This is a genomic window from Streptomyces sp. NPDC097617 (assembly GCF_044761485.1).
Lineage (GTDB): Bacteria > Actinomycetota > Actinomycetes > Streptomycetales > Streptomycetaceae > Streptomyces.
In genome coordinates, this window is sequence record NZ_JBIWCL010000018.1 from 1 (window position 1) to 55,157 (window position 55,157).

General features: G+C 71.3%; 56 protein-coding genes, 4 tRNA genes and 1 pseudogene. 33 read left to right on the forward strand and 28 right to left on the reverse strand.

The window, feature by feature from the left end:
• Both ACIQZO_RS25620 and ACIQZO_RS25625 read right to left on the reverse strand, forming a co-directional pair.
• On the reverse strand, positions 1-752 hold a 752-nt coding region (locus tag ACIQZO_RS25620; RefSeq protein WP_403630183.1), incomplete at its 3' end, for an aminopeptidase P N-terminal domain-containing protein.
• A gap of 118 nt (positions 753-870) precedes the next feature.
• Positions 871-2,424, reverse strand: coding sequence for a PP2C family protein-serine/threonine phosphatase (locus ACIQZO_RS25625; protein WP_403630186.1), 1,554 nt, complete (start codon positions 2,422-2,424; stop codon positions 871-873).
• 395 nt (positions 2,425-2,819) lie between these two features.
• Here ACIQZO_RS25625 and ACIQZO_RS25630 point away from each other — a divergent pair, with 395 nt between their 5' ends.
• Entirely contained in the window at positions 2,820-3,575 is a 756-nt protein-coding gene (locus tag ACIQZO_RS25630; RefSeq protein ID WP_403630188.1) for a bifunctional DNA primase/polymerase, read from the forward strand.
• A 109-nt stretch (positions 3,576-3,684) separates the two neighbouring features.
• A complete protein-coding gene (locus ACIQZO_RS25635) occupies positions 3,685-4,257 on the forward strand; it encodes a hypothetical protein (protein ID WP_403630191.1) in 573 nt (190 codons plus the stop codon).
• Positions 4,258-4,437: 180 nt separating this feature from the next.
• Here the strand turns inward: ACIQZO_RS25635 and ACIQZO_RS25640 are convergent, their stop codons facing one another.
• From ACIQZO_RS25640 to ACIQZO_RS25650, 3 genes and pseudogenes are all read right to left on the reverse strand, one after another.
• Positions 4,438-5,412, reverse strand: a complete 975-nt coding sequence (locus ACIQZO_RS25640; RefSeq protein ID WP_403630194.1) for a DUF5926 family protein — start codon at positions 5,410-5,412, stop codon at positions 4,438-4,440.
• A gap of 261 nt (positions 5,413-5,673) precedes the next feature.
• Positions 5,674-6,311 (reverse strand): annotated as a pseudogene (locus ACIQZO_RS25645) (ATP-binding protein).
• A gap of 59 nt (positions 6,312-6,370) precedes the next feature.
• Complete coding sequence (locus ACIQZO_RS25650; protein WP_403630593.1) at positions 6,371-7,159, reverse strand: glycerophosphodiester phosphodiesterase; 789 nt, start codon at positions 7,157-7,159, stop codon at positions 6,371-6,373.
• 295 nt (positions 7,160-7,454) lie between these two features.
• Between ACIQZO_RS25650 and ACIQZO_RS25655 the strand changes: the two genes are divergently transcribed.
• The 6 genes from ACIQZO_RS25655 to ACIQZO_RS25680 all read left to right on the forward strand — a co-directional run bounded on the left by ACIQZO_RS25655 (position 7,455) and on the right by ACIQZO_RS25680 (position 12,935).
• Positions 7,455-8,957, forward strand: coding sequence for a trypsin-like peptidase domain-containing protein (locus ACIQZO_RS25655; RefSeq protein WP_403630196.1), 1,503 nt, complete (start codon positions 7,455-7,457; stop codon positions 8,955-8,957).
• An 88-nt stretch (positions 8,958-9,045) separates the two neighbouring features.
• Positions 9,046-9,951 carry a LysR family transcriptional regulator gene (locus ACIQZO_RS25660; RefSeq protein ID WP_403630199.1) on the forward strand — a complete coding sequence of 302 codons (906 nt, stop codon included), beginning with the start codon at positions 9,046-9,048 and terminating at the stop codon, positions 9,949-9,951.
• Between the two features lie 79 nt (positions 9,952-10,030).
• Positions 10,031-10,579: a cysteine dioxygenase gene (locus ACIQZO_RS25665; protein ID WP_403630202.1), complete on the forward strand. Its 549-nt coding sequence runs from the start codon at positions 10,031-10,033 to the stop codon at positions 10,577-10,579.
• Positions 10,579-11,625: a YeiH family protein gene (locus ACIQZO_RS25670; RefSeq protein WP_403630205.1), complete on the forward strand. Its 1,047-nt coding sequence runs from the start codon at positions 10,579-10,581 to the stop codon at positions 11,623-11,625. Before ACIQZO_RS25665 ends, ACIQZO_RS25670 begins: the two co-directional genes overlap by 1 nt.
• 221 nt (positions 11,626-11,846) lie before the next feature.
• The gene (locus tag ACIQZO_RS25675; RefSeq protein WP_403630208.1) at positions 11,847-12,794 is read left to right on the forward strand and encodes a trypsin-like serine peptidase; all 948 of its coding nucleotides are present in this window, start codon (positions 11,847-11,849) and stop codon (positions 12,792-12,794) included.
• Between the two features lie 51 nt (positions 12,795-12,845).
• Positions 12,846-12,935: transfer RNA gene (locus ACIQZO_RS25680), tRNA-Ser, on the forward strand.
• A 69-nt stretch (positions 12,936-13,004) separates the two neighbouring features.
• Here the strand turns inward: ACIQZO_RS25680 and ACIQZO_RS25685 are convergent.
• The 3 genes from ACIQZO_RS25685 to ACIQZO_RS25695 form a co-directional block, all read right to left on the reverse strand.
• Complete coding sequence (locus tag ACIQZO_RS25685) at positions 13,005-13,184, reverse strand: hypothetical protein (protein ID WP_403630211.1); 180 nt, start codon at positions 13,182-13,184, stop codon at positions 13,005-13,007.
• Positions 13,185-13,281: 97 nt separating this feature from the next.
• Positions 13,282-13,935 (reverse strand): hypothetical protein, encoded by a 654-nt coding sequence (locus ACIQZO_RS25690; RefSeq protein WP_403630214.1) that lies wholly within the window; start codon positions 13,933-13,935, stop codon positions 13,282-13,284.
• On the reverse strand, positions 13,932-14,522 hold the full coding sequence (locus ACIQZO_RS25695) for an RNA polymerase sigma factor (RefSeq protein WP_403630217.1): 591 nt from the start codon (positions 14,520-14,522) through the stop codon (positions 13,932-13,934). Before ACIQZO_RS25695 ends, ACIQZO_RS25690 begins: the two co-directional genes overlap by 4 nt.
• Positions 14,523-15,003: 481 nt before the next feature.
• On the opposite strand from ACIQZO_RS25695, the gene ACIQZO_RS25700 reads away from it, so the two are divergent.
• The 9 genes from ACIQZO_RS25700 (at position 15,004) to ACIQZO_RS25740 (ending at position 23,796) form a co-directional block, all read left to right on the forward strand.
• Positions 15,004-15,435, forward strand: coding sequence for a DUF6344 domain-containing protein (locus ACIQZO_RS25700; RefSeq protein ID WP_403630220.1), 432 nt, complete (start codon positions 15,004-15,006; stop codon positions 15,433-15,435).
• Positions 15,436-16,094: 659 nt separating this feature from the next.
• The gene (locus ACIQZO_RS25705; RefSeq protein WP_403630223.1) at positions 16,095-16,406 is read left to right on the forward strand and encodes a hypothetical protein; all 312 of its coding nucleotides are present in this window, start codon (positions 16,095-16,097) and stop codon (positions 16,404-16,406) included.
• A gap of 165 nt (positions 16,407-16,571) precedes the next feature.
• Positions 16,572-17,723 carry an acyl-CoA dehydrogenase family protein gene (locus tag ACIQZO_RS25710; RefSeq protein WP_403630226.1) on the forward strand — a complete coding sequence of 384 codons (1,152 nt, stop codon included), beginning with the start codon at positions 16,572-16,574 and terminating at the stop codon, positions 17,721-17,723.
• Positions 17,720-18,700 carry a bifunctional MaoC family dehydratase N-terminal/OB-fold nucleic acid binding domain-containing protein gene (locus ACIQZO_RS25715; protein WP_403630227.1) on the forward strand — a complete coding sequence of 327 codons (981 nt, stop codon included), beginning with the start codon at positions 17,720-17,722 and terminating at the stop codon, positions 18,698-18,700. The genes ACIQZO_RS25710 and ACIQZO_RS25715 overlap by 4 nt, the downstream gene beginning before the upstream one ends.
• The gene (locus tag ACIQZO_RS25720; protein WP_403630230.1) at positions 18,700-19,758 is read left to right on the forward strand and encodes an acyl-CoA dehydrogenase family protein; all 1,059 of its coding nucleotides are present in this window, start codon (positions 18,700-18,702) and stop codon (positions 19,756-19,758) included. Before ACIQZO_RS25715 ends, ACIQZO_RS25720 begins: the two co-directional genes overlap by 1 nt.
• Positions 19,755-20,153, forward strand: coding sequence for a MaoC family dehydratase (locus ACIQZO_RS25725; RefSeq protein ID WP_403630232.1), 399 nt, complete (start codon positions 19,755-19,757; stop codon positions 20,151-20,153). The genes ACIQZO_RS25720 and ACIQZO_RS25725 overlap by 4 nt, the downstream gene beginning before the upstream one ends.
• Complete coding sequence (locus ACIQZO_RS25730) at positions 20,150-21,316, forward strand: lipid-transfer protein (protein ID WP_403630235.1); 1,167 nt, start codon at positions 20,150-20,152, stop codon at positions 21,314-21,316. Before ACIQZO_RS25725 ends, ACIQZO_RS25730 begins: the two co-directional genes overlap by 4 nt.
• A 134-nt stretch (positions 21,317-21,450) precedes the next feature.
• The gene (locus ACIQZO_RS25735) at positions 21,451-21,984 is read left to right on the forward strand and encodes a SigE family RNA polymerase sigma factor (RefSeq protein WP_403630238.1); all 534 of its coding nucleotides are present in this window, start codon (positions 21,451-21,453) and stop codon (positions 21,982-21,984) included.
• A gap of 162 nt (positions 21,985-22,146) precedes the next feature.
• Positions 22,147-23,796, forward strand: a complete 1,650-nt coding sequence (locus tag ACIQZO_RS25740; protein ID WP_403630240.1) for a long-chain fatty acid--CoA ligase — start codon at positions 22,147-22,149, stop codon at positions 23,794-23,796.
• A gap of 13 nt (positions 23,797-23,809) precedes the next feature.
• Here the strand turns inward: ACIQZO_RS25740 and ACIQZO_RS25745 are convergent, their stop codons facing one another.
• The 3 genes from ACIQZO_RS25745 to ACIQZO_RS25755 all read right to left on the reverse strand — a co-directional run bounded on the left by ACIQZO_RS25745 (position 23,810) and on the right by ACIQZO_RS25755 (position 28,277).
• A complete protein-coding gene (locus ACIQZO_RS25745; RefSeq protein WP_403630242.1) occupies positions 23,810-24,385 on the reverse strand; it encodes an antibiotic biosynthesis monooxygenase in 576 nt (191 codons plus the stop codon).
• Between the two features lie 13 nt (positions 24,386-24,398).
• Positions 24,399-27,731: a PAS domain-containing protein gene (locus ACIQZO_RS25750; protein WP_403630245.1), complete on the reverse strand. Its 3,333-nt coding sequence runs from the start codon at positions 27,729-27,731 to the stop codon at positions 24,399-24,401.
• A gap of 120 nt (positions 27,732-27,851) precedes the next feature.
• Positions 27,852-28,277, reverse strand: a complete 426-nt coding sequence (locus tag ACIQZO_RS25755; protein ID WP_403630248.1) for an SSI family serine proteinase inhibitor — start codon at positions 28,275-28,277, stop codon at positions 27,852-27,854.
• A gap of 186 nt (positions 28,278-28,463) precedes the next feature.
• On the opposite strand from ACIQZO_RS25755, the gene ACIQZO_RS25760 reads away from it, so the two are divergent.
• The 3 genes from ACIQZO_RS25760 to ACIQZO_RS25770 all read left to right on the forward strand — a co-directional run bounded on the left by ACIQZO_RS25760 (position 28,464) and on the right by ACIQZO_RS25770 (position 29,405).
• Positions 28,464-28,554 (forward strand) — tRNA-Ser (locus ACIQZO_RS25760).
• Positions 28,555-28,772: 218 nt separating this feature from the next.
• Positions 28,773-28,845, forward strand: a tRNA-Arg gene (locus tag ACIQZO_RS25765).
• A gap of 194 nt (positions 28,846-29,039) precedes the next feature.
• Positions 29,040-29,405, forward strand: a complete 366-nt coding sequence (locus tag ACIQZO_RS25770) for a PH domain-containing protein (protein ID WP_030384022.1) — start codon at positions 29,040-29,042, stop codon at positions 29,403-29,405.
• A gap of 28 nt (positions 29,406-29,433) precedes the next feature.
• Here the strand turns inward: ACIQZO_RS25770 and ACIQZO_RS25775 are convergent, their stop codons facing one another.
• Positions 29,434-30,345 carry an SMP-30/gluconolactonase/LRE family protein gene (locus tag ACIQZO_RS25775; RefSeq protein WP_403630251.1) on the reverse strand — a complete coding sequence of 304 codons (912 nt, stop codon included), beginning with the start codon at positions 30,343-30,345 and terminating at the stop codon, positions 29,434-29,436.
• 107 nt (positions 30,346-30,452) lie between these two features.
• Here ACIQZO_RS25775 and ACIQZO_RS25780 point away from each other — a divergent pair, with 107 nt between their 5' ends.
• The 9 genes from ACIQZO_RS25780 to ACIQZO_RS25820 all read left to right on the forward strand — a co-directional run bounded on the left by ACIQZO_RS25780 (position 30,453) and on the right by ACIQZO_RS25820 (position 40,020).
• The gene (locus ACIQZO_RS25780) at positions 30,453-30,887 is read left to right on the forward strand and encodes an Lrp/AsnC family transcriptional regulator (RefSeq protein ID WP_403630253.1); all 435 of its coding nucleotides are present in this window, start codon (positions 30,453-30,455) and stop codon (positions 30,885-30,887) included.
• Positions 30,884-31,777: a DUF2797 domain-containing protein gene (locus ACIQZO_RS25785; protein ID WP_403630256.1), complete on the forward strand. Its 894-nt coding sequence runs from the start codon at positions 30,884-30,886 to the stop codon at positions 31,775-31,777. The genes ACIQZO_RS25780 and ACIQZO_RS25785 overlap by 4 nt, the downstream gene beginning before the upstream one ends.
• A gap of 116 nt (positions 31,778-31,893) precedes the next feature.
• Entirely contained in the window at positions 31,894-32,232 is a 339-nt protein-coding gene (locus ACIQZO_RS25790) for an antibiotic biosynthesis monooxygenase family protein (RefSeq protein WP_403630259.1), read from the forward strand.
• Entirely contained in the window at positions 32,216-33,097 is an 882-nt protein-coding gene (locus tag ACIQZO_RS25795; protein WP_403630262.1) for an amidohydrolase family protein, read from the forward strand. Before ACIQZO_RS25790 ends, ACIQZO_RS25795 begins: the two co-directional genes overlap by 17 nt.
• 181 nt (positions 33,098-33,278) lie before the next feature.
• Complete coding sequence (locus ACIQZO_RS25800; protein WP_403630264.1) at positions 33,279-34,064, forward strand: response regulator transcription factor; 786 nt, start codon at positions 33,279-33,281, stop codon at positions 34,062-34,064.
• The gene (locus ACIQZO_RS25805) at positions 34,064-35,602 is read left to right on the forward strand and encodes a sensor histidine kinase (RefSeq protein WP_403630267.1); all 1,539 of its coding nucleotides are present in this window, start codon (positions 34,064-34,066) and stop codon (positions 35,600-35,602) included. Before ACIQZO_RS25800 ends, ACIQZO_RS25805 begins: the two co-directional genes overlap by 1 nt.
• A 25-nt stretch (positions 35,603-35,627) precedes the next feature.
• Positions 35,628-36,902, forward strand: a complete 1,275-nt coding sequence (locus ACIQZO_RS25810; protein WP_403630270.1) for a glycosyltransferase — start codon at positions 35,628-35,630, stop codon at positions 36,900-36,902.
• Positions 36,899-39,097: an ArnT family glycosyltransferase gene (locus tag ACIQZO_RS25815; protein ID WP_403630272.1), complete on the forward strand. Its 2,199-nt coding sequence runs from the start codon at positions 36,899-36,901 to the stop codon at positions 39,095-39,097. The genes ACIQZO_RS25810 and ACIQZO_RS25815 overlap by 4 nt, the downstream gene beginning before the upstream one ends.
• Positions 39,098-39,231: 134 nt before the next feature.
• Positions 39,232-40,020, forward strand: a complete 789-nt coding sequence (locus tag ACIQZO_RS25820) for a TetR/AcrR family transcriptional regulator (RefSeq protein WP_403630273.1) — start codon at positions 39,232-39,234, stop codon at positions 40,018-40,020.
• Here ACIQZO_RS25820 and ACIQZO_RS25825 read toward each other — a convergent pair.
• Positions 40,010-41,635 carry an MDR family MFS transporter gene (locus tag ACIQZO_RS25825; protein WP_403630276.1) on the reverse strand — a complete coding sequence of 542 codons (1,626 nt, stop codon included), beginning with the start codon at positions 41,633-41,635 and terminating at the stop codon, positions 40,010-40,012. The genes ACIQZO_RS25820 and ACIQZO_RS25825 overlap by 11 nt on opposite strands.
• 14 nt (positions 41,636-41,649) lie before the next feature.
• Positions 41,650-42,042 carry a MarR family winged helix-turn-helix transcriptional regulator gene (locus ACIQZO_RS25830; protein ID WP_403630596.1) on the reverse strand — a complete coding sequence of 131 codons (393 nt, stop codon included), beginning with the start codon at positions 42,040-42,042 and terminating at the stop codon, positions 41,650-41,652.
• 254 nt (positions 42,043-42,296) lie between these two features.
• On the opposite strand from ACIQZO_RS25830, the gene ACIQZO_RS25835 reads away from it, so the two are divergent.
• Positions 42,297-42,539, forward strand: a complete 243-nt coding sequence (locus ACIQZO_RS25835; protein ID WP_403630280.1) for a hypothetical protein — start codon at positions 42,297-42,299, stop codon at positions 42,537-42,539.
• 47 nt (positions 42,540-42,586) lie between these two features.
• Here the strand turns inward: ACIQZO_RS25835 and ACIQZO_RS25840 are convergent, their stop codons facing one another.
• From ACIQZO_RS25840 to ACIQZO_RS25885, 10 genes are all read right to left on the reverse strand, one after another.
• Positions 42,587-43,372 carry a hypothetical protein gene (locus ACIQZO_RS25840; RefSeq protein ID WP_403630283.1) on the reverse strand — a complete coding sequence of 262 codons (786 nt, stop codon included), beginning with the start codon at positions 43,370-43,372 and terminating at the stop codon, positions 42,587-42,589.
• Between the two features lie 50 nt (positions 43,373-43,422).
• Positions 43,423-44,274 (reverse strand): RNA polymerase sigma factor SigF, encoded by an 852-nt coding sequence (locus ACIQZO_RS25845; RefSeq protein WP_403630285.1) that lies wholly within the window; start codon positions 44,272-44,274, stop codon positions 43,423-43,425.
• Between the two features lie 230 nt (positions 44,275-44,504).
• Complete coding sequence (locus ACIQZO_RS25850; RefSeq protein ID WP_403630288.1) at positions 44,505-45,383, reverse strand: RNA polymerase sigma factor SigF; 879 nt, start codon at positions 45,381-45,383, stop codon at positions 44,505-44,507.
• A 228-nt stretch (positions 45,384-45,611) separates the two neighbouring features.
• Complete coding sequence (locus tag ACIQZO_RS25855) at positions 45,612-45,773, reverse strand: hypothetical protein (protein ID WP_184791566.1); 162 nt, start codon at positions 45,771-45,773, stop codon at positions 45,612-45,614.
• A 378-nt stretch (positions 45,774-46,151) separates the two neighbouring features.
• On the reverse strand, positions 46,152-46,475 hold the full coding sequence (locus ACIQZO_RS25860) for a hypothetical protein (protein ID WP_403630291.1): 324 nt from the start codon (positions 46,473-46,475) through the stop codon (positions 46,152-46,154).
• Positions 46,476-46,550: 75 nt separating this feature from the next.
• Positions 46,551-46,635: transfer RNA gene (locus ACIQZO_RS25865), tRNA-Ser, on the reverse strand.
• A gap of 113 nt (positions 46,636-46,748) precedes the next feature.
• Entirely contained in the window at positions 46,749-47,177 is a 429-nt protein-coding gene (gene tadA / locus ACIQZO_RS25870) for a tRNA adenosine(34) deaminase TadA (RefSeq protein ID WP_403630598.1), read from the reverse strand.
• 50 nt (positions 47,178-47,227) lie between these two features.
• Entirely contained in the window at positions 47,228-47,776 is a 549-nt protein-coding gene (locus tag ACIQZO_RS25875; RefSeq protein WP_403630294.1) for a hypothetical protein, read from the reverse strand.
• Positions 47,777-48,161: 385 nt separating this feature from the next.
• Entirely contained in the window at positions 48,162-48,341 is a 180-nt protein-coding gene (locus tag ACIQZO_RS25880) for a hypothetical protein (RefSeq protein ID WP_403630297.1), read from the reverse strand.
• An 84-nt stretch (positions 48,342-48,425) separates the two neighbouring features.
• On the reverse strand, positions 48,426-49,376 hold the full coding sequence (locus ACIQZO_RS25885; RefSeq protein WP_403630300.1) for a universal stress protein: 951 nt from the start codon (positions 49,374-49,376) through the stop codon (positions 48,426-48,428).
• Positions 49,377-49,554: 178 nt separating this feature from the next.
• Here ACIQZO_RS25885 and upp point away from each other — a divergent pair, with 178 nt between their 5' ends.
• Positions 49,555-50,190: a uracil phosphoribosyltransferase gene (gene upp, locus ACIQZO_RS25890; RefSeq protein WP_328926482.1), complete on the forward strand. Its 636-nt coding sequence runs from the start codon at positions 49,555-49,557 to the stop codon at positions 50,188-50,190.
• Between the two features lie 55 nt (positions 50,191-50,245).
• On the opposite strand, the gene ACIQZO_RS25895 is transcribed toward upp, so the two are convergent.
• The gene (locus ACIQZO_RS25895; protein ID WP_403630303.1) at positions 50,246-50,917 is read right to left on the reverse strand and encodes a LytR C-terminal domain-containing protein; all 672 of its coding nucleotides are present in this window, start codon (positions 50,915-50,917) and stop codon (positions 50,246-50,248) included.
• A gap of 93 nt (positions 50,918-51,010) precedes the next feature.
• Entirely contained in the window at positions 51,011-51,307 is a 297-nt protein-coding gene (locus ACIQZO_RS25900; RefSeq protein WP_030726217.1) for a type II toxin-antitoxin system VapB family antitoxin, read from the reverse strand.
• An 88-nt stretch (positions 51,308-51,395) separates the two neighbouring features.
• On the opposite strand from ACIQZO_RS25900, the gene ACIQZO_RS25905 reads away from it, so the two are divergent.
• Entirely contained in the window at positions 51,396-53,042 is a 1,647-nt protein-coding gene (locus ACIQZO_RS25905) for a helicase HerA-like domain-containing protein (RefSeq protein ID WP_403630307.1), read from the forward strand.
• A gap of 21 nt (positions 53,043-53,063) precedes the next feature.
• Positions 53,064-53,996, forward strand: coding sequence for a glucose-6-phosphate dehydrogenase assembly protein OpcA (gene opcA, locus ACIQZO_RS25910; protein ID WP_403630310.1), 933 nt, complete (start codon positions 53,064-53,066; stop codon positions 53,994-53,996).
• On the opposite strand, the gene ACIQZO_RS25915 is transcribed toward opcA, so the two are convergent.
• Positions 53,945-54,418 (reverse strand): cupin domain-containing protein, encoded by a 474-nt coding sequence (locus tag ACIQZO_RS25915; RefSeq protein ID WP_403630312.1) that lies wholly within the window; start codon positions 54,416-54,418, stop codon positions 53,945-53,947. The two genes, opcA and ACIQZO_RS25915, sit on opposite strands and share 52 nt — an antisense overlap.
• Positions 54,419-54,486: 68 nt before the next feature.
• Positions 54,487-55,113, reverse strand: coding sequence for an HhH-GPD-type base excision DNA repair protein (locus ACIQZO_RS25920; RefSeq protein WP_403630315.1), 627 nt, complete (start codon positions 55,111-55,113; stop codon positions 54,487-54,489).
• Positions 55,114-55,157 lie beyond the last annotated feature (44 nt).

Below are 55,157 nucleotides of genomic sequence, written 5' to 3' on the forward strand. Positions count from 1 at the left end.
GCTTCGGCCTTGTCGAGGACCTTCACGACGTCCTCGAAACCGCGGACGGTGGAATCGACGGCCTTCTGCAGCTCGCCGATCTCGAACGCGTCCTTCACGGCGCGGGCCTCGGAGAGGTAGACGCGCAGTTCCTCGTCGCGCTCCTTGGTCACCTTGTCGGTGAGGGCGGACTCGATGACCGCGTCGTGGCCGCGCACGACGCGGACCGGGCCCTCGGCCTCGGTGAGCGCCTCGGCGAGCTCGCGGACGTCCTTCGCCGGGATGCCCAGGAGCTGCTCGGCCTCGGCGAGGGAGTGGCGGCGGCCGACCCACAGCTCGCCCTGGCCGGACAGCCAGAACTCGCCGTTCTCCCGGTCGGAGCGCGGCAGCAGGTAGACGGTGGCGGTGTGCCCGGTCGGCCCGGTGGGCTCCAGGACCACGACGCCGTTCTCGGTCTGGTCGCCGGTGAGGTAGGCGTACTCGGTCGAGGCGCGGAAGGGGTACTCGGTGTCGTTCGAGCGGGTCTTCAGCCGTCCCGCGGGGACGACCAGACGCTCACCCGGGAAGCGCCGGGACAGCGCGTCCCGGCGGGCGAGGGTGTGCGTGGCCTGGGCGATGGGCTCCAGTCCGTGCAGCTCGGTGTCGGCCCAGCCGGTGCGCATGTTCTCTGCGAGTTCGTCGCTGACGCCCGGGTACAGACCGTTCTTGCGCTGCTTGTGCGTCTTCTTGGGCTGCTCTTCTTCCGGGGTCTCCGGGGTGAGCTCGTCAGCCACGTCTTCTCCTCAGCTACGACGGTACGGACCTGGGTGTGGACCGCATCCATCGTATGCGTGTACGGAGACAGCTGTTCCGAATCATGCCGTCCGTCACGATTCGGAACATGCTCGAGCCTCATTCGAAGCGGGCGGCGAGCAGCACGATGTCCTCCGGGGCCTCGGTCGGCTCCCCGCCGGGCAGGACGGTCCGCAGGATGTGCTCGCACAGCGCCGCCGGGTCCGCGCGGGCGCTGCGGGGTGCACCCGCGGCCGCGGCGTGCAGCCGGGCGTAGGCACGGTCCATCGGGTCGCCCGTGTGGTGGAGCAGCCCGTCGGTGTAGAGAAGCACCGTTTCTCCGGGAGCGGGTTCGATCTCCACGCTCGGCGCCTCCCAGCAGGACAGCATGCCCAGGGGCGCGGAGAGCGAGGTCTCCACGTACTCGGTGCGGTGCTCGCCGATCAGCAGCGGCGGGGTGTGTCCTGCCCCGGCCAGGATGATCTTGCTTCCCTGGCCCCGCGACTGCGGCCCCCCGGTGGGCTCGCAGTAGGCGAAGAGCGCGGTGGCGGAGCGAGCGGGCTCGGTGAGGCGCAGCAGCAGTTCCAGGTCGGACAGGACGGCTACGGGGTCCTCGCCCTCCATGACGGCGTAGGCGCGCAGCGACGCGCGCAGCCGGCCCATCGCGGCGATGGCGCTCGGCCCGGATCCGGTGACGGAGCCGACGGCCAGGCCCAGGGCGCCTTCGGGCAGCGGCAGGGCGTCGTACCAGTCGCCCCCGCCGCGCGGCCCCGCGTGGTGGCGGGCGGCGAGCTGCACCCCGGGGATCCGCGGGAGCCGGCTCGGCAGCAGTTCCTCGGCGACGGTGGCCAGGTGCGAGCGGGAGCGCTCGACCTCCAGCATCCGGGCGAGGTGCTCGGCGGCGTGCCGCACGTACAGCCCGGCGAGGTCGCGCTGGCGGTCGTTCGGCTCGGCCTGCTCGTCGTAGAGCCAGACGGCCGCGCCGAGTCGGCCGGTGGCCTCGGCGGTGAGGGGGAGCGCGTAGCTGGCGGCGTAGCCGAGGCGGGCGGCGACCTCGCGGTGGCGGGGGTCGACGGGGGCGGCGAAACCCCCGGTGCCGGGCGGGGCGTCCGGTTCGGGGAGGAACTCGGAGCCGCCCTGGGCGTCGGGCAGACCGTCGAGGATCCGCCCATAGGAGGTGGCGCTGCGCGGCACGGTCTCGATGTGGCCGAGCTCCGCGTGCCCGAGTCCGAGGCCGATCGTGCTGGTCGGGCCGAGTCCGTCGGAGGGCTCCAGGACGATCAGGCCGCGCCGGGCGCCGACGAGCGCGGCGCCGGCGCGCAGGAACTCGCGCAGGGATGTGTCGAGGTCAGTGGTGCGGGCGAGGCGCTCGGTGAGCTCGTGCAGGGTGGTGAGATCCGAGACCATGCCCGCCAGGCGGTCCTGGATGACACTGCCCGAGCCGGGCGGCGGAGCCGGTGCGGGGGTGGTGCGGGCGGGCGTGGGCGCCGCAGTGTGCGGTGACACGGTTACTGCTGGATCGATTCCAGCCACTTTCGGCAGATGCGGGGCGCTCATGGCGTCCGCCTTTCCACCTGGTGCGATTCGCCAAATAGCATCGCAAACCCCCAGATCGTGCTGCGCCGCCATCAAGGAATCCACATCTACACGCACACATGGATGCATGTCCAGCATTGCCCAGGTGGGAATCCTGGTGTCCGTGGGACGGCAACTCACGGTCGAGCCAAGGCTAGAACTTGGCCGGAAAAAGCTGGAAGCAGTCGGTTTTTGCGATCGACTGAGCGGGCTCCTGAGGGGGGTCGGGTACGTATTCGTAGGTGCCCGGGGTCAGTTGGCGCCGCCGGGAACCGCCCGGCACGGGCCGTCGTCCTTAGCGGCGGCAGCCGGTCTCGGTGCCGCGCGGGTCGCGCTCCACCCCCGCGGGACGTTTGATGGACCCGTAAGAAAACTGCACGAACCGTGTGCACCTGCTTCTGGCGAACAGTGACGCGCAACCTGTACGTGTGGTGAGACACCGGTTACCTGGTGTGATGTGGCCCTCGGCGTTCAACGGAAAGGAACGAGCGCACATGCGCGAGATCCTCGGAAGGCGTCTCCAGCGGCTCCGCGATCGCTTTCAATCCCTGCGCCCCCACCCGGGGCGGAGCGGCGGCACATCCGCTCTCCTCGACGCGGCGCTCGTCTGCGCCACCACCTGGCAATGGCCCGTCCTGCCCGGCGTAGGCCGGTCCGCGGCCGACGGAGCACGATGTGCCTGCCCCGACCCCGACTGCGTCGTCCCCGGCGCCCACCCCTTCGACCCCGGCCTGCTCGCCGCCACCACCGACCCCCGGATGGTGGCCTGGTGGTGGACCAACCGGCCCACCGCTCCCGTCCTGATGGCCACCGGCGGCGCCGCGCCGTGCGCGGTGAGCCTGCCGGCCGGCGCGGCCGCGCATGCCCTCGTACGACTGGACGCACAGGGCCTGCGGCTCGGGCCGGTCGTGGCCACGCCCACCCGTTGGGCGCTGCTGGTGGCGCCCTACTCGCTGGAGCGGCTCGGCGAACTCCTGTACGCGAAGGACCACGTGCCCTCCTCGCTGCGCTTCCACGGTGAGGGCGGCTACCTGTTGCTGCCGCCCTCCGCGGCGTCCAGTGGCGGCCACGTGCGTTGGGAGCGGGAGCCGCGGGCGGAGAGGCGCCCGTCGGGCAGGCGAAGCGCGCAGGGCGCCGCGGGAGCCGGCGGTGCGGGAAGCCTCTGGCTGCCCGAGGTCGAGGCGGTCGTGGACGCGCTGGTCGAGGCCAGCAGCGGCGCGCCCGGCGGCGGCAGCAGGCTCGCGTACTGACCTGCCGGACCCCCGAGGATCACTCGTACGGGTGCCAGCGGGACGAGTTTCCAAGGGAATTGGGCGCGGGGATCTCCGTGCCCCATTCCCGCCTCGCTATCTTCGGCGAATGAATCTCCGCCTGATCGGTATCGGCGCCGGTGTGCTGATCATCTTGTCGCTCCCGCTCGCCGGAGCGATCGCCGGGCCGGATGGCGCCGGTCAGGACGACGGAAAGGGCGGCGGCCTGTTCTCGGCGCTCGGGCTTTCGGATCCCTCCCGTACATCCCCCGCGGCGCCCGCGGACCCGGCGCGGGCGGCCGGCCGGCAGCAGCCCGGCCCGGCCGAGCAGCCCCGTACGGATTCCCGCTGCGGCCCCGAGCTGTCCTCGCCGCACGGGGTGGAGGCGCAGACCTGCGTGCTGGTGGGTGAAGGCCGTACGTGGGGCCGGAGTTACTACCGGAACACAAGTGGTCGCGCACTCGATGCGGTGCTGACGATGATGGGTCCGGCAGGGCGCACGGTCCAGATCCGGTGCGCGGTGGGCGCGGGCGACGAACCGGGCCTGTGCGAGACGCCGAAGGAGGACTCGGTCGGAGAGCCGGAGGGTTACTCGGCCGTAGCGGAATTTGCAGTTCCGGATGATGAAGGGGAACTGCTCTTGAGGTCCGGGAGCAACTCGCCGGCACCGGGTGACGGTTGACCGCACCCTGAAAATCAAGGGCCCGGTCGCTGGCGACGGGGGATGCACCAGCGACCGGGCTACAAGAACGGTAACAAGAGATCGCCTGTTCGCAAATTCGATCTCCGATATTCAGACATCGATTTGCAGACGATTAGCGGGAGTTGTGACTCCGGTCACCGGTTCCGCGCGTCCGCTCGGTCAGCTGAGGGTCACCTGGCGGTTGGTGAGTCCGCCACGTGCCCGGCGCTCCTCCGTGGTCAGCGGCGCGTCCGTGGCCAGAGCCCCGGCCAGCCGCTCCGCGAACTCCGCGGCGGGCTTCTCGACGTCGTCGGCCGTGACTCCGGTGGGCAGGTCCCAGACCGGGACCATCAGGCCGTGCGCGCGGAAGGAACCGACGAGCTTCGTACCCTCGCCGAGCGAGGACGTGCCGGCCGCGTGCAGCCGCGCGAGGGCGTCGAGCAGCTTCTCCTCGGCGTGCGGCATGACCCAGCGCAGGTGGTTCTTGTCCGGCGTCTCGCACCAGTAGGCGGCGTCCACGCCGGTCAGCTTGACGGTGGGAATGGCCGCGGCGTTGGCGCGCTCCAGCGAGGCGGCGATCTCCGGCGAGGCGCTCTGGGCGCTCTCGGATTCCGGAATCCAGAATTCGAACCCGCTGTGGACAACCGGCTCGAAACCGCCGTCGGCGTCCAGGAGATCCTGAAGTCGGGGCCCCTCGGCCGGAACCCGGCGGGCGGCGACCGGCGTACCCGGCTCCGCCACGAGGGCGCGCTCCAGGGTGTCGGCCATGTCGCGGCCGAGGTCGCCGGAGGAGGAGTCGTTCTGCAGGCCGAGGAGGACGGAACCGTCCTCGCGGCGCAGCGCCGGCCACGCCATAGGCAGTACGGTCACGAGCGTTACGGAGGGCACGCCCTCGGGCAGGCCGCCCTTGAGGGACAGCGGAACGGTGGCCGCGGGTACCAGCTCGCGCAGGGCGACCCAGTCGCACTCGCCCGGCAGACCCTCGAACGGGCGCTGCACGTGCTCGGTGACGGCGTGCGCGGCGGCCGCACCGTGGCAGGCCTTGTAGCGGCGGCCGGACCCGCAGGGGCAGGGCTCGCGGGCGCCCACAACAGGGATCTCACCGTTGTTGAGCTGCGGCTTTGCAGTCTTGGCTGCGGGGCGCTTCTTGGCCATCGTGCGTGTCTCCCGGTTGCGGCGGTACGGCGTCGTGTCTGGGCGCGAGCCTAGCCGTTCGTACCGCCGGAACCGGTTGGGTGCGGCCGGGAGCACGGTCGGCGTGCGCTCCCGGACGGCCGCCTGTGCGGATGACCGGTACTGCTGTCGTGCGGTGCTGCGGTGCTGCGGTGCTGCGGTGCTGCGGTGCTGCGGTGCGGTTGTGCGGTTGTCGTGCTGTTGATGTGCGGTGCTGTCCGTCGTGCGGTCGCCGATCCCGGTTCAGGGATCGAGGTCGTCGAATGCCGTACTGAAGTCGATCGCCGGGGGCGCAACGCGCGTAGCGAAATCCTCGTGCCGGGGCCCACAGGCAACGATCACCCACACGGTGACCTCACCCGCCGCTCCGTCCCGGACACCCCAGTCCTGGGCCAGAGCGCTGATGATGTTCAGCCCCCGGCCGCCCCGTGCGGTCACCGAGGGCGTGGCAGGGACCGGGCGGGTTGGCCCGCCTCCGTCCGTGACCTCGACCGTCAGTCGTCCCGCTCTGTCGACGCGCCATGCGGCGCGTATCTCCCCGTCCCCGACTTCCCGTGAGCCCAGGGGCGTGCCGTGTCGACAAGCGTTGCTGAGCAGTTCGGAAAGGATCAGTACGGCATCGTCCACGACCGATTCGGGTACACCGCCGATACGCAGCTGCTCGCGCATCCGGTGTCTCGCCTCGCCCACGCCCGCAGGACCATGGCGTACGTCCATGCACGACGACGTGGGCACTTCTTGTGCCACCACCAACGCCACCCCCGGAACCTCCTTAGCCCCACGCATGGTCTGGATGCCCCAATGGCCTGGACCGGAAACCGCCGAAGGAGCCCGAAGCGCGCCCCTCTGACGCATTCATGCCGACCGAATGCGGAGCGGATGCGCCGGGGCACACCCTGTTACGGATGTGTCAGGGGAGGTGGGTGCGCAAATCGGGATGTCAGCGCCCGAGTTGGGACAGAACTTGGCGGGGTCTGTTCGTGATGATTGCTTCCACGCCCAGATCAGCGCAGAGCTGAACATCTTCTGGTTCGTTCACTGTCCATACGTGTACGGAGTGGCCCGCGCCCTGGAGCTTGTGGATGAAGGCGGGATGGTTGCGCACGATCCGCATCCCGGGACCGGCGATCGTCACTCCTGCGGGCAGCCGCCCGTCCCGCATCCGCGGCGAGATGAACTGCATCAGGTACACGGTCGGGATCGTCGGCGCGGCCGCCCGGATCCGGTGCAGGGAGCGCGCGGAGAAGCTCATGACCCGCACCGGGTGGGGGCCCTCGGCAGGCGGGGCGTCCAGGCCGAAGCGCTTGAGGAGGATGAGGAGGCGCTCTTCCACCTGTCCGGCCCAGCGGGTCGGATGCTTCGTCTCGATCGCCAGCTGCACCGGCCGTCCGGCGTCGGAGACCAGCTCCAGCAGGCGCTCCAGCGTCAGGACGGAGGTGCGCTCGGGGTCCGCGTCCCAGTCGGGGGACTCCTCGCGGTCCTTCCAGGAGCCGAAGTCGAGGGCGGCGAGATCGGCCAGCTCCAGGGCGGAGACGGCGCCGCGGCCGTTCGAGGTGCGGTTCACCCGGCGGTCGTGGACCAGGACCAGATGGCCGTCCGCGGTGAGCCGGACATCGCATTCGAGGCCGTCTGCGCCGTCCTCGATGGCCTTGCGGTAGGCGGCCAGGGTGTGCTCGGGGGCATCCTCCGAGGCGCCGCGGTGGGCGACGACCTGGATGGTGCGCGGCATTGCGTGGGTCACCGGGTCATGGTGCCACCGAGAGGCACCCGGGTGTCGGGGCCGGACGGGCCTCGGCCATCCGCCGACCCCGCGTCGGCCTCGCACCGGCCCCGCATCGACCCCGAGAGTGCATCCGAAATGTCGTATATAAAGAATGGGGAGAGATACACAGGTCCGGCTTACAGTGCTCTGACGGGTCATGGGAAAGGCTTTGCCCAGGAACTTGTGCGGCACGTCGAACGTTCAGTCGGACCGATATCGCCAGAGAATTTTCCGAAGCCGTGTGTGACGAGGAGAGAGCGCTGTGAGCACCGAGAACGAGGGCACCGCGGCCCCGACACCCCCCGCGGCCCCGTCCGTACCCCCTGCTCCGGCCTCCGAGACGCAGGATGCGGCCCCCGCGCCCACCGTCCCCGAGCCGGTGACCCAGCAGCTGCCGCCGACTCCGGCACCGGGTACCGAGCCCACCCAGCAGATCCCGCCGGCCCAGGCGCCCCCGGTGGCCCAGGCCTACGGAGAGCCACACACCCCTGCCGCCCCGGCTTACGGCGATCCTCACGCCCCGGCCGCGCACGGAGCCGAGGGCTGGCCGCCTCCGCCGCCCACGGTGCCGTCGTACGGAGCGGGCGGCCACGGCGGCGGTGCCTGGGGTGCTCCCCTGAGCGCCGACGGCGCCCCCGCGCCGAAGTCGAAGGGCAAGGGCGGCCTGGTCGCGGGAGTCCTGGTGGCGGCCCTCCTCGCGGGCGGCATCGGCGGCGGCGTCGGCTACTGGGCCGCCGAGCGCAGCAACAAAGGCACCGGCTCCACCACGATCAGCGCAGGGAACACCCCCAAGGACCTCAAGCGCGAGGCCGGCTCCATCGCGGGTCTGGCGGCGGGCGCCCTGCCCAGCGTGGTCACCATCGAGGCATCCGCCGGCGACGGCGAGGGCGGCACCGGCACCGGCTTCGTCTACGACCAGCAGGGCCACATCCTCACCAACAACCACGTCGTGGCCTCGGCCGCGAACGGCGGCAGGCTCTTCGCGACGTTCTCCGACGGCAAGCGGTACGACGCCGAGGTCGTGGGCCGCGCCCAGGGCTACGACGTCGCCGTCCTCAAGCTGAAGAACCCGCCGACCGGCCTCAAGCCGCTGCCGCTCGGCGACTCCGACAAGGTCGCGGTCGGCGACTCGACCATCGCGATCGGCGCCCCCTTCGGACTGTCCAACACGGTCACCACCGGCATCGTGAGCGCCAAGAACCGCCCGGTGGCCTCCGGCGACGGCAACGGCAGCAAGAACTCGTACATGAGCGCCCTCCAGACGGACGCCTCGATCAACCCGGGCAACTCCGGCGGACCGCTGCTCGACGGACGCGGTGCGGTCATCGGCATCAACTCCGCGATCCAGTCGGCGGGCAACGGCGGCTTCGGCGGCGGCCAGGCCGGCTCCATCGGCCTCGGCTTCGCCATCCCGGTCAACCAGGCGAGGAACGTCGCCGAATCGCTCATCAAGACGGGCAAGCCGGTCTACCCGGTGATCTCGGTCTCCGTGGACCTCCAGGCCAAGTCCGAGGGCGCCAAGATCTCCGAGCAGGGCGCGGCCGCCAACGAGCTGGTCGACCCGAACGGCCCCGCCGGCAAGGCGGGCCTGAAGCCGGGCGACATCATCACCGAGTTCGGCGGCAAGCCGGTCGACAGCGGCCCGACCCTGATCAGCATGATCTGGACGTACAAGCCCGGCGACACCGTGAAGCTGACCTACCTGCGCAGCGGCAAGCCGACCACGGTCGACATCACGCTCGGCTCCCGGGTCGGCGACAAGTAGCAGCACCGGCCGCGGCGGCGGCCCGACGAGGAGGGGCCGTAGGCGGATTCCGCCTACGGCCCCTCCAACGTCCGCTTATGCTTCGTTCGTGTTCGATTCTCGGCACATACGGACCTTTCACACGGTGGTCGCCTCCGGCTCGTACTCGGCCGCCGCCCGTGTGCTGGGCTACACCCAGCCCGCCATCACCCAGCAGATGAAGGCGCTCGAACGCGCCGTCGGCACCCCGCTGTTCACCCGCGTGGGCCGCAGGATGCAGCTCACCGAGGCGGGCGAGTCCCTCTCCCGGCACGCCGAGACCATCCTCGGCAACCTCTCCGCCGCCGAGGCGCAGCTGAGGGCGTATGCCCGGCTGCGCACCGGCCGGGTCCGACTGTGCGGCTTCCCCAGCGCCAACGTCACCCTCGTCCCCGAGGCGCTCAGCAGCCTGGCCAAGGACCATCCGGGCATACAGGTGGAACTGCTGGAGGGGGAGCCCCCCGAATCGCTGCGCCGGCTGGAGCGCGGCGAGTGCGACATCACCCTGGCTTTCACCTATCCCGGCCTGCACGAGGCGATTCCGGAGGAGGTCGCCGAGGTCAGGCTGCTGGAGGACCAGCTGACGGTGCTGCTGCCGACCGGGCATCCGCTGGCCCGGCGCCGCGCCGTGAACCTGGCCGACCTCGCCGAGGAACGGTGGATCGCGGGCTGTCCGCGCTGCCGCGCGAACCTGCTGCACGAGTGCGCGGAGCTGGGGTTCGTGCCCGACATCCGCTTCGCCACCGACGACAACCTGGTGGTGCAGAGCCTGGTAGCACAGGGTCTGGGCGTGGCGATGATGCCCGCGCTGGTGCTGCCGTCCCTCTCACTCAGCAGGGTCTGCGGGCGAGCCCTCCAGCCCGCGGCCCGCCGGCACATCGCGGCGTACGTCTACCGGGACCACCTGCGGATCCCTGCGACCGCCGTGGTGCTCGACACGCTGAAGCAGGTGGCCGGGAACCGGGTCGGCTGCTGACCGACCCATAAGCACTGCTAGGGACTTCAGGTCATAACTGTCGTTGGACGTGATGGGACGACGGCAGCACGCTGCCCGTATGACCACCACCACACCGGCCCGCACCACCACGAGGATGGCCGCCCTCGTCAGTGAGATCCGCACGGTCGTGGAGCGGGGGCTGGCTCCCGACCTCACCGCGTACCTGGTGGGCGAACGGCTTGCCCCGCACCTGGGCGCACCCGACCTGCTGGCTCCGGCCCAGCAGGAAGGCGACCCGGAGCGGTACCGGCAGCACGTCCTGCACGCCGAGTCCGACGGCAGCTTCTCGGTGGTGGCACTGGTCTGGCTGCCCGGACAGGAGACCTGCATCCACGACCACGTGTCGTGGTGCGTGGCCGGGGTGCACCAGGGGGAGGAGAGCGAACGCCGCTTCCGGCTCGCACCGGGTGCCGGCCCCGCCCGGCTGGTGGCCACCGAGGACGTGGTGAACGCCCAGGGCGAGGTCTGCGGGTTCGCCCCGCCCGGTGACATCCACATGGTGCGCAATTCCTGTACGAGCAAGGCGATATCGGTGCACGTATACGGCGCCGACGTCTCCCGGCTGGGCACCAGCATCCGTCGCGTCTATACGCTCCCCGTCGACTGATGGCCCTCCTCCACCGCCCTCAGGGCGCAGCGGTCCGGCATGTTTCACGTGAAACATCCACTCCCTGGCCCGGGTTGGCGATGGCTGCCGGCGGCGCGCTGACGGCATGGTGCATCCATCGCCTCGTGCCCGCCGTGCCGATGCTGACCGCATCGGTGGTGCTGGGCATCGCGGTGGCACACCTGCCGGGCCTGCGGACATTCATACGTGCCGCCGCGCGCCCGGGTCTCTCCCTTGCCGGCCGCCGGCTGATGCGGATGGGCATCGTCCTGCTGGGCCTCGGTCTGGGGCTGGACCAGGTGCTGCGGCTGGGCTGGGCCACGGTGGCGATGGTGGTCGGCGTGGTCGCGGCCACCTTCTTCGGCACCCTCTGGCTGGGCCACCGGCTGCGGCTCCCGGGCGATCAGCCGCTGCTGATCGCCACCGGGTACTCGATCTGCGGCGCCTCCGCGATCGGCGCGGTGAGCGAGGTGTCCGGCAGTGACGAGGAGGATGTGGCTGCCTCGGTGGCCCTGGTCACCCTGTGCGGGACGCTGGCCATAGCGGTACTTCCGCTGCTCCAGGGACCGTTGGGGCTCTCCGACCCCGCCTTCGGGCGGTGGGTCGGCGCCGGTGTCCATGATGTTGGCCAGGTCGTGGCCACAGCGCAGACGGCAGGCCCCGCCGCCCTGGGCGAGGCCGTGCTGGTCAAGCTGATGCGGGTGGCGCTGCTGGCCCCGCTGGTGGCGGCGGTGGCCTTCTCGGTACGGGCCCGGCGGCGCGGGGTGCGCACCGCCTCGGGGCGTCGGCCGGCGCCGGTGCCGCTGTTCGTCCTCGGGTTCCTGGCCGCGGCCGCGCTGCGGGCCACCGGCGTACTGCCCGACGTAGCGCTGGAGTGGGCGCACACCGCCCAGGAGGCCCTGCTGGCGGCGGCTCTGTTCGGCCTGGGGAGCGCGGTGCACCTGCCGACGCTGGCCCGGACCGGCGGGCGGGCCGCGGCGCTGGGCCTCGGGGCCTGGGTGGTGGTGGCGGGGGTGTCGTACGCGGGCGTGCTGCTCACCGTATGACGGTGCAACGGGGTGGAGTTGGCCATTTCCTGGCCGGAACCGACCGAACGTTCTTACTGCCCGCTGACATTGCGACGCTCCCGTGCCACTCTGCCCCCGGAAATCCGCACGACGCACGACGCACGCAGCACCGCGCACAGCCGATCCGCACCGACCGCTCTTCACCCCCACCCTGCCCGGTGTCGTCACCCGGCCCGGGCACGGAGCAGAAGGAGTCATGCGTGAATCGTCATCGCACGGCCTTGTCCGTCCTGCTCGCGGCGGGCGCCCTGGTCGCGGGCGCCCTGACGGCGGCCACCCCCTCGCTCGCCGCGGACGCCCCCGCGTCCTTCCGGCAGCAGCACACCCAGGGCTTCTGGACCACCGAACGGATGCGCGGCGCCACTCCGCTCGATGTGACGGCGGTCCCCGGAGCGGCCCGCACCCCGGTCGCCACATCGGCGACGCCCACGGCCATCGCCCCGACGGCTGCCGCGTCCCCCACGGCGTTCCCGCAGGCGGGCGGCGCCTGGACGGGCGGCGGCGCCGTCGTGAAGACCTCGGGTCGGGTCTTCTTCACGCTGGGCGACCGGACCGCCTCATGCTCCGGAGACTCGATCACCAGCGCCAACGGCAGCACCGTCATCACGGCCGGCCACTGCGTGAAGTACCAGGGGGCCTGGCACACGAACTGGGTCTTCGTCCCCGCCTACAACAACGGCTCCGCGCCCTACGGGCAGTGGTCGGCCACCAAGACCTTCGCCACCGACCAGTGGGCGGCGAGCGAGGACATGAACATGGACGTCGGCCTGGCCGTCGTCGCCCCGCTGAACGGCAGGACCCTGACCCAGACGGTGGGCGCCCAGGGGATCCTCTTCAACGGCGGCTACAACAAGAGGATGTACTCCTTCGGCTTCCCCGCGGCGGCCCCGTACGACGGCACCAAGCTGGTCTACTGCAGCGGCAACAGCGGCAAGGACTTCCTGCTGACCAAGGACCACAGCCTGGCCTGCAACATGACCGGCGGCTCCAGCGGCGGCCCCTGGTTCCAGGACTTCAACGAGACCACGGGCCTCGGCACCCAGGTCTCGGTGAACAGCTTCGGCTACACCTTCCTGCCGAACCGGATGTACGGCCCCTACTTCGGCAACGAGGCGAAGGCGGCCTACGACAAGGCCCAGACGGCCTGACCCGGCACTCGCCCCCGCCACCCCCACCTGGCCGGTACTCTGTACCGGCCAGGTGGGTTGCCCGAGCGGCCTAAGGGAACGGTCTTGAAAACCGTCGTGGCAGCGATGTCACCGTGGGTTCAAATCCCACACCCACCGCCATGTGAGAAGCAGCAGGTCAGAGGGCGGGTCCCGGTTCGGGGCCCGCCCTCTGTGCTTTCCGTGAGCCGGTCACAGCAGCTGCTGAAGCCAGTAGGCCCCCGAGGTCGCAGCGGCCAGTCCGGCACCGTAGCTCAGTCCGCGTACGAAGTGTCCGGTCGCGGCGCGGCGCTGGCGTCGGCCCCACCGCATCAGGGTCCTTACGGCGCGCAGCTTCTGAGGGCGCGGGGGTGGAATGTCCATGCTGGTCACGGGTCCTTCCTCGGCATGACAAAGGGAGCCCTGCGGGCGGCGCGGTGCCCGGAGGGCTCCCTTCGGCGGGGTGGTGGGGGCGCTGGCCGCGGGGCGGTCAGCGACTGGCGAACGCGCGGAGGCTGTCGACGAGGCGCCGGTCAGGACGACGGACGATGCCCCCGTCATCGCCGAGGCGGTCCACCTCCATTTCCAGCATCCCGGTCGGGGGTGTGCTGCTGGCCGATCCGTTCTTGTTCACGTAGGAGGCCACGGCTCCCAGGCATTCCAGCAGGACGTCGTCGATGCCGCCCTCGCTCCGGGAACCGGTCACTTCGTGCAGCCAGTGAGCCGCTTCCCGCTGCTCTCCGAGGGCGAGGTGGCGCAGGTGGAGGCAGTAGGCGGCGAGCCGGTTGCCGGCGCCGGCGGACAGCTGCCACCAGAACTGGGCGCTGTCGGGATGCCCTGTCAGGAAGAGCAGGCAGGCGAAGACGCCGGCGCCTTCCACATCGAGCTCGGCCTTGGTGCCCGGGGTGGGTACCTCCGCGAGGCGGCTGATGTGGCCGGCGGCGTCCGGGGCGTTGATGGCCCAGCGGCACATGGTCGACAACTGATGCCCTGCCCGGGCGGCGCCGGCCAGGTGGCTGGAGGGCGAAGGACTGCGGCTGGCGTCAGTGGCGAGCCGGCGCAGGGACGCACCGACGTCGTAGCGAGGGTTTCCCGTGAGGGTCACCTCAGCGTTCTCCAGGAGGTCGTCGATGGTGCGGGTCACTGCGTGCCTTCCTTCTGACGGGTGGCCGTCCGGGTGGGCAGGCCCAGCTTCCTGCCCAAGCGCTCCCTTGCGCGGCGGCAGTGATGGGTCACGGTGCGTTCGTCGATGTCCATGTAGCGGGCGGTCTGCTTGGTCGTGTAGCCCATCAGGAACCGCATGACGATGACCGTGTACTGGCGGATGGGAAGTTCCGATATCGCTTCGTACAGACCGATCGGACTGGGCGCCAGCTCCAATTCGCCCCGGAGGGCGCGCAGGTTCTGACCGATCGGACCATTGATGATGTACGCCGGGTCCCGGCCCTCCCGGGCGAGCCGACGCGTTACGTGCCGGTGGAGGACCGCGAGGGTGCGGCGCTCCAGTTCGTCCTCCTGGAGCAGTCCGCTCCATTCGGTGAGTATCTCGAGGAAGACCTCGTGGACCACGGTCTCCGCAGTCACGCGGCTGCCACAGTGGAGCTCTGCATACGCGTGGAAGAATTCCTGGTGGCTGAGGACGAACGCCTCGAAGTCCAGCGGCAGGGGCAGCGACGTGCGTACATGCCCGCCGCCCATCCGGCCCGGGTCGAGCCCGGTCTCGTCACGCACACGTGGCTCCGGCGCCCAGGCTGAAACGCTCAGCAGTGGTCACGGGACACTTCCTTCAACGAAGTGGGACACCAACTGTCGGTGCCGGCGCGCTAGTTGCCCGCTGATGACCACTTAAGCGAATCAGGTCCGGGATCACTCATCCGTAGTTGTGGAATTTTCACCGAGCGCTCCGCACTGATCACGGAATGCAAGATCGAGAACCGGAATGGGCGCCTCTGGTCAGGCGTAATGCGGTCCGGTGGCGCCGGGGCGGACCTCCTGGTGAGGGTGTTTATGGCACACGTCACATGGTGGTGTGGTGGGCGGCTACCGCTCAGAACCTTGGGTGGGTTCCTCCACCGATTCGCGGCCTTGGTCCTTCTGGGTGGTGTTTGTCGGAAGATCGGCGCGGGTGGTGGGGGCGGTGCGGTTGCGACCACATCATGACGAATGTATGCAGATCCGCCCGTCCGAACATCACGAATTGAGGCAAATCTTCATGGCTCACCGCAACGTCCTCGCGTCGATCTGGACCTCCGTCCTTGCCGCCCTCGTGGCGCTCCTCTCCTGCGTCGGCCTCGCCGGGAAGTCGGCTCCTGCTTCCGTCTCGGCCCCCGTCGCCGCGGGCCCCGCAGCCGCCACCGCCGTACGCCGACCGGCCGTCGCGGCCCGACGGACCTGGCGGGCGGTGATGCGGGGCGGTTCGCTGCCGCCGACCATCAAGCAGCGGATCCGCGCCGAGGCGCACGGCAAAACCCCCTCCGTACGCCGCTCCACCACCGCCGCGGCCATGGGCGCCGGACCCGGAAGCGCCGCCCGCACCTTGACTTCGGGCACCGCTCCCGCTGCCGCTCCCGCCGCCGCATCCGTCACCGTCCGCGCCGCAGCCACCGCCGGCGCCGCCCGGGAAACGCTCCGGCTGGCCGCGTAGCCCCGTATCCCGTTACGTAGCGCAGTCGCAGTCTTAGTTCCAGAAGGAACAGGCGCAGTCGCCTTAGTCCCAGCAGTGGCAGTAGCAGTAGCGATAGCGGTCGTAGTCGTAGTCGTAGTCGCACGGTCCGGTTCGCAGGCGTACGCGCCGCCGCCGGGCAGGAGTCAAAGCACAAGCACAAGCATGAGCAGGACCAGAACCAGAAGGAGAGACAGGCGCTGGAGCCCGGTCGGTCATGACCGTGGATCGCGCCAGGTGGTGTCCCGGAGCGGGGCACGGATGGATTACCCCGGCTTGCGCCGGGGCGCGCAGGGGGCGTGAAGCTTGGGATTGCAGGGCCGCAGGCCCGGGAGACGGTGGGGTTCCCGGACGGCGCGGCCCTTTTCGGCATGTCCGGGACACGGAGATCTGGCGGAACGCTTCATCCCTTGTGTGACGCGGGATTCAGCCGCCTCCGGAGTGCTGCCTGGGCTCCGGAAGTAAGAATGTGGTTTATCCGGTGTTGGTATTACTTGCGGGGGAATCGGGGGGTCCGGGGTGGTTCGCCGGGGATTCGGTGGGCAACTCTGGTCTCGCGACGTCGTCACCACGGAACGACCGAGGCGGTCGGCCAACTGCTTTGGAGCACTTCCCACTTCGGTTTTCTGGAGGATTAAGACATGGCAAACATCCGTGCCGCCCGCGTCATCGCCGCCGTCGCCGCTCTCCCCCTCGCCGCCGCTCTCTTCGGCGGGGTGGCGTCGGCCGACAACGGCTCCTTCGCGAACGACGGATCGAATGCGAGCGTCGCCAGCATCATCGGCAGCGGTGTGGGCGGCAACAACAACGGCAACTCGTCCACGTCGCAGCAGGTTGCCACCGGTTCCGGCGCATCCAATCAGAACAACACGGCGCAGGTGAACGGCTCGGCCTTCACCGCGATCGACCAGTCCAACTCCACCGTGGCGGTCAACTTCCACCCCTGGTGGTAGCAGTGGCCTGAGCCGCTCCGATTCTTGAGGGCGTCTGTGCGACCGGACCGGCTGGGGTCCGGTAGCGCAGGCGCCCTCGCGCATGCCGCCCCGACCTTGACATCGCGGGTGAATCTGACGGACAGTCAGGTTCCCTCGATGATGTGATGCCGGGAGGCCTGCGCCGTGCACCTCGCCCCGACCGAAGGCCAGTTGCGGCTCCGTGCCGAACTGCGCGCGTACTTCAAGGATCTGCTGCCGGACGGCGTACCCGAGGATCCCGCCCGCCAGCGCGAACTGCTGCGCCGCATCGGCTCCGACGGGCTGCTCGGCCTCGGTTGGCCCGTCGAATACGGAGGCCAGGGCCGCGGCGCCGACGAGCAGTTCGTCTTCTTCGACGAGGCCTACCGGGCCGGCGCCCCCGTCTCCATGGTCACGCTCAACACCGTCGGCCCCACCTTGATGAAGTACGGGACCGAGGAGCAGAAAGACTATTTCCTGCCCCGGATCCTCGCGGGTGAGATCGTCTTCGCCATCGGCTACTCCGAGCCCGAGGCCGGCACCGACCTCGCCGCCCTGCGAACCCGTGCGGTCCGCGACGGAGCGGAATGGCTGATCGACGGGCAGAAGATCTTCACCTCCAACGCTCAGAATGCGGACTGGATCTGGCTCGCCTGCCGCACCGACCCGCAGGCCCCCAAGCACAAGGGCATCTCCATCCTCCTGGTGCCCACCGACACCCTGGGTTTCTCCTGGACTCCGATCCACACCGTCGGCGGGCTCACCACGACGGCGACGTACTACGACTCCGTCCGCGTGCCCGCCGGCCATCTCGTCGGTCCCGAGCACGGCGGCTGGGGTCTGATCACCAACCAGCTCAACCACGAGCGCGTGGCCCTCGCCGCCATCGGCATGCAGGCCGAGGACTTCTACACGTACGCGCTCGACCACGCCCGCACCCCCGACCCGGTCACCGGGAAGCGGCCCGCCGACCTCCCCTGGGTGCAGTCCCGGCTCGCCGAGGCGCATGCGCGACTGGCCGCTGTACGCCTCCTCAACTGGCGTCTCGTCCAGGACGTCGGCAGGGGCGCCCTGGCCCCCGGCGACGCCAGCGGGGTCAAGTTCCTGGGCACCGAGTCCACCGTCGAGGTGTACCGGATGTGCCAGGAGGTGGTCGGCGAGGAGGCCCTGATCCGCGGGCCCGCGGCCTTCGCGGGCGGCGAGCTGGAGCGGATGAACCGGGCCGCCCAGATCAACACGTTCGGCGGCGGGGTCAGCGAGGTCCAGCGCGAGATCGTCGCCATGATGCGGCTCGGCATGAAGGGGAGGAAGCGATGACGGCGGACACGGGAACGGACACGGACGCGGACACGGCCGAGGCCGCTGTCGGGGCCGCTGTCGGGGCCGCGGCCGAGGAGGCAGCCCGGTTCCACACGCTGCTGACCGCCTTCGAGGGACAGTCGGCCGCCACCGGGGGCCGGGGCAAGGACGCGGTCAACGAGCCGATGATCCGCCACTGGTGCGAGGCGATGGGCGATACCAACCCCGCGTACACCGGCCCGGACGCCATCGCCCCGCCCACCATGCTCCAGGCCTGGACCATGGGCGGGCTCTCAGGCCATGCGGACCGCTCATCCGCCTACGACGAGCTCCTCGGGCTTCTCGACGGCGCCGGCTTCACCTCCGTGGTCGCCACCGACTGCGAGCAGGAGTACCTCCGACCGCTGCGCCCCGGCGACGCGATCACCTTCGACGCCGTCATCGAGTCGGTGTCGCCCCGCAAGACGACCAAGCTGGGCACCGGCCACTTCGTGACCACCCGGATGGACGTTCAGGTGGACGGTGAGCTCGCCGGCACCCACCGCTTCCGCATCCTCAAGTACGCGCCCGCCGCCCGGCCGGTCAAGCAGCCCCCGGCGCAGCGCCCCCGCCCGGTGGTCAACCGCGACAACCAGGGATTCTGGGACGGGGTGCGGGATCACAAGCTGCTGATCCAGCGCTGCACCGCCTGTACCACCCTGCGTTTCCCGTGGCTCCCCGGCTGCAACGCCTGCTCGAGCCCCGACTGGGACACCGTCGAGGCCTCCGGCGCCGGCACGGTCTTCAGCTACGTCGTCATGCACCACCCGCCCTTCCCGGCCTTCGACCCGCCCTATGCGGTCGCTCTCGTCGAGCTCGCCGAAGGAGTCCGGATGATCAGCAACATCACCGGCGTGCCCTACGACAAGGTGCGCATCGGCCTGTCCGTTCAGCTGGAGTTCCTGCGCGTCGACGACGGCCTCGAACTCCCCGTCTTCCGCGGGAGTGAGGGCTGATGGACTTCCACCCCACCGAGGAACAGGCCGCCGCGGCCGGCCTCGCCGCCCGGATCTTCGCCGATCTCGCCACCCACGAACGCCTCGCCGAAGCGGGCACCGGCAGCGACGCCGAACTGTGGAAGGCCCTCACCACGGCCGGACTGACCGCCGCGGTCGAGGAGACCGGCCTGCTCGGGCTGGTCCTGCTGCTGGAGGAGCAGGGCCGCACCACAGCGCAGGTCCCGTACGCCGCCACCTGCGCGTACGGGATCCTCCCCGTGGCCGCGCACGGCAGCCCCGAGCAGTGCGCCCGTCTGCTGCCCGCCCTCGGCACGGGCGACGTGGTGGCCACCGGAGCCTTCCCGGCGCACGGCCGGATCACCGCCGAGGGCGGTCGGCTCACCGGGACCGCCCCCGTCGTGCCCTGGCTGCGCGACGCCACGCACGTACTGGTCCCGGACGCGGACCGGGCGCTGTGGCTCGTACGGACCGACGCGCCCGGGGTGCGGACCTCCCCGGTGGAGACCACCGCCCCCTGGTCGGCCGGACGGCTGACCCTGACCGGAGCCGAGGCCGAACGCCTCGGTTCCGAGGGTGCGTACGAGGACACGCTCGCCGCCGCCCGCACCGCCTTCGCCGGGCTCCAGGCGGGCGTCTGTGCGGGCTCCCTCGCCCGGGCGGTGGAATACACCTCCACCCGTGAGCAGTTCGGAAGGCCGCTGTCCACCAACCAGGGGGTCATGCTGCGCGCGGCCGACGCGCACATGGACACCGAGGCGATCCGGGTCACCGCGTACGAGGCGGCCTGGCGCATCGACCAGGGTCTTCCGGCCCACGAGCACGCGCTGACGGCTGCCTGGTGGGCCTCGGAGGCGGGCAAGCGGGTCGTGCACGCGGGCCAGCACCTGCACGGCGGCATGGGCGCCGACCTGGACCACCCCGTCCACCGGCACTTCCTGTGGGGTCGCCAACTGGACGCGTACCTGGGATGCGGCAGCGAGCTGCTGGCCGAGCTGGGGGCCGCGATCGCCGCGTCCCCCGCATTCGCTTCGACAGCCGAGGGAGAGCAGGCATGAACGTCGGCGACACGCTGCCGCCGCTGGAGATTCCGATCACCCGCACCCTGATCGTCGCGGGTGCGATCGCCTCCCGCGACTACCAGGACGTCCACCACGACGCGGTGCTCGCGCAGGAGAAGGGCTCCCCGGACATCTTCATGAACATCCTGACCACGAACGGCCTGGTCGGCCGGTACGTGACCGACCAGCTCGGGCCGCGGGCCGTCCTGCGCAAGGTGGCGATCCGGCTCGGCGCCCCCAACTATCCGGGCGACACGATGACCCTCACGGGCACGGTCACCGCCGTCTCCGGGACCCCCGCGTCCGGAACCACCGTCGAGATCCGGGTCGTCGGCGCGAACGGCATCGGCCACCACGTGTCCGGAACGATCACCGCGGAGGTACCGGCATGAGCGTCCGCACCCGCGACGAGCTCGGCGGCCGCGCCGCCATCGTCGGCATCGGAGCGACCGCGTTCTCCAAGGACTCCGGCCGCAGCGAGCTCAAGCTCGCCGTCGAGGCCGTGCACGCCGCCCTCGACGACGCCGGGCTGACCCCCGCCGACGTCGACGGCATGGTCACCTTCACGATGGACACCAGCCCCGAGATCACCGTCGCCCAGGCGGCGGGCATCGGGGACCTGTCCTTCTTCTCCCGCATCCACTACGGCGGCGGCGCGGCCTGCGCGACCGTCCAGCAGGCCGCCCTCGCCGTCGCCACCGGGGTCGCGGAGGTCGTGGTCTGCTACCGCGCCTTCAACGAGCGCTCCGGGCGCCGCTTCGGGTCCGGGGTCCAGCAGCGGGAGCCTTCGGCGGAGGGGGCGGCGCTCGGCTGGTCGCTGCCCTGGGGTCTGCTGACCCCCGCCTCCTGGGTGGCCATGACCGCACAGCGCTACCTGCACACCTACAACCTCACCCCCGAAGCCTTCGGGCACGTCGCCGTCACCGACCGCCGGCACGCCGCGAACAACCCCGCCGCGTACTTCCACGGCAAGCCCATCACCCTCGCCGACCACGCCGCCTCGCGCTGGATCGTGGAACCGCTGCGGCTGCTGGACTGCTGCCAGGAGACCGACGGCGGCCAGGCCCTGGTCGTCACCACGACCGAGCGCGCCCGGGACCTGCGGAACGCGCCCGCCGTGATCACCGCTGCCGCACAGGGTGCCGGGCGGCGCCAGGAGGGCATGACCTCCTTCTACCGCGACGACCTCACCGGGCTGCCGGAGATGGACGTCGTCGCCCGCCAGCTGTGGCGGACCAGTGGACTGCGGCCGTCGGACATCGACGTCGGCATCCTCTACGACCACTTCACCCCCTTCGTGCTGATGCAGCTGGAGGAGTTCGGCTTCTGCGCGCCGGGCGAGGCAGCGGACTTCGTGGCCGCCGACACCCTGCCGCTCAACACCCACGGAGGTCAGCTCGGAGAGGCGTACCTCCACGGTATGAACGGCATAGCCGAAGCAGTCCGCCAGCTCCGCGGCACCTCCGTCAACCAGGTCGCGGGCGCGGCGCGCGCCCTCGTCACGGCGGGCACCGGGGTGCCGACCTCCGGGCTGGTCCTCGGCTCCGACGGCTGAGAACAGCGACCCCGGGCTCCCCACCCCTCCACCTTCAGGGGGTGGGGAGGGCCCTGCACCTACAACCTGAGAGGGATCCACCATCGGCACCTGCGGCCGATCCCACGGCGAGTAGGCGCTCCTAGCGTGGAGACATGACCACGCCTGTGTGCACACTCGCCTCGAATCCGACGCCGTACCCGTCGTTCTCGGCGTACGTCCGGACCCGCGGCACGGTCCTGATGCGCACGGCGCGCTCCCTCACCGCCAACCCGTGCGATGCGGAGGACCTGCTCCAGACCGCCCTTGCGAAGACGTACATGGCCTGGGACCGGATCGAGGACCACCGTGCCCTCGACGGGTACGTCCGGCGGACCCTGGTCAACACCCGTACCTCCCAATGGCGCAAGCGCAAGGTCGACGAGTTCGCGTGCGACGAGCTCCCGGAGACCGAGGCGGCCCCGACTTCTGACCCCGCCGAGGCGCAGGCGCTGCGCGACGCGATGTGGCGCGCGGTGACCCGGCTGCCCGACCGGCAGAGGGCCATGGTCGTCCTGCGGTACTACGAGGACCTGAGCGAGGTGCAGACCGCGGAGCTGCTGGGTGTTTCGGTCGGCACGGTCAAGAGCGCGGTCTCCCGTGCGCTGTGCAAGCTCCGCGAGGACCCGGAGCTCATGCCGGTCCGGTGAGACGAAGGATGTTTCACGTGAAACGTGACGACGGCAGGGGATGTTTCACGTGAAACACGCCCTGCTTTCTACTCCCGGGTAGTGACATGCCGACCGGTACGTGCGCAGAATCGGCAGCATCCGTAGCCGCCGCAGCGCCGCAGCGCTCACCGGGAGGACGCTTTGCTCAGCACCATGCAGGACGTACCGCTCCTCGTCACCCGCATACTCCGACACGGGATGACGATCCACGGGAAGTCCCAGGTCACGACCTGGACCGGGGAGGCTGAGCCGCATCGCCGCAGCTTCGCCGAGATCGGCAACCGCGCCACCCGTCTGGCCGGCGCCCTGCGCGACCAGCTCGGAGTGCAGGATTCGGATGCTGTCGCGACTCTGATGTGGAACAACGCCGAGCACGTCGAGGCGTATTTCGCGATCCCCTCCATGGGTGCGGTCCTGCACACCCTCAACCTGCGGCTCCCCCCTGAGCAGCTGGTCTTCATCGTCAACCACGCCGCCGACCGGGTGGTACTGGTCAACGGCACGCTGCTCCCCCTGCTCGCGCCGCTGCTGCCGCACCTGCCGACCATCGAGCACGTGGTGGTCAGCGGCATCGGCGACCGTTCCGTGCTCGAGGGCCTGAACGTGCAGGTGCACGAGTACGAGGAACTCCTCGCGGGCAGCTCCGACAGCTTCGACTGGCCCGAGCTGGACGAGCGCCAGGCTGCCGCCATGTGCTACACCTCCGGCACCACCGGGGACCCCAAGGGCGTCGTCTTCTCCCACCGCTCGCTCTACCTGCACTCCATGCAGGTCAACATGACCGAGTCGATGGGTCTGACCGACCGGGACACCACCCTCATCGTGGTCCCGCAGTTCCACGTGAACGCCTGGGGCCTGCCGCACGCCACCTTCATGACCGGCATCAACATGCTGATGCCGGACCGCTTCCTGCAGCCCGCCCCGCTCGCCGAGATGATCGAGCGGGAGAAGCCCTCTCACGCCGCGGCCGTCCCCACCATCTGGCAGGGACTGCTGGCCGAGGTCACCGCCAACCCGCGCGACCTGACCTCGATGAAGCAGGTCACCATCGGCGGCTCGGCCTGTCCGCCCGCCCTGATGGAGGCCTACGACAAGCTCGGCGTCCGCGTCTGCCACGCCTGGGGCATGACCGAGACCTCCCCGCTCGGGACGATGGCGCACCCGCCGGCCGGTCTGAGCGCCGAGGAGGAGTGGCCCTACCGGATCACCCAGGGCCGTTTCCCGGCGGGCGTCGAAGCCCGCCTCATCGGCCCGAACGGCGACCTCCTGCCCTGGGACGGGGAGTCGGCGGGCGAGCTGGAGGTGCGCGGCAACTGGATCGCGAGCTCCTACTACGGCGGAGCGTCCGGCGAACCCTTCCGCCCCGAGGACAAGTTCAGCGCCGACGGCTGGCTCAAGACCGGCGACGTCGGCGTCATCAGCGCCGACGGCTTCCTGACCCTCACCGACCGAGCCAAGGACGTCATCAAGTCCGGCGGTGAGTGGATCTCCAGCGTGGACCTGGAGAACGCACTGATGGGGCACCCCGATGTCGCCGAGGCCGCCGTCGTCGCCGTCCCCGACGAGAAGTGGGGAGAGCGCCCGCTGGCCACGGTCGTCCTCAAGGAGGGCGCGACCGTGAACTACACGGAGCTGCGCGACTTCCTCGCCCGGACCGTCGCCAAGTGGCAGCTGCCGGAGCGTTGGACCTTCATCGAGGCGGTGCCGAAGACCAGCGTCGGCAAGTTCGACAAGAAGGTGATCCGCAAGCAGTACGCGGACGGCGCGTTGGACGTCACCAAGCTCGACTGACGACGACGAGCAGCTAGCCCCGAGTGAGCCATGACCGCAGCAGCCTGCTGACGGCGGGCATGGCCACGTAGGTCATGAGGGTGCTGAACACGACGGCGAAGGCGGCCGTCCGCAGCACGAAGTGCAGATCGACCAGGTACGGCCCGAGCACCGCGTTGCCGATCAGCGAGATCGGGAAGATGGCCAGCCCCGAGCTGATCGCCATCTTCCACCGCGGCGGTGCGGGCCGGGTCGTACCCGGCTTGGCGAACCAGGTCTCCATGCCGTGCAGTTCCCGCCGGGCTATCTCGGTGTGGTGATGGCCGAGGCAGTTGGAGAACCACTGCGCCCGCTCCGGGGAGTCCTGCCAGCGCTGGAACGCGGCCTGATTGCGGAAGCGGTGGACCAGGAACCAGGGCCCGCCCTCCGCCGCCGGGCGGAAGAGCCCGTACCCGAGGTGGTCCGGGAAGCCCGCGGCCGTCTCCAGGATCCCGTGGGCCCAGGCCTCGAAGGTCTCCTCGTGCCCGGGCTCCACCTGCCGCGCGATGAGCAGGTTCACCTCCCCGTTGTCGGCGGGGACGGTGTGCTCGCTCGTGTTGGTGATGGCCATCGGCCCAGGATTACTAGTTCGTGCCGATCTTGGCCAGCAGGTCCACGATGCGGCCCTGGACGTCCGCGGTGGTGGCCCGCTCCGCGAGGAAGAGAACGCTCTCGCCGGAGGCGAGCCGCGGCAGTTCGGCCGGGTCGATGCCGGTCGTCGTGTAGACGACCAGGGGCGTGCGGTTCAGTTGCCCGTTGGCGCGCAGCCAGTCCACGATCCCGGCCCGCCGACGGCGCACCTGCATCAGGTCCATGACCACCAGGTTGGGCCGCATCCGCGTCGCCAGTTCCACGGCGTCGTTGTCGGCACCCGCCCGGGCCACCTGCATGCCGCGCCGCTCCAGGGCCGCGGTCAGCGCGGTCGCGATCTCCTCGTGCTCCTCGATCAGCAGCACCCGGGAGGGGTGCTGCTCGCTGTCGCGCGGCGCCAGCGCCTTCAGCAGCACGGCCGGATCGGCGCCGTACGCCGCCTCCCGCGTGGCGTGCCCCAGCCCGGCCGTGACCAGTACGGGGACCTCCGCGGCCACCGCGGCCTGGCGCAGGGACTGCAGGGCGGTCCGGGTGATCGGACCGGTCAGCGGGTCGACGAACAGCGCGGCGGGGAACGCGGCGATCTGCGCGTCCACCTCCTCGCGGGAGTGCACGATCACCGGCCGGTAGCCCCGGTCGCTGAGGGCCTGCTGCGTCTGCACATCGGGCGCGGGCCACACCAGGAGCCGGCGCGGGTTGTCCAGGGGCTCCGGCGGCAGCTCGTCGTCCACGGGGCGCGGTGCGGGCCGGTTGACGACCTCGACGGCGCCGCCCGGGCCGTCCAGCGGCTCGGGGCCCTCGTCGGCGCCCGCCTCGGGCGCTCCTATCGCGAAGGCACGGCCCTGCGGGGCGGGCTCGGCGAGCCGGCGACGGCGGCCGGAGCCGGAAGCCGAACCGGGGCCGGTGGCAGGGCCCGAGCCGCCCGGGTCCAAAGAAATGCCCTGGCCGAGGGTGCCGAGGGCGCGCACGCTGATCGGCTGTGCGGCCTGGCTCTCGGCGGGGGCGTCCTGCGGCCTGCGCGCACTCGGGACCGCGACCGGGCCGGAGGGCTCGTCGCCCTCGGGGGCCGTACGGGCCGCCGGTACCGGCCAGGCCGGGGCGCCGGCCAGTGCACGGCGCCGCCCGGTCGGGTTCTCGGCGGACTCCGCCGGCTGCGGGGCGGGGGCTTCGGGCTCGCCGGCGGGGGCGCCCAGTACACGGCGGCCACGCCGACCGGCAGAGCCGTCGGAGTCGGTATAGGCGGGAGCAGGTGCGGGAGCAGGTGCGGGAGCCGGGGTCGGGCCGGCGGGCAGCGCGAAACCGCCCTCGGGAGCGATGGGCCGCGCGGGCACGGGCGTCGGCCCCAGCCCTGTCGCGGGGACCGGACCGCCCGGCTGCGCCGGACCGGCCGCACCGAGCGCGCGGCGGCGTCCGGCCGGATGCTCGGTCACCGGAACCGGCGGCACCGCGGGGACGGGCGGGAGCGCGGGCATGGCGGTGCCCTGCGGGGGCACGGGCCGTCCCGGGCCGCCGGGACCGTCGGAGCCCTCGGCCCCGCCGCTGCCGTCACCGGCCCGGCCGCGCCTGCGTCCGGTACCGAGTCCCGCGGGGTTCACCGGGGACTGCGCGAGCTCGGGGCCCGCCTCGGGAGCGTCGCCGACCTCGCCCGCCCGCCGCCGCCCGGACGGCAGCGCCAGCGCCAGCGCGCCACCGCCCTGCGCGGCTTGAGCGGCCTCGGGGCCGGGGGCCTCGTCATCCAGGAAGGCGTCCACTCCGCGCCGGGCACGCCGGCCGCCGGAGACCTTGCCGGGAGCGGCGCCCCCGGCGGTGCCCGCGCCGTCCGTGGTCGGACCGGTCGGGGGCTCCTCCGCCGGTTCCGGCAGGGTCACCGTCCCGGCACCCGATCCGAGCGGGAGTTCCAGGACGTACGCCCCGCCGGGCGCGCCCGGCACCGCTACCGTCTGCAGCACGCCGCCGTGCGAGGCCACGATCCCCCGGACGATCGGTTCGTGGACCGGGTTCCCGCCCTCGTACGGCCCGCGCACCTCGATCCGTACGACATCGCCGCGCTGTGCGGCCGCCACCACGATCGTCGAGTCGCTGTAGCCGCTGCCCTGGCGGGTCTTGCCGGTGGCGTCCACCCCGGCGACGTCCGCGACGAGGTGGGCGAGCGCGGTCGCGATCCGGTCGGAGTCCACCTCGGCCTCGATGGTCGGCGCGTGGACGGCGAACTGCGCGCGCCCCGGACCGATCAGCTCGACGGCGCCGTCGACGCCCGCCGCGACCACGGTGTTGATCAGGACTTTCTTCTTCGAGAGCCGGTCCCTGCCGGAGTCCAGGCGCTGGTAGCCGAGGACGTTGTCCACCAGGGTGGTCATCCGGGAGTACCCGGCGGCCAGGTGGTGCAGCAGCTGGTTGGCCTCGGGCCACAGCTGGCCGGCGTCGTCGGCGGCGAGCGTCGCCAGCTCGCCGCGCAGCTCGTCCAGCGGCCCGCGCAGGGATTCGCCGAGGACGGCCATCAGCTGCGCGTGCCGGGCGGCGAGGGCGTCGTAGGGGCGCCGGTCGGTGAAGGTCATCACGGCGCCGACGAGCTGCTCCCCGTCCCGTACGGGCGAGGTGGTCAGGTCGACGGCGACCGGTTGTCCGGCCTTGTTCCACAGCACCTGCCCGCGGACGCGGTGCTTGCGTCCGCTGCGCAGGGTGTCGGCGAGCGGGGACTCCTCGAAGGGGAAGGGGGAGCCGTCGGCGCGGGAGTGCTGGACGAGGCCGTGCAGTTCCCGGTTGCCCAGGTCGGTGGCGCGGTAGCCGAGGATCTGGGCGGCGGCCGGGTTGACCAGGACCACCCGTCCGTCGGTGTCGGTGCCCACGACGCCCTCGGCGGCGGCGCGCAGGATCATCTCGGTCTGGCGCTGCGAGCGGGCCAGCTCGGCCTCGGTGTCCACGGTCTGCGAGAGGTCCCGGACCACGAGCATCAGCAGCTCGTCACCTGTGTACGAGGGTTGCGGCTCACGGTAGGCGTCACGGCCGTCGAGATGGGCGCTGGTGACCTCGACGGGGAACTCTGATCCGTCGGTGCGGCGCGCGGTCATCCGCTTGGGCTTGGCACGGCTGCCGTCCTCCTCGCCGGGCCGGCGCATGGAGCCGGGGATCAGCTTGGAGTCGAACTCGGGCAGGAGGTCGAGAACGCCGCGGCCGACGAGCCCGGTGCCCGGGCTCTCCATGACCTCGAGAGCGATCGAATTGGCGTTGACGACCGTGCCGTTGGCGTTGACGAGCAACAGCGCGTCCGGAAGAGCGTCGAGTATTGCTGCGAGGCGAGCAGCGCCTCGGGATGGCCTGCTGCTCACGACGAGCTTCCTCCCTGACCAACAACTACCGGCAAGTCACGGGAGGAGTCTAAGGCCACAGGCCCGCGATGGGGTGGCGGATGTGTGGTGGATACCGCCCATCCCGCGCATCCTCCCAGGTCAGGACCGCCCACTCGGAAGCAGAGGTTCCAACTCGTCCCAGCGGCTGATCTCGCATCCGTTGGTCCGCCGGAACGTGGCGTCCACCCTGTGGCCGTTCCAGGTTCCGGTGATCCGGGCGGTGGCGGGGCCCCCGTGCTGCATGGTGCAGATCTGCCGATCGGAGACGGGGGCGAAGGGGTCCTTCCCCTCCCGGGCGAACCGGTCCAGCCGTGCGCAGGCCCCCTCCGCCTCGGGGTGGTCGCCGCCGACGGGGTCGCATTCGAGGCGGTACTCCCGGTCCAAGTGGCGGTTCCCGGTGTCGGCCATGGCGATGGTGAGGTGGTCGGGCGTCGCCAGCAGCCGACCCAGCGGCAGCGGGGGCAGCGGCCCGGCCGCCGCGGCGGCGAGGGCGGAGGTGACGGCGAAGGCGGCGAGACGCAGCATGGGCACTCCAGATCGTCCGTACGTCGTACGGCTGCCCAACGACGAGGGGCCTGCCGACGTTGCGTGCGCGGGCCGCTTTAAGGCTTTGCTCTCCGCCCGTCCCGCCTAGTACCGTGGGAGCGGATTGGTGAGGGGCCCTGCGCCTGTGTCATCATCTGCACGCACCTTCGTACGCGGGGGTGTGCTGGAGGCGTCGCCTAGTCCGGTCTATGGCGCCGCACTGCTAATGCGGTTTGGGGCTTACACCCCATCGAGGGTTCAAATCCCTCCGCCTCCGCACTTCATCGAAGCCCCGGTCCTGACGGACCGGGGCTTCGATGCGTTCCGGGGCAATCCGGTCAGCCGCGGCCTCTGCGAGAGCCCATTCGGACGATCTTCGTCCAGGCCGTTTCCGCAGGTCAGCACTGGTTTGGCTAATGGATTTCGCGTCCCGGCGAGGTCCATGTATTGTTGTTCTCGCAAGGCCAACGGGGCGCAAAACCCCGCGAAGCTCAAGCACTCGTAGCTTAACGGATAGAGCATCTGACTACGGATCAGAAGGTTGCAGGTTCGAATCCTGCCGAGTGCACAGCAGGACGAAGGCCCCGGACGAAAGTCCGGGGCCTTCGTCGTATGCCCTGGAGTCCCGTGTCTCCTCCTTGGTGGGGAGGGGGTCCCCCGGAGGATGTCAGGGGTGGGATGGCTCTGGTGGGGGACGTCGACTACAGGCCGGCCTCGGTACGGTTTCTGAAGATCGTTCGAAGCCGGAAAACGGGGGCACTCATGGGACTGTTCGGGAACGCGCACACCGTCGACCCGGTGTCGGCGCAGCGGGACTACGCGCGGCTGCTGGGGCAGGGCGAGCAGGTGCACGCCGCCTATCTGCTGATCCGGGACACGATCCTGTTCACGGACCGGCGGCTGGTGCTCGTCGACAAGCAGGGGCTCACGGGGAAGAAGGTGGAGTACCACTCCATCCCGTACCGGAGCATCACGCACTTCTCCGTCGAGACCGCCGGGCACTTCGATCTCGACGCCGAGCTCAAGATCTGGATATCCGGCAGCTCGACGCCGATCGAGAAGACCTTCACCAAGGGCGTCGACATCTACGAGGTGCAGGCGATCCTGACCCAGTTCGTCGCCCGGTAGCCGGTAGCCCGCAGGGGCGGCCCCGTCCTCAGAGGACGCGGGGCAGGCCGGTCACCGACATCACCAGGGAGTAGAGGGAGGTGGTGGCGGTGATGAAGAGGCGGTTGTTCTTGGCGCCGCCGAAGGCGATGTTCGAGACCGGTTCGGGGACGCGGAGCCGGCCGATCAGGGTGCCGTCCGCCGCGTAGCACTGGACGCCGTTCTCCATGGCGGCCGCCCACAGTCGGCCCTCGTCGTCGAAGCGGATGTTGTCGACCCCGGGGCAGGTGGTGAAGACCCGGTCGTCGGCGAGGGTGCCGTCGTCGGTGACCTTGAAGGCGCGGATGTGGCCGGCCCGGGTGTCCGCGGCGTACAGCTCGCTCTCGTCGGGGGAGAAGGCGACGCCGTTGGGGCCGAGGAAGCCATCCGCGACCAATCGGACCTCGCCGGTCGAGGGGTCGGCGCGGTAGAGGTTGCAGGCGCCGATCTCGCCGACTGCGCGGTGGCCCTCGTAGTCGCTGGTGATGCCGAAGTCCGGGTCGGAGAACCAGACCGAGCCGTCCGAGCGGACCACCGCGTCGTTCGGGCTGTTGAGCCGCTTGCCGTCGAAGCGGTCGGCGATCACGGTGAGGCTGCCGTCCGGTTCGGTGCGGGTGACGCGGCGGTTGCCCTGCTCACAGGTGATCAGGCGGCCCTCGCGGTCGAGGGTGTTGCCGTTGGAGTGACCGGCCGGGGAGCGGAAGACGGAGACCGCGCCGCTCGCCTCGTCCCAGCGCAGCATCCGGTCGTTGGGGATGTCGCTCCACACCAGTTGCCGCCAGGCGGGCAGGTAGAGCGGGCCCTCCGCCCAGCGGCAGTCGTCATGGAGACGTTCCAGCCGGGCGTCGCCGTTGGCGCAGCGGCCGGTCCGGAAGCGCTCGTCCAGAATCTCGTACAAGGTGAGGTCGGCGATGGCAGACATGATTCCCCCTGGAAGAGTTATGCCGAATTTTGTTCGGTCTGATGGTGAGATTGCAGGATCAGGTACCGTCTTCGCAAGGGCCGACAGGCCCATGAGAGGAAGATTGCGTGGACGACATCGACCGTGCGCTGGTCCTGCGCCTGCAGCAGGACGCCGGCCAGTCGTACGCCGCCCTGGGCGCGGCCGTCGGGCTCTCGGCGGGTGCCACCCACGAGCGGGTACGCAAACTGCGCGAGCGAGGGGTGATCCGGCGGACCACCGTCGACGTCGACCCGGCCGCCGTCGGCAGCGGCGTCCTGGCCTACGTGATGGTCGACTCCACTACCTGGATGGGCGAGTCCGGCGCCGATTTCGCCGCGATCCCCGAGATCCAGGAGGCGCACATCATCGCGGGCAGTGCGTCCGTGCTGGTCAAGGTGCGCACAGCGTCGACCGAGCAGCTGCAGGATGTGCTGCGCCGCCTCTACGCCATCAACGGCGTCAGCGGTACGCATGCCACCGTCGTCCTGGACACCTTCTTCGAGCGGCCGCTCCCGCTGTGACGTGGTGGTGCACCGGGATCCGGTGGAAGGACGGCCGCCCGGCCATCGGGTGGTACGGGGACGGGCGCGGCGGGCGGACGAGCGAGCTCGTGTACGGGCAGCGGATCGCCTTCACCGCACGCGGGGAGCGGCACTGCCTCGGGGTGTGGCGGGCCGGGAAGCGGACGCCCTGTCCGACCGCGGACACCGTGCCGGGCCGCACCGGTAACGCGCAGTGCCCCGAATGCGCCCGCCTCGACCGGTCGTTCTCCGTGGCCGCCGACACCAACGCCGCGGATCCCCGGACCTACCGGGTCTACCTGGCCTGGTTCGGGCCCGGCATGGTCAAGGTGGGGATCACCGCCGAGGAGCGGGGCCCGGCCAGGCTGCTGGAGCAGGGTGCGGTGGCCTGGTCCTGGCTCGGGCGAGGTCCGCTGATGGCGACCCGGCGCACCGAGGAACTGCTGCGGGCGGCGCTCGGGGTGCCCGACCGGATCGCGTACGCCCGCAAGCGCGCCGTACGGGCGCACCTGCCGGCCGCGCCGGACCGGGCCCGGGAGGTCGCCGAGCTGTACGCACGGGCGGCGGCGCTGCCGGGGTGGCCCGAGTCGCTGGAGCGGGTGGACTGCGAAGTGGCCGACCATGCGGTGGCGTTCGGGCTGGACGCGCTGTCCGGCCCGCCCTCGCCGGAGCGGGTGCTGACCGAGATGGTGCCCGGCGGGTCCGTCGTGGGCCGCCTGCTGGGCGCGGCCGGGCCCGACCTGCACCTCGCGGACGGGCTCGTGGTGGACACCCGGCTGCTGACCGGCTGGGAGCTCACCGCCCCGGGCGAGGAGGCGGCGACGTCGGTGCCGATGGCGCAGATCACGTCCGCCGCCGGGGCTCCCGCGGCGCAGGACGGGCTGTTCTGAGCTTCGGGGATCGCGGCGCGACCTGCGGGGCGGCCATGGTCAAAACTTGGATCCCTTTGGCCTTCCGGGGCCGTTTCCGGTGGACATGCCGGAGCGCTGCGCGGAGGGTGTTCGACATGACCACTCAGCCGGTGCCGGCCTTCGAACCCCCTTATGTCATGGCCGTTTTCAGCAATACCCGAGCCGCCGACGACAGCGGATACCCCGAGACCCTCGCCCGGATGAACGAGATCGTCCGGGCGAATCCCGGCTTCCTCGGCTACGAGTCAGCGCGTAACCCCGGCGGCCTGGGCATCACCGTCGCCTACTTCCGCGACCACGAGTCCCTCACCCGGTGGCGCGAGGACCTGGAGCACCGCGAGGCCATGAAGCAGGGCCGCACCGACTGGTACGAGAGCTACACCCTGCACGTCGCGACCGTAGAGCGGAGCCACGGCTTTGTCCGCAACGGCTGAGGCGGTCCGCGCCTTCCGGGAGCGGCTCGGGCTGCCCGGACTGGTCGACGTACACACGCACTTCATGCCCGAGCGGGTCCTGGACAAGGTCTGGGACTACTTCGACGCGGTCGGCCCGCTGACCGGCGTCGCGTGGCCCATCACCTACCGGCACGAGGAGGAGCAGCGCGTCGCGCTCCTGCGGGAGTTCGGGGTCCGGGCCTTCACCGCCATGCTCTACCCGCACAAGCCGGAGATGGCCGCCTGGCTCAACGCCTGGTCCGCCGATTTCGCCGCCCGCACCCCCGACTGCCTGCACACCGCGACCTTCTTCCCGGAGGAGGGCGTGACCCCGTACGTCCGGCGCGCCGTCGACTCCGGGGCCCGGATCTTCAAGGCGCACCTCCAGGTCGGCGGCTACGACCCGGGCGACGAGCGACTCGACCCCGTCTGGGGGCTGCTCGCCGAGGCCGCCATCCCGATCGTGATCCACTGCGGCTCGGGGCCCGTCCCGGGCAAGCACACCGGCCCCGATCCGATCGCCCGGCTGCTGGCCCGCCATCCGAGGCTGCCGCTGGTCATCGCTCACATGGGCATGCCCGAGTACGCCGATTTCCTTGACCTCGCGGACCGGTACGCCGAGGTCCGCCTGGACACCACCATGGCCTTCACCGACTTTTCCGAGCAGTTCAGCGGCTTTCCACCCGGTGACCTCGGACGGCTCGCGGATCTCGGCGACCGGATCCTGCTCGGTACCGACTTCCCGAACATTCCCTATCCCTACGAGCACCAGCTGGCCGCCCTCGAGCGGCTCGGCCTCGGCGACGACTGGCTGCGGGCGGTGTGCCACGACAACGGCGCCCGGCTGTTCCGCCTCGACGGCTGACGGCTGACGGCTGACGGCTGATCCCGGCCCCGGCCCCGGCCCGGTCCCGATCATGGTCCTGGGCCCGGTTCCGGCATCGTCCGCCTGTTCGTGCGCCTCCCCCGCCCGCCGTTTTCCTTTCTCAGGAAATTCACAGGTAGGCGCAAGAACGCTCTCAGAGGCGCCGGACAGCGTTATCGGTATGACTGCGACGACCACCTCCCAAGCGTCCACGTCCACCAACCACCCGACGGCCCTGGTGCGGCCCGACGGCGGACCCTGCCGGGTCCTCGTCGTCGACGACGAGGCCTCGCTCTCCGAGTTGCTGTCCATGGCCCTGCGCTACGAGGGCTGCGAGGTCCGCAGCGCCGGTGACGGGGCGGGTGCGGTACGGGCGGCACGGGAGTTCCGGCCGGACGTGGTCGTCCTCGACATCATGCTTCCCGACATGGACGGCCTCGCCGTCCTGGGGCGGCTGCGCCGGGAGATCCCGCAGGTCCCCGTGCTGTTCCTGACCGCCAAGGACTCGCTGGAGGACCGGATCGCGGGCCTCACCGCGGGCGGCGACGACTACGTCACCAAGCCCTTCAGCCTGGAGGAGGTCGTCGCCCGGCTGCGCGGCCTGGTCCGGCGCTCCGGCGCGGCGCAGGCCGCGCGCGGCGGCTCGGTGCTGGCCGTCGGCGACCTGCGGCTGGACGAGGACAGCCACGAGGTGGTGCGGGGTGGCCGGGAGGTCCACCTGACGGCCACCGAGTTCGAGCTGCTGCGCTACCTGATGCGCAATCCGCGCCGTGTGCTGAGCAAGGCGCAGATCCTGGACCGAGTGTGGTCCTACGACTTCGGTGGCCAGGCCAACGTGGTCGAGCTCTACATCTCCTACCTGCGCAGGAAGTTGGAGAGCGGCATCGCCATGCCGCCGATGATCCACACCCGGCGCGGTGCCGGATACCTGATCAAGCCTGCCGAGCCTGCCGAGTCGGCCCAGTAGTGGCCCTGCGCACGAAACGGCGGCCGCGCGGACGCCGGCCCTGGTCGCTGCGCACCCGGCTCGTCGTCTCGGCGGTGGTACTGATCGCCGTGGTGGGCGCGGCCATCGGGACCGTCACCACCTTCGCGCTGCGCTCGTACCTGGTCACCGAGCTCGACGACCAGCTGAAGAACTCCGTGAAGATGGCCGTCCGGGCGCCCGGCGGGAAGCCGGCCCGGGAGAACAGCGCCGGCTTCGTCATGGCTCCCGGCAGCCCGCTGGACGCTGCCGGGATCCGGCTGGATCCCGCCGGGACCGTCATGGGGAGCGCCCGCAACGCCCGCGTCGACGGCTGGTCGGCCGACCAGGCGCCACCGCTGACCGAAGCCCAGAGCAAAGCCCTCGCCCAGGCCGCCCGGAAGGCTGCGCAGGGCAAGCCCGAGCCCGTGGGCGCCGAGCTCCCGGGCCTCGGCAGCTATCGAGTGATGATCGCCCCCGAGGGGAGCCTTGCCCTCGGCTTCCCGCTGAGCGATGTCGATTCCACCGTGCGCACCCTGGTCGGGGTGGAGCTCTGCGTCACCCTCGCCGGGCTGATCGCGGCCTCCCTCGCCGGACAGGCCCTGGTCGGGGTCGCCCTGCGCCCGCTGCGCCGGGTGGCCGCCACCGCCACCCGGGTCTCCGAACTCCCCCTGCACAAGGGCGAGCCCGCCCTCAACGAGCGGGTCCCGGACGCCGAGGCCGACCCCCGCACCGAAGTGGGCCAGGTCGGCGCGGCCCTCAACCGGATGCTGGGACATGTCTCCTCCGCCCTCACCGCCCGCCAGGAGAGCGAGATGCGGGTCCGGCAGTTCGTCGCCGACGCCAGCCACGAGCTGCGCACCCCGCTGGCCTCCATCCGGGGCTACGCCGAGCTGACCCGCCGGGGACGCGAGGAGCCCGGCCCCGACACCCGGCACGCCCTGGGCCGGATCGAGTCCGAGGCCACGCGCATGACCGGCCTGGTCGAGGACCTGCTGCTGCTGGCCCGGCTCGATGCGGGCCGACCGCTCTCCACCGGCGACACCGACACCGACCTGGCTCCGCTCGTGGTCGACGCCGTCAGTGACGCCCGCGCCGCGGGCCCGGAACACCACTGGCACCTGAGCCTGCCCGACGAGCCGGCCCCTGTCCGCGGTGACCCCGCGCGGATTCAGCAGGTGCTGGTCAACCTGCTCGCCAACGCCCGTACGCACACCCCGCCGGGCACCACCGTCACCGCCCGTGTTTCACGTGAAACATCCGCCGTCCGGCTGCGCATCGAGGACGACGGGCCCGGCATCGCTCCCGATCTCCTCCCCCACGTCTTCGAGCGTTTCGCCCGCGGCGACGCCTCCCGCTCCCGCGCCGCGGGCTCCACCGGCCTCGGGCTGGCCATCGTCCAGGCCGTCGTCACGGCTCACGGCGGACGGGTCGACGTCCGGAGCGAGCCCGGCCGGACCTGCTTCGAGGTCCTGCTGCCCCACCCGCGGCCGGACCGCGGAGGCTCACAGGCAGGGCACAGGCTCACCACACAGCGGTGACAGGGCGCCCCGCGAGTGTCGGGCCATGCGAACCGACACCTCTCCCGGGGCCCTTCCGGCCCGGGCGCCCCTCGCGCCCGTGCCCGGCGAGCCCGTGCTCGACGTGGTGATCCCTGTCTTCAACGAGGAGAAGGACCTCGGCCCGTGCGTCCGCAGACTGCACGAGCACCTCACCCGGACCTTCCCCTACCCCTTCCGGATCACGGTCGCCGACAACGCGAGCACCGACCGCACCCCCGAGGTCGCGCAGGGGCTCGCCGCCGCACTGGACGGCGTACGCAGCACCCGGCTGGAGGAGAAGGGCCGGGGCAGGGCCCTGCGTACGGTGTGGTCCGGTTCGGACGCCCCGGTCCTCGCCTACATGGACGTGGACCTCTCCACCGACCTCAACGCCCTGCTGCCGCTGGTCGCACCACTGATCTCCGGCCACTCCGACCTCGCCATCGGCACCCGCCTGGCCCGGTCCTCACGGGTGGTGCGCGGGGCCAAGCGGGAGTTCATCTCCCGCGCCTACAACCTCCTCCTGCGGTCCTCCCTGGCCGCCCGGTTCAGCGACGCGCAGTGCGGGTTCAAAGCGATCCGGCGCGAGGTGGCCGAACGGCTGCTGCCGCTGGTGGAGGACACCGGCTGGTTCTTCGACACCGAACTGCTCGTGCTCGCCGAGCGCGCGGGACTGCGGATCCACGAGGTTCCGGTGGACTGGGTCGACGACCCCGACTCCACCGTCCACATCGTCCGGACCGCCACCGACGACCTCAAGGGCGTCTGGCGCGTGGGCCGGGCACTCGCCGTCGGCGCGCTCCCGCTGGATCGGCTCGCCCGCCCCTTCGGCGACGATCCGCGCGACCGCGCCGCACTGCCCGGGGTGGAGGGCGGACTCGCCCGCCAGCTGCTCGGCTTCTGCGCCGTCGGAGCGCTGTCCACCGTGCTCTACCTGCTCCTGTACTCCGCCTTCCGCGCCGGGGCCGGACCGCAGTTCGCCAACGGCGCCGCGCTGCTGCTCTCCGCCGTCGCCAACACCGCGGCCAACCGCCGGCTCACCTTCGGGGTGCGCGGCCGGGACCGGGCCGTGCGCCACCAGGCCCAGGGCCTCGTGGTGTTCGGCATCGGGCTGGCTCTCACCAGCGGCTCCCTCGCCGGGCTGGCTGCGGCCACCGCCGATCCCGCGCACAGCACCGAACTGGCCGTGCTGATCACGGCCAACCTCGCCGCCACCGTGCTGCGTTTCCTGCTCTTCCGTGCCTGGGTCTTCCCCGAGCGGCACGACACTCCCGTGAACGTGAAGGACGACATCCGATGACCACAGCAGCGCCCTCGCTCTTCCCGGTCCCCGAGGCCCGAGCCGGTACCGACACCGGCCGCCGGGCGGTCGACCGGCCCCGGTGGGAACTCCCCTCCCTCGCCGGCCTGCTGATCGCCACCGCCGTACTGCTCCTGTGGGACCTCGGCTCCTCCGGCTACGCCAACTCCTTCTACTCCGCCGCCGTGCAGGCCGGCAGCGAGAGCTGGAAGGCCTTCTTCTTCGGCTCCTCCGACGCCGGAAACTCCATCACCGTCGACAAGCCCCCGGCGGCCCTGTGGCCGATGATGCTGTCCGTCCGGCTCTTCGGGCTCGGCGCCTGGCAGATCCTCGTCCCGCAGGCGCTGATGGGCGTCGCCACCGCCGGTGTCCTGTACGCCGCCGTGCGCCGCCAGTTCGGTCCCGGGGCCGCGCTGCTGAGCGGGGCGGCCTTCGCGCTGACGCCCGTCGCCGCGCTGATGTTCCGCTTCAATAACCCCGACGCGCTGCTGACCCTGCTGCTGACCGTCACGGTGTACTGCGTCCTGCGCGCCCTCGACGGGGCCCGCACCAAGTGGCTGCTCTGGGCCGGGGTCGCGGTCGGCTTCGCCTTCCTCACCAAGACCCTGCAGGCCTTCGTCATCCTGCCGCCGCTGGCCCTGCTGTACGCCGTCTGCGCGCCCACCCGGCTGCGCAGGCGGCTCGGGCAGCTGCTGCTGGCGGGGCTCGCGATGGTGGTGGCCGGCGGCTGGTGGGTCGCGATCGTGGAGCTGTGGCCGGCTTCCTCCCGGCCGTACATCGGCGGCTCGCAGAACAACTCCTTCTTGGAGCTGACCCTCGGCTACAACGGCCTCGGCCGGATCAACGGCAATGAGACCGGAAGCGTCGGTGGCGGTGGCGGTGGCCGCGGTGGAGGCGGCGGCGGAGGCTGGGGAGAGACGGGCATCGACCGGCTCTTCTCGGGCAACATCGGCGGCCAGATCTCCTGGCTGCTGCCGGCGGCCCTCGTGCTGCTGGTGGCCGGTCTGGTGGTCACCTGGCGGGCCCGCCGGGCCACCGACTCGCTGGAGGGCATGGCCCGGGCGTCCTTCCTGGCCTGGGGCGGTTCGCTGCTGATCACCGCGGTCGTCTTCAGCTACATGCAGGGCATCTTCCACGAGTACTACACCGTGGCGCTGGCGCCGTTCGTGGCCGCGCTGATCGGCATGGGAGCCGCCGTGCTGTGGGAGGAGCGCAGCAGCGCGGCCGCCGCGATCACCCTGTCCGGCACGCTCGCCCTGACGGCGGTCTGGTCGTACGTGCTGCTCGGCCGCGCCACCGGTTATCTGCCGTGGCTGCGCTGGGCGGTCCTGGTGGGCGGGCTGGTCGCCGCGGCCGCGCTGCCGTTCGCGGCGCGGGCCGGGCGCCGGATGCTCCAGGCCACGGCGGCGCTGGGGGTGGCGGCGGCGCTGGCCGGGCCGTTCGCGTACTGCCTGACCACGGTGAGCACCGCGCACGCCGGCTCCATCGTGACCGCGGGCCCGGCGGTGGCCGGCGGCCGGGGCGGGCCCGGCGGGATGATGGGCGGCCCCGGTGGCACGGGCGGCACGGGCGGTCCCGGTGGGATGGCCCAGGGCGGCGGTCAGGGCGGCCCCGGCGGGGCGCAGCAGAACGGTGGCCTGCCGGGCGCCGGGCAGCAGGGCGGCACTCCGCCGCAGGGCGCCGCGCCGCAGGTCCGGGGTGGCCAGGGCGGAATGCCGCAGGTCCGGGGTGGCCAGGCCGGCGCGGGCGGACGCGGCGGCGAGCGGTTCGGCGGCGGCCAGGGCGGTCCGGGCGGGCTGCTGAACGGCGCCCGGGTGAGCGCCGAGGCCAAGACGGCCCTCACCACCGACGCCGACGCGTACACCTGGGCGGCGGCCGCGATCGGCTCCCAGAACGCGGCGAGCTACCAGCTCGCCTCGGGTGCGCCCGTCATGCCGATCGGCGGCTTCAACGGCAGCGACCCCTCGCCGACCCTCGAGCAGTTCAAGAAGTACGTGCGGGACGGGAAGATCCACTGGTTCATCGGCCAGAGCAGCGCCACCGGCGCCACCGGCGGCGGCATGCCCGGGGGTGGCGGTCGCGGTGGTCCCGGCGGCGGCACCAGCTCGGACATCGAGACCTGGGTCAAGGCCACCTTCAAGGCGACCACGGTCGGCGGAGCCACCTTCTACGACCTCACGGTTCCGACGGCCTGATCCGGACTCACGGTGCCGGTTCCGTGCACAGATCGGGTCGGCTGGTCCGGCCCGATCGGCGTCGCAGGACCTAGCATCAAGAGGGCGGATCGGGCATTCCGGACCGATCCGCCTGTCGTGAGGAGGGTGCCTGCATGGTGACCGCGGCCGATCCCGGCGAGACCCGGACCAGTGTGTGGCTGGCCGTCAGGCCCGCCGCACCCGCGCGACGCCGCAGCGATGCGCTCAACGGGCTGGACCGGGAGCGGATCACGGCCGCCAGCGTACGGCTGCTCGACGCCGACGGGCTGGCCCGGTTCTCGATGCGGCGGCTGGCCGCCGGGCTCGGGGTGACCGCGATGTCCCTGTACTGGTACGTGGACACCAAGCAGGATCTGCTCGAACTCGCCCTCGACCGCGCGCTCGGCGAGCTGGGGCTGCCGACCGCGGGGGCGGAGGAACCGGGGGCGGAGGACCCGGGGGAGAGTCCGGTGGAGGGCGCCGGAGAGGGCTGGCCGGGCCGGTTGCAGACGCTGGCCCGGAGATACCGGCGGGTGCTGGCGGACCACCCGTGGGTGGCTCCGCTCACCGCCGCCTACCCCAACATCGGCCCCCACGCGCGGGCCTTCGACGCGGCCCTCCAGCGGCTGTTGGACGCCACCGGACTGGTGGACGCCGCGCGGACCGGCGCCCACCTGGCCGTCTCCCAGTTCCTGCACGGCTGCGGGGGGACGGCCCGGCGGGCGCCGGAGCCCGACTTCTGCCTCGCGCTCGACGTCCTGATCGCGGGCATCGAGGCCAAGGCACCCGTCGGCCCCGGCGCCGACCGGGCAAACGCAGCTGCCCGGCCGACGCCGATTGCTCAGGCGTCGACCGGGCAGGGGAGGACCGGGCAGGGGAGGACCGGGCAGGAGTCTGCCGGTCAGGCGTCGGCTAGGCCTTGATCACGGCCTCCGCGGGAGTCGCCTCGTTCGAGGCCGCCGCCGGGGAGTGGGCCGCCGGCTTCGACTGCAGGGCGACCTCCTTGATGAACACCACCAGGATCAGTCCGAGCAGCGCGAACGGGGCGGCGTAGAGGAAGACATCGCCGACGCCGTGCCCGTACGCCGACTCGATGACCTCGCGGAACGGCGCGGGCAGCTTGTCCAGGTCCGGGATCCCGCCCCCGGCGGTGCCGCCGTGCCCGAGGGCCGCGGCCTTCGGGCCGAGGGCGGCGAGGCCGTCCTGCACGTAGTGGGTGACCCGGTTGGCCATCACCGCGCCCAGCGCGGAGACGCCCATGGCGCCGCCGAGGGAGCGGAAGAAGGTCACGACCGAGCTGGCCGAGCCCAGGTCCTCGGGGGCCACCTGGTTCTGGGTGGCGAGGACCAGGTTCTGCATCATCATGCCGAGACCGAGGCCGGTCACCGCCATGTAGATCGCGATGTGCCAGTACGGGGTGTCGTAGCGCAGGGTGCCGAGCAGACCCAGACCGGCCGTCAGCAGTACGCCGCCGGAGACGAGCCAGGCCTTCCACTTGCCGGTCTTGGTGATCACCTGACCGGAAAGGGTGGAGGAGACGAAGAGGCCGGCGATCATCGGAATCGTGAGGATTCCGGACATCGTCGGGGACTCACCGCGGGCCAACTGGAAGAACTGGCTGAAAAACACGGTGCCCGAGAACATCGCGATGCCGACGAACAGGGAGGCTGCCGAGGCCAGGGTGATGGTCTTGTTGCGGAACAGGCGCAGCGGGATGATCGGGTCGCTCGCGCGGGTCTCGACGAGGATGAAGAGGAGGCCGAGCGCGAGCGCGCCGCCCGTCATCGCCCAGGTCTGCCAGGAGATCCACTCGTAGGAGTCGCCGGCCTGCGTGACCCAGATCAGCAGCAGTGAGACGGCGCCGCTGATCAGGAAGGCGCCGAGCCAGTCGACCTTCACGTCGCGGCGGACGACCGGGAGGTGCAGGGTGCGCTGGAGCACGATCAGGGCGATGATCGCGAACGGCACGCCGACGTAGAAGCACCAGCGCCAGCCCAGCCACTCGGTGTCGGTGATGACACCGCCCAGCAGCGGGCCACCGACCGTGGCGACGGCGAAGACCGCGCCCAGGTAGCCGCTGTACCGGCCGCGCTCGCGCGGGGAGATCATCGCGGCCATCACGATCTGCGCGAGGGCCGACAGGCCGCCGACGCCGATGCCCTGGACCACGCGGCAGGCGATCAGCGTGCCGGTGTTCTGGGACAGGCCCGCGACCACGGAGCCGAGAACGTAGATGACGAGGGATATCTGGACCAGCAGCTTCTTGCTGAACAGGTCGGACAGCTTGCCCCACAGCGGGGTGGCCGCCGTCATCGACAGCAGGGCGGCGGTGACCACCCAGGTGTACGAGGACTGGGTGCCGCCGAGGTCGCTGATGATCTGGGGCAGGGCGTTGGAGACGATCGTGGACGACAGGATCGCCACGAACATGCCGAGCATCAGCCCGGACAGCGCCTTCATGATCTGGGGGTGGGTCATGGTCACGGAAGTGGCCATGGAGGTGGGTGGGGTGTCGGTTGTCGTCTCCGACTGGGCCATGTCTTTCCTTACCTCTAGAAGCTCGATCGGAGTCGGGCCAGCAGGGTGTTCAGTACGTCGATGTCCTGGGGGGACCAGTCGCGGAGGGCTCTCTCCAGCGAGGCCGTGTAGCGGGCGCCGAGCTCGCCGAGCAGCGCCCGTCCGGCCGGGGTGAGCCGCAGGATCCGGCAGCGCCCGTCGACCGGGTCGATCTCGCGCTCGATCCAGCCGCGGTCGGCGATGTGCGTCACGTGCCGGCTGGTCACCGAGATGTCGACCGCCATGAACTCGGACAGCCGGCTCAGCCGCATCTCCCCGTGCCGGTCGAGCACGGTCAGGACGGCGGCGGCGCCGGGCGGGCAGTCCGGGGGGAGGTTGCGGGTGAGCTCGCGCTTGACCGCGCCGATTCCGGTGAGCTGGCGGGCCAGCTCCGCGTACGGAGTGCCGGGAGCGGCCGTGGCGGCCGAGGTGGCGGAGGTGGCGGAGGTGGCCGGAGCCGCCGAGGTGGCCGTGATGGCCGAGGTGGCCGGAGTTCGCTCAGTTGTCGGTGCGGTCTGCACGGTCACCGGGGTTCCCCCATCTTGTTGCTTGAGGCAACCATAGAAGCGAATGGTTGCTACAGGCAAATGAATCCGGGGGTGGGGCGGTAAAGGAATCGGAAAACCGGCTAGGGTCCTGCTCCATGGCTGACAACCACAACTCACAGGTCCCCGAGGGCAACTACGACCCCGCGGGCAGCACGCAGATGTTCAAGGCCTTCGTCGAGGAGGCCGCACCGGCCCGCCAGGCGGGTCCCGGATCCCGTCAGCAGCGCCGCGCCGAGCAGCAGCAACAGTCCGGGTCCTCGATCCCGGCCGCGAAGCTGGGGCTGATCATCGCCCTCGTGCTCGTCATCGGCGCGGCTGCCTGGGTCGTCCTGCACTGACGTCCCGGGCCGGCGCCCGCAGACGTCCCGCCTCACCCCACCTCGGCTCAGCTCCAGGTGGCGGTGACCTTCCGGGTGTCCACGTGCATGCCCAGCGGCACCCGCCAGGACTCCACGCACACCGTGTAGGTCGGTGTCTTCGATGCCCCGCCCGCCAGGGGCGCCGGCAGGGGCTGGCTCGTGGTGATCGTGGCCCAGTCGACGCCGAGCGCGCCGATGATGTGCGTGGCGAAGCTGACCGTGCCCGAGCGTGCCGCGGTGGTTCCGGTGTTGGTGAAGGTCACCGTGACCCGCTCGCACCAGCGGTCCGCCGCGGCCGACCGGACCGGCGCGGACAGCGTCAGCCGGGCCGGCGTGGACGCCGGCGGGGCGGGCGGAGTCGTGCCCGGCCGGGTGGGCGGGTTCGAAGGAGTGCCCGGCGAGGTCGGACCGGTGGGCGGCGTCGGCGTGCCCGGTGTGCCGGGGGACGGCCGTGTCCGGCCCGGCCCTGCGGGGGCGCCGGGGGTGTTCCCGGAGCCGCCGGGGGCGGTGGTCGTGGCTCCGCCCGCGGCGGAGTCGCCCGGGGCCCCGGATCCCGCGGGACCGGGCGTCGTATCGGAGGTTTCCGCGGACGCGGAGGATCCGCCCGCCGCGTCCGGAGCGCCGAGTCGCTGGAACTCCACCTGACCCCGCGGCGCCACGTTCTCCCCCGCGCCCCGTTCGGGGCCGGGGGCCGCGGCGCCCACGGCGAGATAGCCGTCCCGTGCCGGGCCGCCGCAGCCGGTGAGGCCGGCGGCGGCCGTGCAGCACAGGGCGAGGAGGGTGGTGGCGGCCGCGCGCGATCCCTTTCGCATCGCGCCAGTGTTACTGACGCATCGTCAATTGGGAAGCGCGAGGCGCCGGATCACTCTCCGATGAGTCCCACGCGCAGTTGCGCCAGGGTGCGGGTCAGCAGGCGGGAGACGTGCATCTGGGAGATGCCGACCTCCTCGCCGATCTGCGACTGCGTCATGTTCGCGAAGAACCGCAGCATGATGATCTGACGTTCCCGGGGCGGGAGTTTGGCGAGCAGCGGCTTCAGGGACTCCCGGTACTCGACACCCTCCAGCGCGGTGTCCTCGTAGCCGAGGCGGTCCGCGAGGGAGCCCTCGCCGCCCTCGTCCTCGGGGGAGGGCGAGTCGAGCGAGGAGGCGGTGTAGGCGTTGCCGACGGCGAGACCGTCGACGACGTCCTCCTCCGAGACCCCGAGCACGGCGGCGAGCTCCGGCACGGTCGGCGAGCGGTCCAGTTTCTGGGCGAGCTCGTCGCTGGCCTTGGTCAGCGCCAGGCGCAGCTCCTGGAGCCGGCGCGGGACGCGCACGGACCAGGAGGTGTCCCGAAAGAATCGTTTGATCTCGCCCACGACGGTCGGCATCGCGAACGTCGGGAACTCGACGCCGCGTTCGCAGTCGAAGCGGTCGATCGCCTTGATCAGGCCGATGGTGCCGACCTGGACGATGTCCTCCATCGGCTCGTTGCGGCTGCGGAACCGGGCGGACGCATAGCGCACGAGAGGCAGGTTCAGCTCGATCAGGGTGTCACGTACGTACATCCGTTCGGGGCTGTCCGCATCCAGGGCGGCAAGTCGCCGGAAGAGGGAGCGGGAGAGGGTGCGGGTGTCGATGGCTTCCGAGCGGTCAGACGCTACAGGTGCTGTGGGCGCAGGCACGCTCTTGATGAGCGTGAGCACCTTGGAGCTGCCCTGGTCTACGGACATGCCACCCCCTTGAGGTCGCGGACGGTCGCGTTCGGCGCGCCCGTCGGAGGAACGCAGCCTCCACCTGAATACCGGAGGCGGGGCTGCGGCAAACGCGGTTCACGCAGAATGTCACATGTCGGCAACGCGCTGTAGCGCCATGTCGACATATATCTCCAGCGACAGAGCAGCTCAGAGGCCGATCAGCCCGATCTGTCGGGAAACGTGTGAATGATCTCCACTCGTTCCGGTTACGCCTCGATCCTGTTTGCGGATCTCAGACGGGCGAAGCTCCGGGCGAGGAGTCGGGAGACGTGCATCTGGGAGACGCCGAGCTCCACGCTGATCTGCGACTGCGTCAGATTGTTGTAGTACCGCAGGAGCAGGATCCGTTGCTCCCGTTCGGGCAGCTGTACGAGGAGGTGGCGAACCAGGTCGCGGTGCTCGACCCCGGCCAGCTCCGGGTCCTCGTAGCCGAGGCGGTCCAGTAGCCCGGGCATGCCGTCGCCCTCCTGTGCGGCCTCCAGGGAGGTCGCGTGGTAGCTGCGGCCGGCCTCGATGCAGGACAGCACCTCGTCCTCGGTGATGCGCAGCCGTTCGGCGATCTCGGCGGTGGTCGGGGTGCGGCCGTGGAGGGTGGTGAGGTCCTCGGTGGCGGCGTTGACCTGGACCCACAGCTCGTGGAGGCGGCGCGGCACGTGGACGGTGCGGACGTTGTCGCGGAAGTAGCGCTTGATCTCGCCCACGACGGTCGGCATCGCGAAGGTCGGGAACTGCACGCCGCGGTCCGGGTCGAACCGGTCGATGGCGTTGATCAGGCCGATGGTGCCGACCTGGACCACGTCCTCCATCGGCTCATTGCGGCTGCGGAAGCGGGCGGCCGCGTACCGGACGAGCGGGAGGTTCGCCTCGATCAGTGCCCCGCGCACCCGGCTGTGCTCGCCCGTGCCCGGCTCCAGGCCCTTCAGCTGCCCGAAGAGGACCTGGGTGAGGGCCCGGGTGTCCGCGCCCCTGCTGGGGGGTCTCGGCGCGACCGGGGGCTCTTCGGGCGGCGCCTGGACGGGCTCCGGGCGGTGTTCCCGCTGGGGCTCCGGCTGGGGCGGCACCTGGGGGTCCTGCTGGGGTGGCACTTGAGGCGCAGTACTGGCCGGCACGGTCACGCCACCCCTTCAGTCAACTCTCCATCAAAAGCGGTCATAGCATCACAAGAGATGTGCACTGTGTGCAAGCACCGTATATCGCCGTGTTGGGGGCAAGTTGGGCATAAGGGGGCATTATGCCCAGTGGTGGGTATGCAAAAAGCCCCCCACCCGTCGGAGTGGGGGGCCGGAAGTCCGGGAACCGCTTCAGCGTACGGGTCAGCGCACCAGTTCGGTCATGAACTCGCCGATGCCGGATGCGGCATCCGATATCCCCTGGAAGCCTATTTCCACGATCTCGGCAGCCCGCTTCGGCTGGGTGATGATCACGAAGAGGACGAACACGGTGAGGGCACCCGTGATGAGTTTCTTGGTGTCCACGTGCGGGCGGCCTCCCCAACCGGTCCTTGCAAGTCGGGTGAGTCTAACCGGTCAGGATTGGGCACTCACCTGTCATTTAAGGACCAATGACCCGCTACTCCGGGTCCTTTGCCGTGGCACGGTCGCTTGCTGCGGGCGCAGCATGGGTGTGAGCCCACCGGTTCTGGCAGGAAACCGGTGGGTGAGGGACAGGACCTCACTGCGGGGTCCGAGCCGCGAGCTTCCCCCTGACTGCGGCCCGGACCGGTAGGTCCGTCCTCGTCGGGGGAAGTGGCTTTGTCCCCCCGAATGCCACTTCCCCCGTCCCGTGCGTCGAAGGTCCCGACCGGTGGTCGGGGCCTTCTTCGTGCGCTAGCGAAGCCCTACGGGTTCCCGGCGCTACTCCAGGCCGCCGGCCAGGTCCGTGAGGGGCTGCACGGGTGCGATGACCGGGGCCAGCTGGTTGGGCAGCTCCATCAGTGCGTTGAGCTGGTTCGCTCCGGAGCCGAGCTGCGAGCCGATCTCCTGGACGGACGTGGGCTGGGCCCCGGCCGGCATGCCCGGGGCGGCGGCCGGCAGGTCGGGGAGGGTGAGGGGGGAGATCGGGGCGGCCGAGGCGGCGGGAGCGGCGAGGCCCGCGGCGGCCCCCGCGAGGGCGATGGCGGCGAGCATGCGCTGGGTCTTGGTCATGCCGTGACAACGGCCGAGGGGGCGGGCAGTCACGCGGGTGTCCTCCGGAGAGGCGATCGCCATACGCCGAAAGCCCCGTCCCTTGCGGGGCGGGGCTTTCGAACGAAGCGGTAGTGGAGGGATTTGAACCCCCGATGGGTTGCCCCATACTCGCTTTCGAGGCGAGCTCCTTCGGCCACTCGGACACACTACCGAGATGGATCCTAGCCTAAGGACCCCCATCCACCGAAATCGGTGGGTCCGGGGGCGTCGCGGGCGCCGTAGGCAGGGCTTTCGCACGGCGCGTCCGCCCGTCCGCCTGGCCGGTCAGAGGTCGCGGAAGAAGTCCGTCAGCTGCCGCGCGCACTCCTGCGCGAGGACGCCGCGGACCACCTCCGGGCGGTGGTTGAGCCTGCGGTCCCGTACGAGGTCCCACAGCGACCCGGCGGCGCCCGCCTTCTCGTCGTCCGCGCCGAAGACGACCCGGGCGACGCGCGACTGCACGAGCGCGCCCGCGCACATCACGCACGGCTCCAGGGTCACCACGAGGGTGCATCCCGGCAGCCGCCACTCCCCGAGCTCGGCGGCCGCCCGGCGCAGCGCCAGTACCTCGGCGTGCGCCGTGGGGTCGCCGGTCGCCTCGCGCTCGTTGTACCCGGTGGCGAGGATCTTCCCGTCCGGGCCCAGCACGACGGCGCCGACCGGCACATCGCCGGCCGGCACCGCCCGGGCGGCCTCCTGGAGCGCCAGGCGCATGGAGTCCCGCCACGGATCCCGTACGGGATCGTCGGTGTTCGCAGGGAGCACTAGCGGACGGCCTCCAGGACCTCGGTGGCGCCGAGGGACTCGGCGATCTCCGAGAGGGCGTCCCCGTCCAGGGTCATCAGTTGTTTGTTGGTCACCCCGAGGTCGTCCAGCAGCATCGGGTCACCGAGCGGACCGGCCGGTACCGGCTCCGCGCCGGCCCCGCCCACCTCGTCCTCCTCGGAGTCCTCGTCCGTGAACGCGGAGACGGCATCCTCCTCGCCGTCCTCGGTGCCGTCGAGGTCCAGGTCGTCGAGTTCGTCGTCCTCCTCGTCGCTGCCCAGCAGCTCTTTGGTCAGCATCGAGCCGTAGGAGCTGCGGGCGGCCGCGGAGGCGTTCGAAACGAAGTACCGCGGGTCCTCCTCGCCGTCCACGCGGACGACGCCGAACCAGGCGTCCTCCTGCTCGATGAGGGCGACCACCGTGTCGTCGTCGACAGCGGCGGACCGGGCGAGATCGATCAGATCACTGAGGGACTCGACGTCGTCGAGTTCCATGTCGCTCGCTTCCCACCCGTCTTCGGTGCGCGCGAGCAGTGCGGCGAAATACACCGTGACTCTCCCACTGGTCTTAGGCGTGCCGGTTGGAGGTCCCCCCGGCCGGAGGATGGGGCAGAACGGCTGTGCTGCTCGCCGTCCGTACCCCGCCCAATCGGCATCGTGGCAGAAACAGCGGCTTTGCGAGAGGTCTTCCGCGCTTGCGTCGTGCCGCGCCGTGCCCCGGCAGGTGCCGTGCGGGGTTGCGGCACTGGGGCGACGGGGCCGTAGCGAGGGGTGTGGGGCGCGCGGTGCGGCCCGGACGTGTCGCGGCGTGCCGGGGCCGGCTGCCGCGCGGTGGGCGCCCGCCGGACCGGATCCGGCCCGCGAGGCCGAAAACCTCCGGGGTGCCCCCGCGAGGGCCGACAATTGTCGGCCAGGACCGCGGGCCGGCGCCGGACTACCAGCGGAAGGTACGCATCCGCATCTGCTGGCGCATACGTGCCGCACGGGCACGGCGGGGCTGGACGCGATCGCGCAGCTCGCGCGCCTCCATCAGGTCGCGCAGGAACTGCGCGCGGCGGGCCCGGCGCTGTGCCGCGGTCTCCGGCACATCGTCGTTCGGCTGCGTGTCGGGCATCGGCCACCACCCTGGGCTGGTCCGGTCGTCCCCCCTGCACCCACCTTCCCCCGGTCGGGCCGTTTGATGCCACCCCGCCGCAGGTCAGGCGTCGTCCTTCAGGGTCGGGACCACCGCCACCGGACCGTGCGCGTGGTGCAGCACCGCATGGGCCACCGAGCCGATCAGCATGGACATGGTGGAGCGCCGGGGGTGGTGCCGGCCCACCACGACCAGCGCCGCCGCGCGGGAGGCCGTCACCAGCCGGCCCGCCGGGTCCCCGGGCACCGCGGCCTGCTCGACCGGGACGTCCGGAAACCGCTCGCGGAAGGGCGCCAGCCGCTCCGTCTGGGACCGCAGCATCTCCCGTTCGGCCGGAACTCCGTCCCCTTCGTCGGCCATTCCTTCCGGCGGGATCACGGCGAAGGGGCTGTCGATCACCAGGGTCGGCGAGGGCGGGATGGCGTACGCGGAGACCACCTGGACGGTGGTCCCCCGCACGGCCGCCTCCGTGAACGCGAAGGTCAGTACGTCGTCGGGGGTCTCGGCGGCGTGCAGCCCGAGCACCACCCGACCGGCCGACTGCTCGGCGTCGGCGTCGGCGTCGGTGTCGGCGCTGCGTTCCGCGTGCGGGACCACCACCACCGGGCAGGCGGCCGTGCTCGCCACGGCCCGGCTGCTGGAGCCGAGCAGCAGGCTGGCGAAACCGCCGCGGCCCCGGGAGCCCATCACCAGCATCCGGGCCTGCGCCCCGATCACCCGCAGCGCCTCGGGTACCGAGCCCTCCACGGCCTCGTAGGCGACCCCCTCGGGCAGCCCGGAGCCGCCGCCGAACAGGGAGTGGATCCAGTCGCGCACGGGGTCGGCGAACTCCTGCGGCTGCGAGGAGTCGTGCAGCGATGCCCGGCGCCCCGCATACAACTGGGCGTGGTCGGGAAGTACATGGGCGACCAGCAGCCCGCTGCCGTGCCGGAGGGCCTCGGCCCGCGCCCACTCCAGGGCCCTGAGGCTGTGTTCCGATCCGTCGACGGCCGCGATCACCGGTGTGTTGCTCATCAGTCCAGCCTGCTGGGCGTCCGGGCGGGTCGCATCCGCAGGGGCGTATCCGCAGGATCGCGCCGCACGCGGCCGCCGCTTCGGACGCGAAGGGGCCGCGTCAGCGCGTAGCCTTTTGGGTGCAGGTCGCGTCGTGCGACCGTTTTTGCAGGTCGCAGGCTGAGTTTTGGAGGATGTTGTGCGTTTGCAGGTCGTCGATCACCCCTTGGTGGCGCACAAACTCACCACCCTGCGCGACAAGCGCACCGACTCCGCCACCTTCCGGCGGCTCGCCGACGAGCTGGTGACCCTGCTCGCGTACGAGGCCACCCGGGACGTGCGCACGGAGCAGGCGGACATCGAGACCCCGGTCGCCCCGACCACCGGCGTGAAGCTTTCGCACCCGCGCCCGCTGGTCGTCCCGATCCTGCGGGCCGGCCTCGGCATGCTCGACGGCATGGTCCGGCTGCTGCCGACCGCCGAGGTGGGCTTCCTGGGCATGGTCCGCAACGAGGAGACCCTCGAGGCCTCCACGTATGCGACGCGCATGCCGGAGGACCTCTCGGGCCGCCAGGTCTACGTCGTCGACCCGATGCTCGCCACCGGCGGCACGCTGGTCGCGGCGATCCGGGAGCTGATCAAGCGCGGCGCCGACGATGTCACGGCCGTGGTGCTGCTGGCCGCGCCCGAGGGCGTCGAGATCATGGAGCGCGAGCTGGCGGGCACGCCGGTGACGGTGGTGACGGCCGCCGTGGACGAGCGGCTCAACGAGCACGGCTACATCGTGCCGGGCCTGGGTGACGCGGGAGACCGCATGTACGGCTCGGCCGAGTAGAAGACCGTACGAGCCGTACGAGCCGTACGAGCGAGCCGTACGGCGGTGCGGCGCGTCAGCAGTTCTTGGGCGCGGGCAGGGGGTTGGCCAGGAGGGCCAGCGCCTTGTCCGCGTCCTCCTTCGTACTCAGCTCCTTGAAGGCATCGCCCAGGATCAGGTCGACGTCCGCGCTCTCGCGGGTGTCGGTCTGCTGGGTGGTGCCGGCGAGCTGCGTGCCGAGTACGGAGAACACGGCCTTGTCGGTCGTGGGAGAGCCCAGCAGTATCCCTGTGCCGGGGACCTTTTTGTCGAAGGTGGCCGGGGCGTTGCCCAGGTTGCCGATCACGAAGCCGCGTTTGGCGAGCTCGTCACCGACGGCCTTGGCCAGACCCGCGCGCGGAGTCGCGTTGTAGACGTTGACCGTGATCTCCCCGGGCGGGGGGAGTACGACCGCCGGTTTGGCGGCGGCCGAGGCGGTGGAGGCGGCGGCGGGGCCGCCCTTGGCAGCGGCCTCGGGAGGCGTCGTCGGGCAGTCCTTGGCACCCGCAGCCGTGTTCCGCTTGGGGCTGTCGCCCCGGAACACGTCGATGAGCTGCAGGGCCCCGTAGCCGACCAGGGCCAGCGCAAGGATCGAGCCGAGCACGGCGAGGACGATCCGGGTACGGCTCCGCTTACGACTCATACGGGGGTAGGCGGCTCCCGTGACGCGGTACTTTCCGCCCATGCCGGGGGGAGTGAGCATGCTCATGGGCGCAGCGTAGTGCGGCCCGGTGTCGATGCCTACTAAATGATCTGCTGATAGGTCAATGGTGACCCGAAAGGCGCAATCCAGACGAAGCCGTCAGTCCATTTCGAGGACCCGCGCGTGCAGGACCTGGCGCTGCTGCAGGGCCGCGCGCACGGCGCGGTGCAGTCCGTCCTCCAGGTAGAGGTCGCCCCGCCACTTCACGACGTGGGCGAACAGGTCGCCGTAGAAGGTGGAGTCCTCGGCGAGCAGCGTTTCGAGGTCGAGCTGGCCCTTGGTCGTCACGAGCTGGTCCAGCCGGACCGGGCGCGGCGCGACGTCCGCCCACTGCCGGGTGGTTTCCCTGCCGTGGTCGGGGTAGGGCTTTCCGCTTCCGATGCGCTTGAAGATCACACGGAAAGCCTACCGGGCCGGTGCGTGCGGGCGCAGCCTCGTGAGGGGGGTGCAAAAGTGGCGAACAGTGCTATTTGGGGAGTGATGCATGAGCGAGAGCACCGACTCCGCCGTCCCGGCGGACCAGACGGACCAGACGGGCGACGGGGGCCAGGCGCACGACGCGGGACCGGCCGGGCAGATCGCCGCCGGTTACGCCTTCACCGGACCCGCGCTCGAGCTCGGCGCCCTCCTGTGGGACGGCCGGTGCCTGCCCGACCGTCAGATCCGCATCCCCCTGGCGATGCTGGGCCGCCACGGACTGGTCGCCGGAGCCACCGGTACCGGCAAGACCAAGACGCTCCAGCTCATCGCCGAACAGCTGTCGGCGGGCGGCGTCCCCGTCTTCCTCGCCGATATCAAGGGCGACATCTCGGGGATCTCGGCGCCCGGGACCGCCGGCGCCAGGATCGACGAACGGGCCCGGGACGTGGCCCAGGCGTGGGAGCCCACCGGCTACCCCTGCGAGTTCTACTCGATCGGCGGGATCGGCCCCGGCATCCCGGTCCGGTCCACGGTCACCAGCTTCGGCCCGGTGCTGATGTCCAAGGTGCTCCAGCTCAACCAGACGCAGGAGCAGTCCCTCGGCCTGATCTTCCACTACGCCGACATCAAGGGCCTGGAGCTCATCGACCTCAAGGACCTGCGCGCGGTCGTCGCCTTCCTCGTCTCCGACCAGGGCAAACCCGAACTCAAGGGGATCGGCGGACTGTCCACCGTGACGGCCGGGGTGATCCTGCGGGCGCTGACCGCCTTCGAGCAGCAGGGCGCCTCGGAGTTCTTCGGCGAGCCCGAGTTCGACACCAGCGAGTTCCTGCGTACGGCCGCCGACGGGCGCGGACTGGTCTCCGTACTGGAACTCCCGGCCGTCCAGGACAAGCCGCAGCTCTTCTCCACCTTCCTGATGTGGCTGCTCGCCGACCTCTACAACGACCTGCCGGAGGTCGGCGACCTCGAGAAGCCCAAGCTCGTCTTCTTCTTCGACGAGGCGCACCTGCTCTTCAACGGGGCCTCGAAGGCCTTCCTCGCGTCCATCACCCACACGGTCCGGCTGATCCGATCCAAGGGCGTCGGCGTCTTCTTCGTCACCCAGACCCCCAAGGACGTGCCGGCGGACGTGCTCGCCCAGCTCGGCAACCGGGTGCAGCACGCGCTGCGCGCCTTCACCCCCGACGACGCCAAGGCGCTGAAGGCGACCGTGAAGACCTTCCCCAACTCCGCCTATGACCTTGAGGAGCTGCTCACCCAGCTGGGGACCGGCGAGGCGGTCATCACCGTGCTCAGCGAGAACGGCGCCCCGACCCCGGTCGCGGCGACCCGGCTGCGGGCCCCGCAGTCGCTGATGGGACCGATCGCGGCGGCAGACCTGGAGCAGGCCGTGAAGTCCTCGCTGCTCCACGCGCGCTACGCGGAGCCGATCGACCGCGAGTCGGCGTACGAGAGGATCAGCGCCGAACAGGCGGCCGCGGAGGCGCAGGCGGAGGCCGCGGCGGCCGCCGCGGAGGCCGAGAAGCAGGCCAAGGCGGCGGAGAAGGAGGCCGTGCGGGCCGCGCGCAGCGCCCCGAAGCCGGACCCCTCGCTGGCCGAGCAGGTGGTGGGGAGCGGACTGTTCCGCTCACTGGCCCGCTCGATCGGCACTCAACTCGGGAGGGAGATCTCCCGCTCGATCTTCGGGACCGCGCGCAAGCGGCGGTGACGCGGTGACAGACTCTGGCCCATGCGGACCGAACTCACCGACACCACGTCCAGCAAGGTCAACCGGGCCCTGCTCGAAGCCCGCCGGGCGATAGGCAGCCCGACCATGGGGCTGGTGCTGACCCTTGTGATCGTCACCGACGAGGAGAACGCCTACGACGCCGTACGCGCGGCCTCCGAGGCCTCCCGCGAACACCCCTGCCGCATCATCGCGGTCATCAGGCGGACCTCGCGCGGTCCCCTCAAGCTCCGCGCCAACCGGGTCGACGCCGAACTGCGGGTCGGCTCGGACGCCGGCACCGGTGAGATCGTCCTGCTGCGCCTGCACGGGGCGCTGACCGAGCAGGCCGGCTCGGTCGTCCTGCCGCTGCTCCTGCCGGACGCGCCCGTGGTGGCCTGGTGGCCGGCCGACGCTCCCACCGACCTGGCCGGTGATCCGCTGGGCGCGCTCGCGCAGCGCCGGATCACGGACGCGGCCGCCGCCCTCGACACGATCGGCGTGCTCGACAAGCGGGCCGCCGGCTACCAGCCCGGCGACACCGACCTGGCCTGGACCCGGATCACGTCGTGGCGGTCGCTGCTGGCCGCCGCCCTGGACCAGAAGCCGCTGCCGGTGACCGGCGCCTCGGTGGAGAGCGAGCCCGGCAACGCGAGTGCGGAGCTGCTGGCGCGCTGGCTGGAGGACCGGCTGGGAGTGCCGGTGGACCGGGTGGCGAGCGAGGGCCCGGTGATCACCCGGGTCAGCCTGCACACCACGGGCGGGGAGGTACGGGTGGACCGGCCCGCGGGCGTGCTGGCCACGCTGAGCCTGCCGGGCAGCCCCGACCGCAAGGTGGCCCTGAAGATCCGCAGCGGCGCCGAACTGATCGCGGAGGAACTGCGCCGCCTCGACGCGGACGTGGTCTACGGCTCCGCGCTGCGGCGGCGCCCGCTCCAGGCGGAGCTCTCCGCGTAGTGGTTGTCGTAGGTCGCCGAGCTGTCCTTGATGTCCTGCACGGTGGCCTCGCCCGCGTTGACCCGGCCGAGGAGCCGGTAGTAGTCGAAGCGGCCCATGCCGGGGGTGAAGCCGACGAACACGGCGGCGGTGTGGCCGGGGGCGGGGGCGAAGGCGTGCTTGACCCCCGGCGGAACGGCGATGAAGTCGCCGGCGCCCAGGGTGTGGATCTCGTCGTCGACGAGGATGTCGAGCCGTCCGGCGGTGACGTGGAAGAACTCGGTGGCCCTGGTGTGGAAGTGCACCGGGGCGCCCGCAGCGCCCTCGTCGAAGGTGGCGGTGTTGCAGGTGAGTTCGGCGGTGTCGGTGAGCAGCGTGATGAGGCTGCCGGGGGCGTCCTGGATGGCTTCGGCGGTGGCGGCGCGGGTCGCGATCTCTGTCATGTCCATTAACCTACGGCCACGATAGACCGGAATCAGGTGTCAATCAGCAGGCTGAACCGCCGGTCAATTCAGCTCCGGCCCGTTGCCTGGCCTCCCGAGGCCCCGGCGGCCTTCTCGGCCTTCGCCGCGGCCTTCATCTCCTGCTTGTGCGCCCGTACCTTGGCCAGGGACTCCGGGCCGGTGATGTCGGCCGCCGAACGGTAGACGTTCGCCGGGCCGTACCCGCCCGCGGCCTCCCGCCAGCCCGTCGGCCGCACTCCGAACCGCTTGCCCAGCAGGGCGAGGAAGATCTGCGCCTTCTGCTCCCCGAAGCCCGGGAGCGCCTTGAGGCGCTTCAGCAGCTCCTGCCCCGTCGTGGCGTCAGCCCAGACGGCCTCCGCGCTCCCGCCGTAGTGCTCGACGAGGTACGCGCACAGCTGCTGGATGCGGGTCGCCATCGACCCGGGGTACCGGTGGACCGCGGGCTTCTCGGAGAGCAGGGCGGCGAAGGCCTCCGGGTCGTACGCGGCGATGGCGTGCGCGTCGAGATCGTCGGAGCCCAGCCGCTCGGCGATCGTCCAGGGCCCCGAGAACGCCCACTCCATCGGTACCTGCTGGTCCAGCAGCATGCCGACGAGAGCGGCGAGCGGGCTCCGGCCGAGCAGCGCGTCGGCCTCGGGCTGCTGCGCCAGCCGGATGGTGATGTCCTTGTCCATGGCTCCAGCGTCCCGCCCGGGCGCGCTCCCCGCGCGGTCGCCGC

Bases quoted from the DNA above. Each gene is read 5' to 3' on its own strand.
- ACIQZO_RS25625 (WP_403630186.1), bottom strand. From the start codon at position 2,424: ATGCTGGACATGCATCCATGTGTGCGTGTAGATGTGGATTCCTTGATG.
- ACIQZO_RS25630 (WP_403630188.1), top strand. From the start codon at position 2,820: ATGCGCGAGATCCTCGGAAGGCGTCTCCAGCGGCTCCGCGATCGCTTT.
- ACIQZO_RS25635 (WP_403630191.1), top strand. From the start codon at position 3,685: ATGAATCTCCGCCTGATCGGTATCGGCGCCGGTGTGCTGATCATCTTG.
- ACIQZO_RS25640 (WP_403630194.1), bottom strand. From the start codon at position 5,412: ATGGCCAAGAAGCGCCCCGCAGCCAAGACTGCAAAGCCGCAGCTCAAC.
- ACIQZO_RS25650 (WP_403630593.1), bottom strand. From the start codon at position 7,159: ATGCCGCGCACCATCCAGGTCGTCGCCCACCGCGGCGCCTCGGAGGAT.
- ACIQZO_RS25665 (WP_403630202.1), top strand. From the start codon at position 10,031: ATGACCACCACCACACCGGCCCGCACCACCACGAGGATGGCCGCCCTC.
- ACIQZO_RS25670 (WP_403630205.1), top strand. From the start codon at position 10,579: ATGGCCCTCCTCCACCGCCCTCAGGGCGCAGCGGTCCGGCATGTTTCA.
- ACIQZO_RS25700 (WP_403630220.1), top strand. From the start codon at position 15,004: ATGGCTCACCGCAACGTCCTCGCGTCGATCTGGACCTCCGTCCTTGCC.
- ACIQZO_RS25705 (WP_403630223.1), top strand. From the start codon at position 16,095: ATGGCAAACATCCGTGCCGCCCGCGTCATCGCCGCCGTCGCCGCTCTC.
- ACIQZO_RS25715 (WP_403630227.1), top strand. From the start codon at position 17,720: ATGACGGCGGACACGGGAACGGACACGGACGCGGACACGGCCGAGGCC.
- ACIQZO_RS25720 (WP_403630230.1), top strand. From the start codon at position 18,700: ATGGACTTCCACCCCACCGAGGAACAGGCCGCCGCGGCCGGCCTCGCC.
- ACIQZO_RS25725 (WP_403630232.1), top strand. From the start codon at position 19,755: ATGAACGTCGGCGACACGCTGCCGCCGCTGGAGATTCCGATCACCCGC.
- ACIQZO_RS25730 (WP_403630235.1), top strand. From the start codon at position 20,150: ATGAGCGTCCGCACCCGCGACGAGCTCGGCGGCCGCGCCGCCATCGTC.
- ACIQZO_RS25735 (WP_403630238.1), top strand. From the start codon at position 21,451: ATGACCACGCCTGTGTGCACACTCGCCTCGAATCCGACGCCGTACCCG.
- ACIQZO_RS25745 (WP_403630242.1), bottom strand. From the start codon at position 24,385: ATGGCCATCACCAACACGAGCGAGCACACCGTCCCCGCCGACAACGGG.
- ACIQZO_RS25755 (WP_403630248.1), bottom strand. From the start codon at position 28,277: ATGCTGCGTCTCGCCGCCTTCGCCGTCACCTCCGCCCTCGCCGCCGCG.
- ACIQZO_RS25770 (WP_030384022.1), top strand. From the start codon at position 29,040: ATGGGACTGTTCGGGAACGCGCACACCGTCGACCCGGTGTCGGCGCAG.
- ACIQZO_RS25775 (WP_403630251.1), bottom strand. From the start codon at position 30,345: ATGTCTGCCATCGCCGACCTCACCTTGTACGAGATTCTGGACGAGCGC.
- ACIQZO_RS25790 (WP_403630259.1), top strand. From the start codon at position 31,894: ATGACCACTCAGCCGGTGCCGGCCTTCGAACCCCCTTATGTCATGGCC.
- ACIQZO_RS25800 (WP_403630264.1), top strand. From the start codon at position 33,279: ATGACTGCGACGACCACCTCCCAAGCGTCCACGTCCACCAACCACCCG.
- ACIQZO_RS25810 (WP_403630270.1), top strand. From the start codon at position 35,628: ATGCGAACCGACACCTCTCCCGGGGCCCTTCCGGCCCGGGCGCCCCTC.
- ACIQZO_RS25815 (WP_403630272.1), top strand. From the start codon at position 36,899: ATGACCACAGCAGCGCCCTCGCTCTTCCCGGTCCCCGAGGCCCGAGCC.
- ACIQZO_RS25820 (WP_403630273.1), top strand. From the start codon at position 39,232: ATGGTGACCGCGGCCGATCCCGGCGAGACCCGGACCAGTGTGTGGCTG.
- ACIQZO_RS25825 (WP_403630276.1), bottom strand. From the start codon at position 41,635: ATGGCCCAGTCGGAGACGACAACCGACACCCCACCCACCTCCATGGCC.
- ACIQZO_RS25835 (WP_403630280.1), top strand. From the start codon at position 42,297: ATGGCTGACAACCACAACTCACAGGTCCCCGAGGGCAACTACGACCCC.
- ACIQZO_RS25840 (WP_403630283.1), bottom strand. From the start codon at position 43,372: ATGCGAAAGGGATCGCGCGCGGCCGCCACCACCCTCCTCGCCCTGTGC.
- ACIQZO_RS25845 (WP_403630285.1), bottom strand. From the start codon at position 44,274: ATGTCCGTAGACCAGGGCAGCTCCAAGGTGCTCACGCTCATCAAGAGC.
- tadA (WP_403630598.1), bottom strand. From the start codon at position 47,177: ATGCGCCTGGCGCTCCAGGAGGCCGCCCGGGCGGTGCCGGCCGGCGAT.
- ACIQZO_RS25880 (WP_403630297.1), bottom strand. From the start codon at position 48,341: ATGCCCGACACGCAGCCGAACGACGATGTGCCGGAGACCGCGGCACAG.
- ACIQZO_RS25885 (WP_403630300.1), bottom strand. From the start codon at position 49,376: ATGAGCAACACACCGGTGATCGCGGCCGTCGACGGATCGGAACACAGC.
- ACIQZO_RS25895 (WP_403630303.1), bottom strand. From the start codon at position 50,917: ATGAGCATGCTCACTCCCCCCGGCATGGGCGGAAAGTACCGCGTCACG.
- ACIQZO_RS25905 (WP_403630307.1), top strand. From the start codon at position 51,396: ATGAGCGAGAGCACCGACTCCGCCGTCCCGGCGGACCAGACGGACCAG.
- opcA (WP_403630310.1), top strand. From the start codon at position 53,064: ATGCGGACCGAACTCACCGACACCACGTCCAGCAAGGTCAACCGGGCC.
- ACIQZO_RS25915 (WP_403630312.1), bottom strand. From the start codon at position 54,418: ATGACAGAGATCGCGACCCGCGCCGCCACCGCCGAAGCCATCCAGGAC.
- ACIQZO_RS25920 (WP_403630315.1), bottom strand. From the start codon at position 55,113: ATGGACAAGGACATCACCATCCGGCTGGCGCAGCAGCCCGAGGCCGAC.